Here is a 40,675-nt window from a genome sequence, read left to right on the forward strand (position 1 = left end):
AGCTAACCACTACTACTGCCTTCGTGGCTCGGGACTTACACCCTAGAGACTGCACCCATGCCGGGCGCACAAACAAACAAACCGGCAAAATGCCGGCTTGTCATTAGCTAAGTAGTGCTTCGATATCTTTGGCAATTTCACTTGGCTTTACGTTCGGTGCAAAACGTTTTACAACATTTCCTTTTTGGTCAACAAGAAATTTCGTGAAGTTCCACTTGACTGTATTAAAACCCAAGATTCCCGGTGTCTGCTTTCTTATATAGACGAACAGCGGGTGAGCGTATACGCCATTTACATCGACCTTTGCAAACATCGGAAAGGTGACGCCGTAATTTAATTCACAAAAGGATTTAATATCTGCTTCCGTCCCAGGCTCCTGGCTCATAAACTGATTGCAAGGAAAACCCAGAACCGAGAAACCCTTTTCTTTATACGCTTCATAAAGTCCTTGAAGCTCCTGATACTGAGGTGTAAAACCGCACTTGCTGGCAGTGTTGACAATGAGCAGAACCTTCCCATCAAATTGCTTTAGTGAAATTTCCTCTCCACATATAGCTTTCGCCTTAAACTGATAGATCGACATTCAAGTCTCCCCCTTAGCTGCCACTTCCGTATTCCTCAAGTTGTTGTAAAGTGGCAATCATAAATTCCGTCATCTCAGCAAAGTCCTCCATTTGCTCCTCTTTGACAATTCTCTCAAAGTCAATGGAAATGACTAAGCGGATATTTTTTGACTTTTCTAAAGGGTTATATTCAACAGACTGGGAGATTTTCCTTGTTTCCCCCCAAATATTTTGGAAAATTTTATATAATCCGTAAAAATCCCTTTGGTTTTCAGGGAGTTCGAGTGAAAATTGCAGCTTCACATAGCACCCGGCATTCTGCTCTGAAAGTGACTCTGGAAGGAGTTCCGCTGCTAAGTTGTTAAGCCTTGCTTCTAATTCCATTTTCGCATGTATCGGAAGCCTGCTTTCTCTTAAACCAAAGCTGATCGTAAACAATCGGGACATTTTCGCTAGATTAAGCCAATCATTGCGATCGGTTACAAGGATTTCACCGATCATATCCAAATCATAAAGGGCGCCTTCGATTACGACCTTCATGTTATCAAAGGCTGTTGGATCAAACATACTGCGCTTCGACTCCTTTAGAATAGACCTACCGCATTCCCATTTTCATCTACATCCATATTCAAGGCCGCCGGTTTTTTCGGCAGGCCTGGCATCGTCATAACCTCACCGGTTAAAGCAACGATAAATCCTGCACCTATCGATGGTTTGAATTCCCTTACCGTAACGGTAAAATCTGATGGTCTGCCAAGCTTTGCCGGATCGTCTGATAGGGAATACTGCGTTTTCGCCATACAAACAGCTAAGTAGGACCAGCCATTTTTTTCAAAATCCTGCATTTGTTTTTTTGCTTTTGGCGAAAACTCGACATCTTTGCCGCCGTAAACCTTTTGGACGATGGTTCTTATCTTCTTATCAATCGGGTCTGCCATGTCATATAAAGGGTGGAAATTGTTCTTTTCCTTACTGATGACAGACAAAAGGGTCTCAGCCAGTTCAATTCCGCCTTCGCCTCCCTTTTCCCAAACCTCTGTCAAAGCGGCGGAGACGTTTTCCCGTTTGCACCATTCTAGCAGTGTCTGGATTTCAAGGTCGGTATCTGTGATAAATTTATTTACGGCGACAACAACCGGCAGCCCAAAGCTTTTAATCGTTTCAATATGTTTTTGCAAATTGGCAAAGCCAAGTGTCAGCGCCGGAATATTTTCCTCTGCTAAATCCTGCTTCGCCACACCGCCATGCATTTTTAAAGCCCGAATGGTAGCGACAATGACAACAGCTTCAGGTTTAATCCCTGCTATTCTCGATTTGATATGTAAAAACTTTTCCGCTCCCAAATCGGCCCCAAAACCCGCTTCCGTGACCACGTAATCAGCTAATTTTGCTGCAGTCAGTGTCGCTATCACACTGTTACACCCATGTGCGATATTCGCAAAAGGACCGCCGTGGACTAGGGCCGGCGTATGTTCAATGGTTTGGACAAGGTTTGGTTTTACCGCATCTTTTAATAATAAAGTCAATGCCCCTGAAACCCCTAAATCACCGACCGTTACCGGTTCCTTATTGTAATTGTAGGCGACTACCATTCTCGCTAACCGTGATTTCAAGTCTTTTATATCTGTTGCTAAACATAATACTGCCATGATTTCAGACGCAACTGTGATGTCAAAGCCATCCTCCCTTGGCATTCCCTGAAGCGGTCCGCCAAGACCTACAATAACCTTCCGGAGGGCTCGGTCATTTAAATCTACCGCTCGTTTCCAAACAATTCTGCGCGGATCGATATTAAGCTCGTTCCCTTGCTGAAGGTGGTTATCAATAAACGCAGCAAGGGCGTTGTTTGCCGTCGTTATTGCATGAAGGTCGCCGGTAAAATGCAGGTTTATATCCTCCATTGGGAGAACTTGAGCATAGCCTCCTCCGGCAGCCCCTCCCTTAATGCCCATCGTCGGACCCAAGGACGGCTCCCGTATCGCAATCATCGTCTTTTTGCCAATCCGGTTAAAAGCATCACCCAATCCAACAGTGACCGTCGATTTCCCTTCTCCGGCAGGGGTTGGACTAATCGCCGTTACGAGAATAATTTTCCCGCTTTCTTTTGTTTTTAATTTGGCCAGTGCATCGGTAGACAGCTTTGCTTTATATTTGCCATACAGTTCAAGATCATCTTCTTCAAGCCCCAGCCTATTTGCAACATCTACAATCGGCAGCATTTTTGAGCCTTGAGCAATTTCAATGTCCGATTTTACAATAATCTCCATTGCCAATTCAATCCCCCGCATTCTTTATATTTAAAAGTAACTACCTTTAAATTGTATCAAAAAGGCGTTTTCATTCCGACAGATAATTATGAACAAATTATTATCTTTTCTGAATTTAGAATAATGTTTATAATAGAATTATCAAATTTTAAAAATATTCATTGATTTCTTTTATTAACCATTGTATAAATGAATATAACTTTTTTAATTGTAAAGGGGATGGTCACTTGCCTATTAACATTCCGAAACTTCTTCCAGCCCGGGAAGTTTTAGACCAGGAAAACATTTTTATCATGGACGATGAACGGGCGACGAGCCAAGATATCCGGCCATTAAAGATTTTAATCTTAAATTTAATGCCAGAAAAAGAAAAAGCGGAAACGCAGCTGTTAAGGCTATTGGGAAACTCTCCGCTCCAGGTTAATGTCAAATTTTTAAAAACATCCTCGTATGAATCCACTCATACTAGCAAGCAGCATTTAGAGATGTTTTACACTACCTTCTCTGAAGTTAAGAATCAAAAGTTTGATGGGATGATTATTACCGGCGCGCCTGTCGAGTTATTAGAATTCGAACAGGTTAAATATTGGTCGGAATTAACCGAAATCATGGATTGGACCAAAACTAATATTACCTCGACACTACATATTTGCTGGGGAGCACAAGCCGCGCTTTTCCATCATTATGGAATTAGAAAATTCGAGCTTACACGGAAATGCTCCGGCATTTATTCCCATCGAATTTTTGAACAAAATGATATTTTATTACGGGGCTTTGATGATCAATTCTATGCACCGCACTCACGCTATACGGATGTTTCAATTGAGGCCATCAAAAGCAACCCTCAGTTAAAATTATTAGCTGCTTCCGAGGATGCAGGCGCATTATTAATCGCCTCAACAGACCGAAGGCATGTCATGATTACCGGTCATTTAGAATATGAATCTGATACATTAGCACAGGAATATGACAGAGACTTATCTAAGGGCCTCGAAATTCACATGCCGGAAAACTATTTTCCAAATAACGACCCGACCCAGCCTCCAATCAATCGCTGGCGCTCTCATGGCCATTTGTTCTTTTCCAACTGGCTCAATTATTATGTCTATCAGGAAACCCCATTTTTTTGGGGATAAAGCATCGGGATTTCCCGATGTTTTTTTTTTGATTGTTATGACCAAAATAGAGGTGGAAAAGGAGGGATATAGAATAGAATCCATTGTCGGACTTCACCGCAATCATCTTGGGGAAATTATTAGTTTCATTACCTCTGAGGGGCGTGTAATCTCATATCGAAAAGCATTACTCGAAGCAGAGAGCGGATTACTAACAGGCATACAAATGCAGGAGGATGGAACCGGAAATGCCTATTTAAGCCCTGCTGAGGAAGAAAGCTTTGACCATTATCCAGTCCTATTTTAAATGAAAACTCGCCGATTGGCGAGTCCGATAGGACGAAGACAGAGGCGTAGTTGAATTTATGCGTTAGGGAAGTATAAATTTGTAAAAATTTATACTTCCCTATTAGCTAAAAGAGGCAGTCATTTGACCGCCTCTTCTTTCATTATTCATTCTCATTTATTTTCTGAATTTCTCTTAAGGTGTCTATCCGTTTTTCGTCTTCTTCAAAAAACTGGACCAAATCACCGATCCGATCAATGGAATCCCAGCTCAAATGATGCTCAATTCCCTCTACATCCTTATAGATGTTTTCCTCTTTCACGCCAATGATTTTAAGGAATTGCTCAAGCAAATCATGGCGGAAAACTAGCCGTTTGCCAATTTTATTCCCTTTTGTTGTTAAGCTGAAGCCTCTATATTTTTCATACACCAAATAATCATCTTTATCGAGCTTTTGAACCATTTTTGTTACCGAGGAGGGATGAACGGACAATGCTTCGGCAATATCGGAAACCCTGGCATATCCTTTTTCTTCTATCAAATTATAAATTTGTTCAATATAATCTTCCATACTGGGTGTTGGCATCCGATACCCTCCATTAAACAGAATCACCTAAAAGTTTACTATAGAAAAATAAGAGTGACAAGATTCTTTATCACAATAACTCCTCAGCCAAACTTTAAACAGTTGCGTTTTCAAATATAAATTTCACTCGCTTTTCCTTTTCATCTATATACAGTTTGGCATTAAAGGTTTTCTCATTATTGGTAAAGCCTTCAATTACCTCGGTTTTTCCTTCTGTCAAAAGCAGCTTTATATTTTTCTGCGTTATATTTTTCCCAAGAATTTTTTTTGAAATCGTAAAGCTACACTTATTTTTATGATAGTTCGTACAGCCGTAAAAACTTCCTTTGTCGACCATCGTACCGTCACATTTCTTACATGGTCCAAGCTTAGTCTGAGTTTTCTTTGCCCCCCGTTTACCAGGTGTGAAATTTTCGCTTAGTTCCTTAGAAAACGTCCAATTAACCGCCTGATCAACCCCGGTCGTAATTAAATGGTGAACCATCTTTTTCGTTTGCTCCATAAATTGCTTTGGGGAGGCTGAGCCCTCTGAAATTTCCTTCAACTTCTGCTCCCATTTTGCGGTCATTTCCGGCGATGCGAGAATTTCCTTGCCGACTGCTTCAATGAGAATTTTAGCCTTTGCCGTTGCGTAAACCAGATTTTTTCTAACCTCGATATATGCCCTGTCTTTGAGCATGGTGATAATGCCAGCTCTTGTCGCCTCTGTTCCAAGCCCCTCAGTCTTGGTCAGAATTTTCTCCAGCTCTTTATCCTCAATATGCTTGCCGGCTGTCTTCATCAGCGTAATCAGCTGTCCTTCAGTATAACGCTTTGGAGGCTGTGTCTGGCTTTCCTTCACGTCCACTTTGATTGTTTTGCCTTGTTCCCCTTTTTCCAGCGGCGGCAGCGACGGCTCGTCATCCTGTTCCTTTTGATTGATGACCTTCCTCCAGCCCTCATCAATTTGCACTTTCCCCTTCGAGACAAACTTTGCCCGCCCATCTACTAACGTAATGACGGTCGTATATTCAAAAATGGCCTTTTGGTAATGGGCGGCAATTAAACTCTTAACCACCAGGTCATATAGTTTTTGTTCATCAGCGGATAACTTTTCAATATTCGGTATTTGTTCCGTCGGGATAACCGCATAGTGGTCTGTCACTTTTTTCTCGTTTACATATCTTTTATTCTCCGCTATTGAATCAACAGGTAATGGGAAAAAGCCTTGATATTCTTTGAGATGGCTTAATTTTTTAAGAGTATCGGGGAAATTGGCCGCTTCCTCTTTCGTCACATAACGAGAATCGGAACGAGGGTAAGATACATATCCTTTTTGGTAAAGCTGCTGCAGAACATCCAAAGTTTTTTTCGGTGAAAATTTATAACGTTTATTGGCATCAGCCTGCAATGCAGATAAGTTATAGAGAAGCGGCGGTAAAAACTCTTTCCGCTCACATTGAACATCGTCGACTTCCGCGTTCTTCCCACGGCAAAATGCTGCTACCTTTTCTGCCATCTCCTTGGTGTTAACACGAGTTTCACCGTCGTTTTGCCATTTGCCCGTGTACTTTTTATCATTAATTAAAAATTGTGCCACGACTTCCCAAAACGGTTCAGATTTAAAATTTTCAATCTCTAACTCCCTCTTTACAATCAATGCTAGCGTAGGAGTTTGTACTCTTCCGACTGAAAAAACATCTGAAAAGCCCTGTTTCTGAAGGAGCAGGCTGTACAGTCTTGAAGCATTCATTCCCACTACCCAATCTGCACAGGCCCGGGTATAGGCTTCAAAATAAAGATTTCGGGTGTCTGTTTCTTCCAGCAGCTTTTTAAAGCCTTCCCTAATAGAATTAGGGGTTAGCGAAGAAATCCACAGCCTTTTCATTGGCTTACGGCAATTTGTCAGTCTTAAAATATTGCGAATAATTAGTTCCCCTTCCCTTCCTGCGTCACCGGCATGGATAATATCGGTCACTTGCGGGTCGGATACTAATTTTTTTATCACAGCAAATTGCTTCGCTTTGTCCTTCGTTACTTCATAATTAAAATGCTCTGGTATAATCGGCAGATTCGTTAAGGACCACTTCTTCCATTCCGGCTGATATTTCTCTGGCTGAACCAATTGACAAATATGCCCAATGGCCCAAGTAACATAGCCCCCATCAGGAAAAAGCTCGTTCGGAAAAATTTCAATAAAACCGTTTTGTCTTTTATGTTTAAAGATGGATGCCAGGGTAGAGCCTTGATCAGGTTTTTCGGCAATGATTAGTTTCATCATAATTACTCCCTTTTGTTAATACATCTCCGCCTATCATTTTACATCTATTGCTCTTCCCCGTATAGTTTGGACACGAAAATTCCACACACAAAAAACCCCCTTCAGATTAGAAAAAAACTGAAAGGGTATTTTATGATTATATTTCCTTGAGCTGGTTAACTCATGCCTCCTGACTATACCAATTCTCTTCCGGAATTATATTTGATACGGTTAAGATAAGAGAGGGCATTCGTTCTACATCAAATATAATGGCGCCTATTTTCTTCGTAAACATGATAAAGGCGCTGCCATGTGGAAATTTTCCGAGCTCCTCCCCGATATGGAGCAACGACATAATTATAGCTTGTTTTTCAACTTCTTCAATCGAAACCTGCGGAGAGAACCGTAATATCCATTCCTCGCCCTCAATTGAAAATCGAAACACTTACATCCCCACCCCAGCATGGAAAAGTTATTAGTTTAACATATTGAGGAAAGGATGGTTTTATGTCCATTAGCCAAAAAAGTTGGCAGGTTTTCTTCCGTTCAAAAACGTTTAGATTTTTGAGGAAAAACCTACCGCCATTTATTGACTGGCCATATTTGTTATTGTATATTTAAAGCATCATGAAATCGAATACATTTGCTCATGCTCATGTTTTGTTCCATGATAATATTTATTCTCTGGCACCATATATGAGGGTGTCCTGAAAGTCTTAGGAGGAAGAAGTACATGCAAAATGGTAAAGTAAAATGGTTCAACAACGAAAAGGGCTTCGGATTTATCGAAGTTGAAGGCGGAGACGATGTATTCGTACACTTCAGCGCTATCCAAGGCGACGGCTATAAATCTTTAGAAGAAGGCCAAGAAGTTTCTTTCGAAATCGTTGAAGGAAACCGCGGACCTCAAGCTGCTAACGTTGTAAAATTATAATCAATCATAAATCTTGAAAGGCTGACAGGATTGTCAGCCTTTTTTACGTCAGCTTTTTTCCATATTCCTGAATTTTTTGCCCGACAGTACATTGTGAAATGCAAAACCGGTGGGCCGTTCTCCGGCCCCCTTCCCTTTTTAGTTGCCGATGTACAAAACAGCCTTCACAGTATTCATTCAGCAAATGTTCCACTTGAGTAAAAAGAGCTTTTCTGGCTGATTCTTTCACAAAGATTAGACACCCCGTTCCATTATAGAATAATCGTTTTCGCAAAGATATTTTTTCCTTCCAACGCCTGGGTTGCAAGCTTATCAGCTTCTTTATTGTCATTTCGTGGGATAGCTGTGTATTTTGGATAAATGCCAAGTTGTTTAATTTTTTCCTCAATCCGGTCCAGCCAACGGTTCAAGTTTTCTTCATAACAAGGCCATTCACCCTCCAGCTGTTTTAATACGACCTGGGAGTCACCTTTAAATTCGCATGATTGATGCTGCACACCTAGATCTTCCAAAATATTAAGGGCAAAATAAAAAGCGGCATATTCTGCCTCGTTGTTTGTATCCATTTCATCAAAAAGTTCATTGGCGCGAATACGGTATTTCTTTTTTCCCTGCTGAAAAAAGATAACTGCGCCAAGACCAGCCTGATTGGTTTCCTTGTGAAATCCGCCATCAAAATAAACGGTTATTTCTTGAGGTTCCTCTTCTATTTCTGTCAGCAGCTTTTTCATTTCCTTTAAAATCCAAGATGTTCCTTTTTCATCATAAAAATACAGGTCGACCGCTTTCCCCAATCGCTCGAGCTCTTCCCCAAGCTGGATAGCTGTTTCAGCGGAAGCCCAGTCGGAAGTACATTTCACTTTTTCATTACTTTTTAATTTATGCACCCATTCAAGCTTATATTTCACTGATATTCAACCTTTCTAATTGATTATTATGGTAAATAATGTATCCATCTATATAAATTCATTTATATCATACCCAGAAGCGTCATAGAAAATATTTTCCTGCAACGTATAAGTAATATATGATAAACTTTCAGTTAGGTAATGATGGGGGAATTTTGAAAACGGAGGCACTAGCACCATGAAAAAACCACTGTTCGCAGATTTAAGCCTGCTTTTAGTGACAATGATTTGGGGAATGACATTTGTTTTAGTGCAAAATGCGATAGACTTTTTGGAGCCATTTTCGTTTAATGGAATACGCTTCTTTATTGCCGCAGTTTTGCTCTTTTTCGCTTTAATCCTATTTGAAAGAAAGCAGCTTAAACAAATAAATATAAAATTAATTATTTCCGGAGTTTTTATTGGATTTTGGCTCTATTTGGGTTATGTTACGCAAACAATCGGCCTTTTGTATACAACATCTTCGAAAGCCGGTTTTATCACCGGGCTCAGTGTTGTTCTTGTCCCTTTATTTTCGATGTTTTTAATGAAACAAATTCCAGGTAAAAACGCGATTTTTGGTGTTCTTACGGCGACTGTTGGCTTGTTTCTGCTGACCCTGACGGATATATCAGCATTAAATATTGGCGATGGATTTGTTTTTGTTTGTGCCATCAGCTTTGCGATGCACATTATTTTAACAGGAAAATTCTCAAGCAGATATCCGACTTTACTTTTGACCGTTATCCAAATCTCAACTGTTGCTATTCTTTCCACTATTTCTTCTTTCATTTTTGAAGATTGGCGGAAGTCATTTCGGATTGACATTTTATTATCACAAGATGTTTTGATTGCTTTGGTTATTACCAGTATTTTTGCAACAGCAATTGCTTTCTTTATTCAAACAAACTTTCAAAAGTATACATCTGCAACAAGGGTTGCCCTTATTTTTGCCATGGAACCGGTTTTTGCAGCCATTACGGGCTATTTCTGGGCGCAGGAACGTTTATCCTCCAGTGCTTTAATTGGCTGCATCCTTATTTTTATGGGAATGATTTTCGCCGAACTGCCGGCTAAGAAAATCTTCATATTAAGAAAAAACAAAAGTATCGGAAGCTAAATGGAAACTCGCCGATTGGCGAGTCCGATAGGACGGTTCATGAGGCGTAGTTGAATTTATACTTTCCTATTAGCGAAAAAAGAAGCTGACTTATAGGTCAGCCTCCTTTTTTAGATTGCCAACAATTCGTGATTTTTCACAAAACTGATGGCGTCTTTTCTGTTGTTTATTTGATTTTGGATAAAGGTTTCCAGTAAGGAAACATAAAAGCTGCCATCAAAGCTTTTCTGTGCTTTTAAGGTCAGTTCAATTGCTGTATTAATTATCTCATCGGAAGCATTTGTGTAATGTTTTCCGAAGTAAATAAAGCCGATTGCATCCTCTTGAAATTGGAAGCCTTTTCCCTTCAAGTAATGCAAATATTCCTCAACCGTCCGCACTGATGATCCAACCCTCTCCCGTAAATCTAGAAATATCCCCTTTAAAATCTTAGCTTAAATTTCGACATTTTTCTATCTTTTTCTGTGCATTTATGACCAATTATCCCGACCAATACTCCTAAAAGCGCGCCGCCAAGCACTTCCTCAGGCTGATGGCCCAGGACTTCCTTCAGCTTTGTTGGCGGCTTTTCTTTAAACTCTACACTTTCTTTTTCATTGATTTTGTCGATTAATTCATTCATTGAATTTACTCTTAACGTCAGTTCACCCGTTTGCCTTCGGACTCCTTGGGCATCATACATAACAATTAAGCCATAGATAAGGGACAAAGCAAAATCAATGGTCGGCAATCCCCTTTTTAATGCGATATAGGTGGTTAGAGTAGCGACTCCTGCAGAATGGGAGCTTGGCATTCCACCTGTTCCAAAAAAGACTTCCGGCCGCCATTCCTTCTTTTTGAAATACTGAATCGGAATTTTCATCCCCTGGGCGAGTCCAATGCTTAAAAGTGCTAAATAAACAGCCTTGTTCATTTGATCACCTCTACCTTTATTGTGAAGAAAGATGAGTTTAATTATTCCGGATGGAGATACTAAAAAAGTGGAGGTGACTTGTATGACCAAAAAGGTAAGCAATAACCGCGGCGCTAAAGCACCTGGTGTAAATCCACAAGGATATGGCCAGGATGCCGAGTTTGCTGAAGAGCCAAAAAGCAAACTGGAAAATAGAGCAAAGAAATCAAATACAAAAATATAAAATGGCAGAAAAAAAAGGCTGTCCATCAGGCAGCCTTTCTTTGCTTTATGAAATTGTCTTTCGGTTCTCCAACAGAAATTTTCCATATTCGATTGGTGTTCATTCACCAACACAGCTGACCCAAAATCAATAATTTTAACCGTTTCCGGATTTTCCTCTGAAATGATCACATTATGGGGAGTAATATCGCAGTGCAGTATGCCGTGCTGATGAACTGCCTTTAAGCCCTGTAATATTTTGAGCGTTATTTGGATGGCTGATTTTTGCTGACGCGGTTTGCTTTTTTAAAATGCCCCAGTTTTTCTCCAGGATGATGAGACAACCAGGGTCATTAGGAAATATGTGCTTCCACCTGAGGGAAAAGCCTGCCAAGGCCGCGAAGCTCCAATTCCATTAATTTATTTTCCGCCTTTTCTTTCTCGATTTTAAGGCTGGCACTTTCCAGACTGCAATTTACTGGAACATCACATTTGATTTCCGCCAGTTTTCTGGACAGGTGAAGCATGTCCAAATCCTGCTCAATTTTGATTTTTTGGGATTTTGACAGTTTGTCCAAATTGGAGATAATTCCTTCAACATGTTCAAACTCTTGCAATAGCTTCAGAGCTGTTTTTTCACCGATTCCTTTAACACCAGGGTAATTGTCGCTAGTATCACCCATTAATGCCTTTAGGTCGACCATTTGTCTAGGCGTAATACCTTTCTCTTCCTTAAAGGTCTGCGGTGTATGGACCAAGTAATTTCCATATCCTTTTTTCATTAAAATGACCGAAATTCTGTCATCAAGCAACTGAAGAATATCCTGATCCCCGGTCAAGATGGACACATGGGCTTCTTCCTTCGCATGATTAGCAATAGTACCAATACAATCATCCGCCTCAAATCCTGCCAAACCAATATTGGGGATATCGAATGACTCGACCACTTCTTTAACAAGGTCAAACTGCGGAATTAATTCAACCGGTGCTTCACCGCGATTTCCTTTATAGTCAGGAAAAAGTTCGGTTCGGAAGGTTTTGCTGCCCATATCCCAGCACACGGCAAGATGGGTTGGCTTAAAGGTCGAAACGGCTGTGAACATATGCTTCACAAAACCATGAATCCCATTTGTCGGGATCCCTTTTGAATTTATCATAAACTGCCCTGTTACGGCCGTTGCGTAAAAAGCGCGGAACAAAAGGGCCATACCATCGACAAGCATAAGCGAAGGCTTTTGATTCGTCATAAAATTGAACCTCCTATGGATGTTTTTTTACAACACGATTTCTATTATAACATAGGTATGGTTCAAATTTTAATCGACTTTATTTTCCTGATAGGAAATCCAGTCGCTGAAACTGCCGGCATAGAGCTTGACCTTCTGAAATCCTGCTTCCTTTAAGGCCAAGAAGTTCGGGGTTGCTGTTATTCCGGAACCGCAATAAACAATAATTTCCTGTTCAGGATTCACATCAGAAAACCGCTGCTTTTGTTCCTCAGCGGATTTGTATTCTCCTCCTGCAAATCCTTCCGTATATGGCTTATTGATGGCCCCCGGAATATGCCCTGCCTTCTTATCAATTGGCTCGACAATACCTAAATAGCGTTTTTCTTCGCGGGAATCAATCAAAACTACGTTTTCCTTTTTTCCTGCTATAACCTCTTTCACTTCGTCGACGGATGCTAATAATTCTGGTTTTATCTGGTGCTGTAATTGAGCTTTAGTGAATGTTGGAATACTTGCTGAAATTGGCAGTCCAGCCTCTGCCCACTGCCTAAATCCGCCATTTAAAACATATGCTTTTTCGTGTCCAAGGTACTTCAAGAGCCACCAAAAACGTCCGGCGAATGCACCTTCTCCCTGATCATAGGCCACGACTGTTGTCGTCTCATCAATCCCTGCCTCCTCAAGCTTGCTTACCAATTCCTGCAAGTCAGGCAATGGGTGGCGTCCGCCATGAGTTTGAACAGGGCTTGATAAATCCTTTTCCAGATCAAAAAAAACAGCACCCGGCAAATGTCCTTCTAAATATTCCTGTTTCCCCTTCTGCGGGTCAGCCAAGGAAAATCGGCAATCCACAATTCTGACTGTGTCGATGTTTAAATTTTGTTCCAGCCATTCCTTCGTAACAATATTTTTCATTGGGATTCTCCCCCGTTTCTCCTAATTTTCAAGCCGCTTTAGTATATCTGTTAAAATTTCGGTTGAAACTCCGCCTTCTAATGCTGCCAATAAACTTAAATAAAAATCATCGGTCTGATCCTTCATTTGCGCTAAAAGAAGCTTGAATTCATTGTTTAGATTCTTTGCATAATGGTCTTTTAAGCGACTGCCTTGATTTTGCAAATAGTCATCCGCTGGCCCATTTAATACCTGATTAAGTTCATCGCTCATCCATTTCTTTTCATTTTTCTCAAAGAAGGACCTTGGATTTTTAAAATAAGATTTTGCTTTTGCAAAAGCTTGCTGTTCCATGGTTTCAAACGCTATTGGAAAGTCTATTTCTTCTGCCGTACCTTTTTCATATGGTGAAAAGGACAGGTCTTGATTGACGTCCAGAAGTGTCCGAATTTGTGCGGCCTGATAATCCCAAAGCAGTTTTTCCATAAACCGCTCGATTCGAACCGTTGTAGCTCTCATTTCCTGAGCAAAATCAAAACCTAAGCTTTCCAAAAATTCATCAAGTGCCATTTGCAGTGCCTTCTTCAAGTTGCGGCCATCGTCCCTTAAGGTTGAAGGATTAAAGGCCTCTTTAAAGAAATCGCCAAACCGTAAGAAAACCCGTTGCTTAATATAATAAATTAATTCATCAGCCTCTTGGAACAGGCGGTTTTCCATTGATTCGACCGTTTGTTTTGCAAACAGCTCTTGAATCATATTCTTCTGTCCTTCAATATCACGGCGTTTTTGTTCTTTAACGTTCTTGTCCTCCAGCGAGCTTTTGATGAGCCGTTCTACCAATTCATGGACACGGTTCAATTCATTCTGTGCCGCTGAAATCGCCATTTCGGTTAAATCATTTGAAATAAAGTGATAAAAACTATTTTCAAACTGGCTCATCCCTGACCTGGAAACCGCTGCTGAGTCTATTTTTTCCTTTAAGGCCTCTAGGCTTGATAAAGGATATAGATGCGGATTCCGGATTCCATACTTCACCAGCTGCTCTGAAACATAGTCCACCACCGCTTCCTTTTCCTCTTCATCTTCGGCGAGGTCAATCGCATTTATAATAAAGAACATTTTGTCCATTTGGAACGATTCCTTTACCCGTCCCAATTGTATTAAAAATTCCCGGTCAGCTTTTGAAAAAGCATGGTTATAATACGTGACAAATAATATGGCATCTGAATTTTTGATATAGTCAAAGGCTACTCCTGTATGGCGGGCATTGATGGAGTCCGCCCCTGGCGTATCAACGAGCGTAATCCCTTTTCTCGTCAGTTCGCAGTCATAATAGAGTTCAATCCATTCCACGTAACAGGATTTTTCTTCTTTGGCGACAAAATCGTGAAATTCGTCTAAACTTGTAACCTTAACCGTTCCGAGCAGTTCAACAAAAGAGGCATAACCTTTAAGAAACGCCTGTAAGAAGGCATAATGAGTCTTCTCAACGATCCCTTCCTGGCTTTGCTCGTAGATGATTCCTTCAATGATTTTAGCGGCAGCCTTGAAATCGGCCGCATGTAATTCAAAGACCTTAAGCGAGCGGTTGACGTCATCGAGCATTGCTTCTCGTTCTTTAAACTTTACAAGGACAGTCCCATGCGTATATTCAGCCGTGACTGGTTTTATTTTATTAATTGCTGCTGTAGTGGGGTTTGGTGAAACCGGTAAAACCTTTTCCCCCATCAGCGCGTTGGCAAAGGACGATTTCCCTGCACTAAACGCACCGAATAAGGCTACGGTAAAGCCCTGAGTTTCAAGCCGGCCTGCTTTTTCCGCCAATTCACCTGCCAGCTTTTGAAAGCCCGGCAAACCGTTAATTAGCTTGGAAGCGTTGAGAAGCTTGTCAATGGTGCGTAGCAGACGGTCCTCTGCTTCGTTGTTCCCTTCACCCTTAGAGCCATTATTTGTTGTTTCAGCATGACTGATTTGTGCAGGTACTTGCTTGCTTTCCTTCTTCATGTCAGCCTTATGGGAATCCGGTTCCATTTCAGATTTAATTAGTTCAAATTCCTCTTCCTGCAGGTCGAAAAGTTGGTAATGGCCATCTTCAAGTCCTTGCGGATTGTTCAATAGGTTCATAAGGTTGTTTTCTTTTGCAACAATAGCCTCTTCGTATTTATCGAGCTCTGTTAAGGCTTTTACATAGCGTTCCTGTTTATTGAATTCCTTGGCAAATTGTTCGTTTAATTTTGACTCCTGTTCCTTTAGTGCATTTAGATATTTTTCTTTGAACTCAGCAAGTCGGTTTCGGGCGATCCGTTTTATTTCATTCGCCACATCTTCTGTGTAGTGAAGCAGGTATTCGCCGGATAGGCGGGCACCAGGCTTTATCGTGTTGATCAGGACATCTTTAGGAATGGTAACGACATAGCCCTGAGCGAGCCCTAGCAGGTCTCCTTGGTCCAGTTCTGTTTCCTTTAATGTACGGAGCAGGAATTCACGTAAATGCCATTCAAGCTGGGATTTTGATTTTTCAAGAATATCCTGATAAAAAATCTCCAGTCGCGCATTTTTTTCCTCTTGCGTTTTTTGCTTTGAAAAAAGAAAGCCTACTTTAAAATTAGGTTGGCATGCTTCTAGATACTTCTCTGCCATTTCCCTTGTCAGGAAAGGCATAATATAAGCATTCTTCAAAATTTGCGCTATTTCTTCATCAAATGACTTTTCCTTAACGTCCGTTCCTCCGGCAAGCCTAGTCAAGCTGTCTTTAATCTGGTGGAAGGAATTCAACAGACCCTCTTTTTCCTCCTCAGTTAATTCATTTAATAGCTCATGATATGGAAGAAGCTTTTCTTCATCCTGCTTTGCCGCCTGGTTGATATGGTCCTGGACGATTTTTTTCAACGAATGGAAAACGGACGGAATAAGCAATTGATCCTTTGCTGCCAATTTATCCGCAATAAATTTCTGTAATGCCTGAAATTCATTGCGGGGGTTCTTTTCATCCTTTAGTGAAGTATAAAAAATCCGTGCCGGTCTAACTCCCCATGAGGCGAAGGCATCAACGACACTTTTTTGAAAATCGGCAAAACTTAACTCTTCATCCTTGTGCTTATCAATTTGATTAATAACTAAATAAACCTCTTTACCTGCTTCCGCCAATTCCTTTGTGAACAGGAAATTCAACTCTGCCTGGACATGGTTATAGTCCATCACATAAAAGATTAAATCAGCTAGATGGATGGCTGACTCAGTGGCAATGCGGTGGGCATCATCTGCTGAATCAATTCCCGGTGTGTCCATTATTACGGTATTGGCAGGCAGGTTTGAGTCGCTATGGCTGATCTCGATTTCCTCGATTTTATCGCCATCCTTAGCATACCTTTTGACCATTTCATAATCATACGGCGCTAAATAAAGCCGTGGTTTCTCGTTTTTAAAAAAGACCTTGGCATAATCCTCTCCGGACTTTACCTTTACAAGGTTTGCACTTGTCGGAATTGGACTTGAGGGAAGCAGTTTTTCCCCTACGACCCGGTTGATCATGGTTGATTTGCCTGCGGAAAAATGGCCGCAAAACGCTATCGCGAATTCGCGGTTTTCTAATTTTCGAGCAAGCTGCTTAATTTTTTGCGCATTTTGAACATCGTTTTGCTCCATTAAATATTCATATATGGCAATTATTTTTTGTTTTAATGTTTGTATCGTTTCATTTTGATCGGCTATTTTGATCATTTAAACTAATTCCCCTTAAACAACATGATAATATGTTTATTTTATACGATAAATCGAACTTTTCCTATCTTGACATACTAAAAAAAAGCCAAGGAATATTCCCTGGCTTCATTTAATGCTAAATATATTTATTGGGTGACATTTTTTAAGACGTGCTTCATGACAAATGCGTAGATTAAAATGGTTCCGCCGACGAAAGCATAGGTCATATGTAACACCTTCCCTTAATCAGACTCTTAGTTGAGAATGACTTTCATTGTTAATCAAATTCTAACACAGGTGATAATCATTTTCAATACTTTGCAGATTATTGTCACAGTTATTTAACAAACTTTGGCAAGAAACGGCGGCAGTCATGAAAAACTCCGTTATATTCGCTGTAGCATTCAAGCGCCCTTTCTTCCTCGGGAATACGGATGGCAAGCACCATGATATTCAATACTGTAAATAAACAGGCAGTATAATACGCCTGAAACAGTAAAGGAATGACAAGGATTTCCACACAAACAACGAAATAATTCGGATGCTTTATAAAACGGTACGGACCTTTACGTATAACGTCTGCATTTGGAAGCACGAGTATTTTCGTGTTCCAATACCTGCCCAGTGAGGCAAGTGCCCATATCCTCAAGGCCTGGGCGAAGATAAAAGCAATAAAAATAATCAGCCATTGAGGTGATAACCCGTGATTAAAGATGAACTTTTCCATACTAAAGCTAAGTAAAAATAGTACATGCACAAGGACAATCCAGCGGTAGTGGACAATGCCAAATTCAAGTGCTCCCTTACTCTTCATCCATTTTTCATTTCTTTTTGCGAATAAAATCTCTGCTGCACGCTGAAAAATGATGAAACCCATAAAGCTAATAAATGGCAGCAAGTCCCTCAATCAAACCACCTCAATAGAAGCATTTCCGAACTGAAACCCGGTCCAAGAGCGGCACAAAGCCCATTTGACCCACGTGGAATATCCATTTCCATATATTGTTTCAACACATAAAGAATGGTAGCAGAAGACATATTTCCAAAGTTTTTTAACACTTCAAGCGAAACGTCTGTCATCGACGCAGGTATTCCAAGTGATTCAACATAGGCATCCAACACCTTTTTACCGCCAGGATGGGCAATGAAATAGTCTACTTTATCTATTTGAAGCCGGTGCTCATGTAAAAATTCTTCTGCCACTGGCTTTAGCCAATTATGTACGATTTTTGGTATATCACGAGAAAACCGGACAAACAATCCTTCATTTTTTATATCCCAGCCCATCACATCCAAAGAATCGGGGAGCAGTGCGGATTGAACCGCTAATATGGACGGATATGTGGTTTTTAAGCGAAAATCCCCGATATCGCAGGAATCACCACATATTAACGCACAGGCAACCCCGTCTGCAAAAAGAGATGTCCCGATTAAATTGCTCTTCGATAGATCATTTCGCTGAAAGGTAATACTGCAAAGTTCAACAGAAAGAACAAGGACTTTAGCTTTTGGAAAGGCCATGCAATATTCAAAGGCACGGGCAAGACCTGCAGCACCGCCTGCACAGCCCAATCCCCAGATTGGGATTCGTTTCGTGTGGAGATGAAAAGGCAGCAGGTTCATTATTCTTGCTTCTATACTTGGAGTTGCAATCCCTGTGGTGGAAATATAAAAAATGGCATCAATGTCTTCGTAAGGAATTCTTTTCTTAAGAAACTGATTGTTATCCAGACATTTTACAATTGCCTCCCTCCCAAGGGTAACGGCCGATTCGATGTAGACATTGTTCTTTTCCTCAAAGGAATGATTCTCCTGAAACCAGCCTACGGGATTAACAAAATATCTTTTCTCAATAAGTCCATTTTCAAAAGCCTTTAATAACCGCCCAATTTCTTTAAATGAACCAGAAAACAATTCCCTTGCAAACTCTGTCGCCTGCGTCTGTTTAATTTCGTATGGAGGAATAGCTTCTGCAATGGAAAGAATTGTAGGCATACATCATTCTCCTTAACCAAAGGTAAGGGTATTTTTTGCCAATTTAAAGAAAATTATTCCAGACACACAAAAAAAAACTTCCCCATTCGGAGAAGTAAACGTTTTGAAGGTTGTTGTTGTTGTGCATGTTTATTATATCTTGTAATAGTTATTCCTTCATTATATAAACTTTTCCAATTCTCTAACTTATCCTGACTCTTATTTTTCTGGTTGCTTTTGAACCTCAATTTTTATTTTATTTCCCGCCAATGTCCCGCAAACCTTACAAATTTCAATCTTATTATACAAAAGACGGCAATGTTCGCAATAATATTTCTCCAAACCAACCACTTCCAAAGAAAAAGATTTTTATTATTATCATATTTTTTTTACAGAGAATTGTGACAAAAAACGAATTGCCGATCATCCATTACGTAATCAAATTATCAATTATCTACATCACAGGCTTGGTGTGATGTTTCACACTTTAGTCACAATTACAGGTGGGTAATTGTGACTTTAATCACTGTTATACCAACTTATTAACATTACCATAGTAGATAACTAAGGAATGAACAATTTGTGAATTCTTGAATTTGATATTTTACTTTCAAAATTGTTTTGTATTATGAAAGAGAAATCATTTATTTACTTTTCATTTTCTGAAGGGAGTGTAGGGGGATGGCAAAGGCGGAACTAAAGACAAAGCACCAAACAGAGATCGAAGACAGTTCTTCTTTAAAGGGGACACTGGCGTCTGTATTCATTCTGGGGCTATTTATCATTGTTTCATGGGTTTCAGTTTACTATCTGTTCGTAGACCGTTTTTAGGGAATAAAGGGGGGAATTACATATGCATATGCATAAATTTGAAAAAATCTGGCTGACGTTTGGAATCGGCTGTCTCGTTGTCTTTTTAACAGTAGTCGGTGTCAGCGCTTTTTACCTTGGCAACAAACCAGCAAGCTGTTTAACTACAATAAATCCGGAAAAGGTTGATACCACAAAACCTTTCGATAAGCCGGGACTTCATAAGGTTGAAGGCAAAGAGTGGGATTATGAACTCGTATTTGTCGCATCTGCTTTCTCTTATAACCCAGCAAAGGTTGAGGTTCCGCTTGGAGCAAAGGTGAAAGTAATCGCTACCACCAAGGATGTTGTCCATGGCTTTGAAATGGCCGGAACCAATATCAATATGATGCTTGAACCGGGCTATGTCAGCGAGTATACAACAACCTTTGACAAAGCCGGCGAATTTCTAGTTGTTTGTAACGAATACTGTGGTACAGGGCACCATTTAATGTTCTCGAAGATTGAGGTGGTTAAATAATGGTTAACGCAGCAGCGAAAGTAAAGGTTGACCCACGTGACGCGAAGCTATCCATGGCGCATTTCTTTGTGGCTTTCGGAGCACTCGCTCTCGGCGGTCTGATGGGATTACTACAAACCCTTGTCCGTTCCGGAAAATTTGAACTGCCTTGGGGAATTGGCTACTATCAAATTTTAACAGCTCATGGTGTTTTAATGGGGCTCGTTTTAACAACATTCTTTATCATGGGATTTCAATATGCGGCTGTATCCAGAACTGCGGGAACACATTCTCCAGCGGCCAGACGCACCGGCTGGATTGGTTTCTGGTTAATGACTGCCGGTACCCTTATGTCTGGAACGATGATTCTATTAAATGAAGCATCTGTACTTTATACATTCTATGCACCACTTAAAGCACACTGGATCTTTTATTTAGGATTAACCTTTGTGGTTGTCGGCAGCTGGGTTGATGGCGCTGCACAAATTATGACCTATGCAAAATGGCGGAAAAACAACCCTGGCAAACCAAGCCCGTTGTTAAGCTTTATGGCTGTTATCAACACGGTGATGTGGATTGTGGCTACCTTAGGGGTTGCTGCAACTGTTCTATTCCAATTGCTGCCTTGGTCTTTAGGTTTAGTAGATACTGTTGATGTTCTAATCAGCCGTACGTTATTCTGGTATTTCGGTCACCCGCTAGTGTATTTCTGGCTATTGCCTGCATATATGTGCTGGTATGCAATTATCCCAAAAATTATCGGCGGAAAGATTTTCTCAGATTCATTGGCTCGTTTATCTTTTATCTTATTCTTGCTTTTCTCAATTCCGGTTGGTTTCCACCACCAGTTGACAGAACCGGGTATTGATCCAGCTTGGAAATTTATTCAGGTTATCTTAACATTCATGGTTATTATCCCGTCCTTAATGACAGCCTTCTCTCTGTTCGCAACGTTTGAGAGATATGGCCGTTCTAAAGGAGCTACTGGTTTATTTGGCTGGTTTAAAGTGCTTCCTTGGAATGATGCCCGTTTCACAGTCCCATTCATTGGTATGGCTTCATTCATTCCTGCTGGTGCCGGCGGTATCATCAATGCTTCCAACCAAATGGACCAGGTTGTCCATAATACCATTTGGGTAACAGGGCACTTTCATTTGACAGCAGCAACCTCTGTTGTACTGACATTCTTTGGAATTTCATATTGGCTTGTGCCGCACTTAACCGGCCGCAAGCTGACTAAAGCGATGAACAAATTAGGTATTATCCAAGCATGGGTATGGTTTATCGGAATGGCATTCATGTCCGGTGCAATGCACTTCCAGGGACTGCTTGGTGCACCAAGACGTTCAGCATTCTCCACTTATGGTGACTCCAAGCAGGCTCTTGAGTGGATTCCTTACCAAATTGCCCAGGCAGTTGGCGGAACGATTTTATTCCTTGGCATAATATTAGTATTAGTTATTTTTATTAATCTTGCCTTCTTTGCACCAAAAGGTGAAGAAGAATTCCCTGTCGGCGAAGCAGAAAATCTGCAGGAAAAAGCACCAATGGTATTTGAAAACTGGAAATTATGGCTTGGCATCACTGCTGCCTTAATCCTGTTCGCTTACACAATACCATTCATTGATATCATTCAAAATGCACCGCCTGGATCCAAAGGATTTAAGACGTGGTAATGGCAAAGGCTTCAATCTAAACGATTGAAGCCTTTTGGTTTTTAAAATTGATAGACCTTTCCATATTTCTCATAGAGATAATCAATCAAATACTTGGCATTTAAACCTTCACCTGTTACCTCCTGCAGGATTTCAAGCGGCTTTTTCAGTTTGCCGTGCTGATGGATGTGATTCGTAAGCCATTCTTTGATCGGAAGCAGATTCCCTTCTTCAAGAAGCTGGTCGTAATTCGGAAGGTCCTCAAGCATTTTACGCTTAAATTGGGCTGCATACATATAGCCTAAAGCGTACGAAGGAAAGTAGCCAAAGCTTCCACCTGCCCAATGAACGTCCTGAAGAACACCCTCGCCATCGTGTCCAGGGCGGATTCCCAGATATTTCTCATACATGTCGTTCCAAACTGTTGGAAGGTCGGAAACCTCTATTTCATCATTAAACAGTCCCTTTTCAATTTCGTAACGGATAATTATATGAAGCGGATAGGTAAGTTCGTCTGCTTCAATCCGAATTAAAGAAGGCTTTGACTCATTGACGGCCCGATAAAAAGCCTCAATATTCACATGATCGAATTGACCATTTGTGTATTTTTTCAGCAGGTCAAAATTCTTTTTCCAAAAAGGCAGGCTCCGGCCAAGAAGATTTTCATAGAAAAGCGATTGAGATTCATGAATCCCCATGGAGGTTCCTGTGCATAATGGTGTACCGATTAACTCTTTGGAAATATTCTGTTCGTATAAGGCATGCCCGCCTTCATGAATGGTGCCAAAAACAGCGGTCCGAAAATCCTGTTCATCATACTTTGTCGTAACGCGGACATCGCCAGGATTTAAACCAGTCGCAAAAGGGTGGACGGTTTCATCAAGCCTGCCAGCATTAAAGTCGAATCCCATTTGCGCTAAGATTTCCAAACTGAATTCCCGCTGCTTTTCCTTAGGGAATCGATGGAACAAAAAATCAGTTTTAGGTTTGTGACTGGATTCCGAAATCTGTTTTACTAACGGAACAATTTTGTCCTTCAGTTCTCCAAAAACATGATCTAAAACCTCAACCGTCAAGCCCGGTTCGTACATATCTAATAAAACGTTATATTTATTCCCTTCATAACCCCAGTACCCGATAAATCGCTTTGTCATTGCGACCAGTTTCTCTAAGTATGGCTTGAACATATTGAAGTCAGCTTTTTCTTTGGCTTCTTCCCAAACACTCTCGGCATTTGATTGAAGAATGACAAATTCTCTGTATTCTTCCGCAGGAATTTTTTTGTTTAACTCATAGTTCTTTTTGCATTCTTCAAGAATTTTTCTTGTTCTATCGGACAATACAGCTTTTGAAAGCCCAGCTATGTAGGCTGCCATCTCCTCTGATGTCGACATTTTAAATACCTCGGAGGACAGCACGCCAATCACTTCTGACCTCTGCCCCACTCCCTGTTTAGGAGCGCCTGTCCGTAAGTCCCAGTAAATTAAACCAAGGGCTTCGTGATAAGCGGTCATTTTCTTAACATACTCTAAGAATTCCTTTTCAAATTGCTCTGTATTCATTGTCTTTCCCCCTTTCTCGCTATAAATTTTAACATATTTCAGACAAATCATACGGATAAATGAAAACTCGTCGATTCGCGAGTCCGATAGGACGAAGACAGAGGCGTAGTTGAATTTATGCGTTAGGAAATTATAAATTTGAGAAAATTTATAATTTCCTATTAGCTAAAAAAACAACAGAAACGAATTTCTGTTGTAAAATAGGTTTATAGGAAAAAATAGGTTTTAACTGATAAATAAATAGAAACAAATTTTAGATTGGGTGAAGATACAAAGTCTTGTAAGAGCGCAACCTCTAAAAAAATTACTTCTTGTTAACGGCTACCTTCCAAACTTCTGGGCCTTCTTCAAGGTATTCCCAAGAAAATTGCTCTGGTCTTTCCATCATAAATTGGTAAAGCAGCGGTCTTGGATCATGGTCATTGACAATCTGCATGGTTTCACCTGATGCCAATTCATCAAATGCCTTAAAGATGGTTGGATGCTTTTCTCTTGGTGGATAATCTGGTACATTGATAACTTTTGCGTAGGTTTGCATCATTATCACTCCTTTAATTGGGTTAACTTCTCTTTTATTATAGAAAAACTTAGGTTAGGACTTAGTGAGTACCATCACAGTTGAAATATGATTTTGTTCATAAGGGAGGCAAGTCTAAATGAAAGAATTAGTTGGTTTATGTAAATGCTGTGGGAAAGAGATTTATTGTTTGGATGGATTCTTTAATGGAGTGATTACCGAGGATAAACAGTCATATTGCTTCGACTGCTACGAAGAAGTGAAAGAAGAGAAAAATCCGCAAAGCTAAAGCCTTGCGGATTTTTACTATTAATCTTCATCAATGGATAAATCTTTAACCGGAAGTCGTTCTCCCTCTTTATGCGTTGGTTTACGCAGGTTAAATAGGGCCTTAATACAGAAGAGTACCAGGATAATTACACCGATTAAGAAGATGGTATCAGGTACCGCACGCCAGGTTAAAATGGTTTGCACCAGATCCTTTTGCAGGAAGGAGGAAGCGCGGCTTGCTGCATAGCCGTGATAAAATGCCTCTTTTATTTGCATAAATCCAACTGGAAGCAAGGACAAGAAGACCATTCCTGCAAGACCAATGTTTAACAGAATGCAGCTTATCTTAAGCCATTTGTCATTCCAGGCCTCAGGCTTCACAATATTCCTTAACGAATAAAGAAGTACTGCACAGGCAAACATCCCGTAAACACCCATCATCGAAGCATGTCCATGGGTTGGTGTTAAGAATTGTCCATGTTCGAAATAGGCTACCGCTGGCAGATTAATTAAGAAACCAAGTACCCCGGCACCGACAAGGTTCCAAATCGCAACAGAAATCAAGAACCAGAACGTACCTTTGTAAGGGAAGTCGACACCGCCGTCACGCATCATTTTGTACTGCTCATAAGCTTCAAGAATTAACAATGTCAATGGAATAACTTCCAATGCAGAGAAGACTGCACCTAGACCAATCCATACTTCAGCTGAACCATTATAGTAATAATGGTGTCCGATACCGATTACGCCGCTGCCAAGAAGCAGGGTTAATTGGAAATATAATTGTCTTACCGTTGATTTCTTGGTTACGAGACCTAATTGAACTAATAAGAAACCAATAACAACGACTGCAAAAACTTCAAAAATACCTTCTACCCATAGATGGATAATCCACCAGCGCCAATAGTCGGCAAATGTAAAGCTTGTACCTGGGTTGATAAATAAGGCAAAGATATAAAAAGCCGGTACCGCAATCGCAGAGTAGAATAGTAAGTGTATCAATCCGCCTTTGTCAGACTCTTTCTTAAGCCCTGCTTTAATACCACGGAATACGATAAACAGCCAGATTAGCATTCCCACTATTAAGATAAGCTGCCAAACTCGTCCAAGCTCAATATATTCCCAACCGGTATGGCCAAACAAGAACCAGGCATTTCCCAATTTTCCATTGGCACCAAGCCACTCGCCAACCATACTTCCGCCAACAAGAACCACTAATGCCCAGAATAAAATATCAACTAAAAGACCTTGCTTTTTTGGTTCATAACCGCCAACTAACGGGGCAACATAGATTCCCATACCCAGCCATGCGGTTGCAATCCAGAAAATCGCCAGCTGCAAGTGATAGCCTTTGGAAATATTAAATGGAAGAATATCATGGATCCACTTAATTCCAAAAAAGCTGTCTGGCTCGATATAATAGTGGGCTAACAAAGCCCCAAACATACACTGAACAAAGAATAATACCGATACAACCGTAAAATACTTACCTGTTTTCACCTGTGAACTTGTTACAGGCATCTTGCGCAAATCAATACGAGGGAAGTTTCCTTCTTTATATGCTTCCTGCATACCAAATTGATAACGATAGAATAGATATAAGATGATCCCTACCATTAAAATTAGGATTGTAACGCTAGCACCGCTCCACCAAATAGCGGAAAAGGATAGATGGTTACCGGCATCTTCAAAATATGGCCAGTTATTCGTGTAAGTGATTTTGTCTCCAGGACGAACCGTACTTGAAAGCCAAGCTGTCCAGAAGAAGAAATCAGAGATTTGTTTGATTTGGTCACCTTTGTCAACATAGGCACGGTCTGTTGATGGTATATCAGAATCTTTGATTAGATTAGCTTTTAAACCCCAGCCATCGCCTTTTGTAAAAATATCCTTATAGTAAGCTCTAACTTTTTCAAGGCCATTTACTTGTGCGTCTGTCAGCTTTAATGTATCTTTACTCGCATCATAGCGATTTTTGCGCATTTCTTTAATAACTTGGTTTTTGATAATCTGCTTTTCATCTTCAGTTAATGAAGCAAATTTTTTATCATATTGCTGTTCCGCTTTAAAATCCTGCATTCCTTCTGTATAGATTTTTAAAGACTCTGCTGTATAATCCGGACCCATATAGGAACCATGTCCTAACACGGTACCGTAGTCCATTAAGCCATACTTTTGCCAGACAGCTTGTCCTCCCATAATGGATTTTTTCGTTAATATAACTTCACCTTTCGAATTGGTTACTTCCAATGGTCTTGGCGCCTGCTCTTTAAAGATCCAATAGCCGCCGCCAAGCAGAACGGTAAAGCTGATTAAGATGGTAATAATTAAAATGGATTTTAAAAGTGCGTTTTTATTTTCTTTTACCACGCTCTTCGGCTGTGTCCCCTGCTGTATTTCCATTTCCTTCATCCCTTTCTGGTTATCAATCCGAGAAGTATTGTAGTCCTAAAAAAAAGTCAAAATAGTGACTTTTATCACACATATTATTTTTTGTATACTTTTTCACAAATTTGTCACATTGAGAACTATTTTCATTAAAATCCATTGAGCTATGACGCTCATCACATATCTTAGGGGATTACACTGCTACAATGTTATTAAACAAACGATTAAAGAGGTGTTGATTTTATGGGACAAAGAAAAATTGAACTAGATGTGCGTGAGGATATAAAGAATAAACTCGAACCATTTCAAAAGATTATGGAGGCAGTAAAAGAATTAAATAATGATGGAGATGTGTTCATTCTTCATGCACCGTTTAAGCCGGTGCCACTATTTACTGTCTTAAAGGCAAAGGGCTTTACCCATGAAGAAGAAGAATTAGAGAAAAAGCATTGGAAAGTAGTTTTCACAAAGAAAAGCTAAAAGTGATTTGGAGTGTGATTTGCAATGATTTTGGATAATCGCGGCCTCGAACCGCCGCAGCCGATGATGCGAACCTTAGCCGCTTTAGAAGGGTTAGGCGAAGGGGAAGTTTTAACGATAATTAATGATAGAAGACCGATGTTTCTATATGAACAGCTTGAAGAATTAGGATATCAACAAAAAACAGAACAACAACCAGACGGAAGTTTTAAAATAGAAATCTTCCGCTAGGAAGGTGAGTCATATGCTTCCTCAGAATTTAGGAACTGAAACAAATATTAAACTACCTTTTTCATTTATACTTTTTAGTTTAATTGCCCTTGTCGCCTCACAGATTCTGCTGTTGGTAAATGGGCATATGATGACGGATGGAACTTTTCGCATACCTGCCATTTGGTCGGCAGCCCACCTCTTAATCCTAGGCTGGGCCTTAATGGTGGCGATGGGTGCAATGTACCAGCTTGTTCCGGTTGCGTTTTTGACAAAAATTTGGAATGAGAAATTTGGATTTGTTCAATTTTTCATCACCGCAGCAGGGGTTGCCTCTTTTTCGGCCATGCTCTATTTAGCACCGCAAAATGCCGTCATTCCTGGTGTCATTACGCTTATCGGAATCTTTATGTTCTTATTCCAGATGCTAATGACGCTAAGAACACAAGCAAACCCTAACATTCTTACTGCTTTTGTGGGAACGGCTTTAGTTTGCTTGTTTTTGACCATATTCTTGGGAATTACGATGATTTACAGTATGCAAACAGGCTTTCTCGGTGAACATTACCAAGCCATCTTTAAAAGCCATCTTTTATTGGGACTAACCGGTTGGTTTACTTTATTAATCTTTGGCTTTTCCTATAAGATGGTGCCGATGTTTTCTTTGGCCCATGGTTTTCCGATGGTGCAGGCACGATATGTGTACGGAATCTATGTATCCGGGCTTGTCCTTTCAATCATTTCTTTCTTTATTAACAGCAGTATTTTATTAATGATTGGATTCTTCCTGCTATTGGCCGGCTTCTCTGTTTTCAGCTGGCATATTAGTATCATCGTTAAAAAAAGGTTAAAGAAAAAGCTCGATAAACCATTTTCCTTCGCCCTTTCTGCGATTGGTTTTGGGAATGTGATTCATGCAGCGGCCTTTATGCTCCTGTTCAGCAGCAAGTTTGCCAGTCTTATTGGGCCGCTTCTATATTGCTATATACTGTTGTGGATTGTCCTAAGTATTGTCGGATATTTATATAAAATTGTTCCATTCTTGTGGTGGACCTATAAATACAGCAAAGAAATAGGAAAGGCTAAAGTTCCTTCGTTAAAGGAAATGATGAATGAAAAATTGATTGTGCCTGTCTTATCAATATTCATCGGTTCCGTACTAGTTGTCTTTTTGGCACTTTTATTAAAAACAACGATTCTCTTTAATTTGAGCCAGTTTGTTCTGTCTGTAGCGATGCTTACTATTGCAAGCAGCATTTTCAGTGTTCTAAAAAAATAATGAGGTGAGTTACCATGAATCTCGAGGAGAAAATTTTTGAAGAATTAAAAAGCGTTTATGACCCGGAGTTAGGCATCAATGTTGTAGATTTAGGGTTAATTTATAGTGTGGGGATTACAGAAGAAAATGATATTTCGATTACAATGACACTGACCACTCCTGGCTGTCCGCTTCACAATAGTATCACAAGCGGAGTCCGTTATTGTGTCGAAGGAATCGAGGAAGTAAACAAGGTTGACGTTAACCTTGTTTGGCAGCCGGCCTGGTCACCGGATAAAATGACCGAAGACGGCCGCCGCGCCCTTGGCAGATAGCAAAAAGAGGCTGACAGTTCATTGTCAGCCTCTTTTTTTATTCCTTACCCTTCAATTACTTTAGTCGGCAATACTTCTTTTATCTTTTGCAGTACATCTTGTTCTAGAGGTTCTTCCAACAGGATATGGACAGTGCCTTGATCCTGTTCACTTCTTATCAGCCGACCCACACCTTGCCGTAATCTAAGCAACATGTAAGGAAGGTCCACCTCATTAAATGGGTCAGCCATTCCTTCCTTTTTGGCCGAAAAAACGGGGTCATTCGGCGGGAAAGGCAGTGAAAAAATCAGGACATTTTCCAGTGAGCGGCCGGGGATGTCAAGACCCTCCCATAGGTGGATGGAGCAAAGCACCGAATTTTCCTCATTTTGAAACTTGGAGACTAGTGTGCTAATCTCCTCATCACCTTCATAGTAGATTGGAAACTTCTGCTCTTCTTTTAGCCGTTCCTTTAAATTCCTCATTTCATCATGATTATTTAAAAGAATAAGAGCCCGCCCTTCTGTCAAACTGACTTTCTCAATCACATAATCGATTTTTTTATTGATGGCATCTTGTTTAAAAGATGGCAGGAATACCTTCATTTTCTCGTCATAATCAAATGGGGAAGCAACCGAACAAGAAAGGTAATCATCAACCCCTAAACTGGACGCGATATAATCAAAAGATTTCTGATTGGACATGGTGGCGGATGAGAAGATATAAGGCTTTTTCTGGGAAAATACCTCTTCCCGTAAAACCTCCTCCACCATTTTCGGCATGATGACAAGGGTACGCTCACCACTGCTTTCTTCCAGCCAAGTAATTCCATTTAGCTCTTGAAGGAAGAGTGATAAGGAATATGTGATTTGCTCCAAGTATTCCTCAACAATTTTTAAATCATATTCGTTGATAACAAACATTTCACTTTCAAAGACAAGTTCCTCTTCCAATGACTGTAATATCGAAAGAAGTTTACGGCAATTTTTCATGACCAAAGGGTGCCTATGAATGATCTCTTTATCCGATCCCATTGCGGGTTGTGAAAACTGTGCTAGGCAATCGAAGAATTCATCATTATCGACAAGCGCTTGTTCTATCGTATAAAGTGTTTTTTCGCGGACATCATTTTCCATTAGTCTGGTTAAGAGTGTATCAAGCGTGTAATCTGTAAACCGGTAGCTTAGCGCCTTCTGTGCCGCATATTCAAGCAAATGCCCTTCATCAAATACCACTGATGAATGTTCCGGCAATAGCGGCAGCTGACCTTCCCGTTTCCGGGCCTCTTTTGTCCAAACATGCTCCATATAAAAATCATGGGAACAAATAATTATATCCTTTGCATGCCGATAGAATTCCCGGTGTAAGGTGAGACCACAGCGATGGCGCTTTTCACATGAGAAACAGTCCTGGAGCTTGTCCCAGCTGACAGTTTGCCATACTTCATCGGAAAGTGCTGGATAGTCTCTTCTGTCGCCGTACTTTTCAAATTGCATCATGGAACCTTCCATATGAACAAAATCAGGAAGATTCTCATAAATATCAAGAACTTCATCAGAAAAATGACTATTTCTGCCATTTTCGAGCTTTCTTAAGCATAAGTATTGATCTTGGGATTTGGCCAAGCGGACATCTATATTCAAGTTTAGAGCCTGCTCAAGCTTGGCAATATCTCCTTCCTTCTTCACCAGCTGCTCGATTAAAGTTTCATCAGCACAGGCAATCACAGCCGGCCGGTTTGTATAACGGGCATACATAATGGCATAGAGCAAATAAACGATTGTTTTGCCTGTCCCTACTCCGGCTTCAGCAAACATGACCTTTTTCTCTTTAAATGCTTTTTCAAGCTGAAAAGCCATATAGATTTGTTCATCGCGGATTTCAAACCCGGATTCCGGCAAAATGTCATAGAAGACGTCACCAATCCATTCGCCTAACTTATCATAAAATGTTTCTGTTTTCGAAACTGTAAATGGCATGCGGTTTTGCATCCTATCCCTCCAAAAAGAAAAGCGTCAAAAGACGCTAAAATTATTCCTCAATTATTGTCATTTTGCCTTGACGGCCTTTTTCCCCAGTATTGGTAATAATCTGTTTTGATAAATCCGTTGAACAGCTTTCGTTTCTTTGTGGCCGGCTTGCCGTATAGTTGTTCGAAATCCTCGTTTGAGGTCAAGATGTAAATCGACCAAGTGTCAAGCGGCCTAAAGGCTTGGCCCATTTCCCGATACATTTGCTCCACTTCGGCCTTTTCTCCCAATCTTTCTCCATATGGCGGATTGCCGATAATCACACCGTATTCCTTTTTCGTTGAAATATCTTTTACTTGCATTTGTTTAAACTGAATCAGGTCGCCAAAACCTGCTTCGAAGGCGTTTTCCTGTGCCATTTTGACCATCCGATGATCAATATCCGATCCGCTTATATCAAGCGGTGTATCGTATTTTGCCAGGTCCTCTGCCTCTGTCCTAACTTCATCCCAAACCCTGGAAGGCATCCAGTTCCAGCCCTCGGAAACAAAATCCCGATTAAAACCAGGTGCGATATTTTGGCCAATCAGGGCCGCCTCAATCGGAATCGTTCCCGACCCGCAAAAAGGATCGATAAACGGACGGTCTGGCCGCCAATTGGTCAGCATGATGAGCGCAGCTGCCATTGTTTCCTTTAACGGGGCAGCCCCTTGGTCAGCGCGGTAGCCCCGTTTATGAAGGCCGGTGCCGCTCGAATCAATCGTAATAGTGGCCGTATCCTTTAACAATGCGACTTCGATTCGGTATAAAGCACCATTCTCATCAAACCATGTTTTTTTATACTTCTGTTTCAATCGTTCCACAATGGCCTTTTTTACGATGGCCTGACAATCAGATATACTAAATAGCTTCGATTTCACAGATTTTCCAAGCACCGGAAATTCAGCATCCTCCGGTAAAAACTGCTCCCAGGGAAGCGCCTTTGTTTTTTCAAATAATTCATCGAAAGTATACGCCTTGAATTCACCGACTATAATCTTAATCCTGTCTGCTGTGCGGAGCCATAAATTGCTCCTGGCGATGGCATATTCATCCCCGCTGAAGATTACCTTTCCATTATCCACCTGACAGTCGTAGCCAAGCGCCCGGACCTCCTGAGCGACAAGCGCCTCCAAACCCATGGCTGCGGTTGCTATAATTTGATATTTTCCCATTCTTTCACCCTTAATCGTTTATGTATCAAATAATTGTAAAGTTTGATTTCCCAATATCATTATGGTCTAAAAACAAGCTTCGGATTCAGTTAACAAATAAAAAGCCCTCCCGTTTAAGGAGAGCTGTTCATTTCCATCAAAACTATCCATTAATAACGTTCTATAAGCCATGTTCTGTGCCTCCGTACTGCAAACGACTTACAAGTCTCGTACTGAGGCGGTAATCATCTATCTACAGATTCACGTGGAACCTGTCCTTCTCCTCGTTGATTTCCGATAGAGAAAGTGCCCCTACCATAATTTGGGTTTCTCGCTCGTGGGGTTTACCCGTTCCACCCTCCTCATTTCTAAGGAGGTAATCGTCACTGTGGCACTTTTAAAGGTACTCCTACCATATCCAAAGGACTTAGGTATTTTCCCAGCCGTCAACCGAATGAGCTACCCGGCTGCCCTAGCTTATGAATTCGCTAGGCACGAACACTACGAGCATCTCAGCTCGTGCGAGCATGGACTTTCCTCTGCAAGAAGACTTGCAGCGATTACCCGAACGTCATTAACGTTACATTGTCTATTATATGTATATCGTTCAGCATTATCAATGGTTATTCAAAGGAAATGAGGGTATTATTTGTTATTCGTAAAGCTTGCTGCCGAATACATGCTTTTCAAGATTAGACAGGCGCTTTAAAATATCAAAATTGGTTGTCCCAGCAGGCTGTGCAGCAGGTTGCCTTTTTGCTGTATCTTCCAGCTGTTTGCGAAGCCTTAGATTTTCTTGCTGAAGATCTTCTATTTCCTGATGGAAAGTACCATAATCTTTAATAATCAAATCCAAAAACTTATCAACATCTTCTTGTCTATAACCACGTACGCCAGTTTTGAACTCTTTTTCCAAAATATCCTTTGCAGTTAGTTTCACTTTATCTGACAGCATTCCAATCACCTCAAGTTTAGCCAATCATTACCTATTATTTTTTCAAATATAAGCGGTTTTGTCAATTTTCAATTACAGTAAAGTAATTCAGCAGACATTATATTATATTTAGTATATTCTAAAATATTCGAGCAGGATTAAAAATCAGACTGTTTAAGCTGTTCTTCTTCGACAATCATCTGCAAATCATAAAAGGTAATCAGCTCAATCGAATAGGGATGATTTTTTTGATAATCAACAGCTAGTTCGTACAAATATTTTGGGCTTCCTTCCTTTTCCTGATCAAACAAGAGCAGAAGGCCATCACTCTTTTCAATAAAAAATTGATTTTTCAATCGGAATTGCCACGGTTTTTCATAGCCCTTTTTCGTAACTGAATCAATAAAATCCGCTTGCATGAGAACAGATTCGTACCATTCCTTATTGTTTTCATTCCAAGATGCTTCTTGATTTAAAAAAGGAGTGATAACGGCTAGCTTCAAATCTGGAAATTCCCCCTGCAGGTCAAAAACAGTTTCAGCTGCCCAAAGCTCCACTCCTAACTGTCCGCTGATCAGTACCCATTCCAGTCCATCTTCAAGCATGGGTACCAGTGATTTTTTGATAGCCGCTTTTATAAAATTTGCCGATGGATGATCTTTTTTAAAAATTCCTAATTCAAATGGTTTATATCCGGAAATGGCTAATACCTTAAGCAAGAATATTCTCCTCAAATGAAAAAATTTTTTAAAAGGGACAAACATTTTATTACCATTAGCATATTATAAAGTAACAAAATAAAAAACAAGGGCTAAAAGCCCTTGTAAGATTAGTCAAACTTTTAAGGTCTTGGTCCCATGAAAGGACCAGGTCCAGGTCCAAATCCAGGTGCGCCAAAGCCAGGGCCTGCCATACCAGGGCCTGCCATACCATAACCTGGCATATTCGGCATTACATTTGGCATCGCATTAGGCAATGCGTTTGAAACAGGCATTACTGCTTGCGGTGCACATGGGTTGCAGCAGTTGATGTGCTGGTTACATACCTCATCACAGCATGAAGCTGATTGCGGGCAATAATGTTTATGCTCAAACATATGATGATTCACAGTAGTAGTGTGAACCGGATGAATATGGGGCACCACCGTTGTAGAGAAAGTATGATTCACAATGTTTGTCGTCGGATGAACCACCGGCGGGGCAAAATTAGTTCCTAGAAACATGTTAAGCTCTCCCTTCTTTTCTTTATTCTGTTTACATTAACAGCCTATGAAAAAAGGGTTACTCTTGTACTAAGGAAAACACCTATTTTTTATAATAATACCGGCTTCCTTGGGTTTATATCCTTATAACATAGTATAAAAGCTATCTTTCAAGCTTGTAAAAACAACAGCAGTTAAACAAACAACAACGAAAAATAAAAACAAAATTGCTTTATACATCCTACCCACTCCATAAAGTTTTTGCGCTTTTTTTACACAGCACACAATTTATAATTTTACCTATTAAGACGACAGTAAACAATATGGAATTTCAAATTTTTCAGCATTAAATTGTGAACTTTTTGTTACATATTTTTAATAACCGTTAATTAAAGAAATTTAACGTGGGCTTTTAATGATTTTTCGATTCAAACGCTCTTTTCGTGCTTGTAACTGGTCCATTGAAGGATCACCTGAAAGATTGTGCAAACTAGGGGTTCGCTCACTTATAATGATAGCTTGGCTACAGTATTGAAGAGCTAATTCTAAATCCTTTAATCTATGCTCATAGATTTTAGCCAATTCTACACATGCATCAAGCGCAAGACGCCCCTCCCCAGATTGGACAACCTCGGTAAACAAATTTCTTGCTTTGTCCCATTCCCGGTCTTTTTTATACTGAAACGCAAGAGCAAGCTTTGCTTGGCAAGCTGTAACATCCTGCCCGTCTGTGAGTTTACCGAGGACTTTTTCTGCTTCATCCTTTTCACCGATAGCCGCAAACCAGCGGCCTACTTCAAAGGTTTCCTTTCTGGTAGAGTCGTGGTCTAATCCGCATAATTGAAAGGTCAGATGTGTATACAAAGTGACAAGCGACAATATATCAATTTCATTATGCTTGAGTATGCCAATCATGCCATCGGGCTTTTTGTTTTCAACGAAATCAAAATAAATCATCGGAGCTAAAAATCCCGAAATATCGTCAACCCTTTCTACCCCGAGAACCTCTTTTTCCACTACTGCTAATTTCAACCGTTCTAATTTGTGCTTCCAGAGTCTTTTGGCAGCGTGAAACAAGTCGAAATGACCAAAAGACGGAAGCCTTGGAACATGCTCTCTTACAAGCGTATGTCTCGTTTTGACCTGCGGCCAGTCAAAGGCTTTCCCATTATAAGTGACAAGTGTCCGATAATTAATCTTTTCCAGAAAGCTTTGGTATAGCGGGACCTCGGCACCGGGATTTGGGAGGATATGCTGTCTTAAAATCAACTCTTCTCCCTCAATGCTGGCATACCCCAATAAGAAAATGGTATTGCCCGTCCCGCCGCCTAGCCCCGTCGTTTCTGTATCGAAAAAAAATAATTCTTCCGCCTGAAACCCTTTAGCAGATAATGGATGAGCGGCTGATTGCTGGTTCCAAGTTTCCATTGCCGTCAGAAAATCACGAAACCGATAATGGCCGTGCCGTTGGTCAAGCGGATATTTTACCTCTCTTATTAAACAGAAGTTTTCGTCTAAATAATAAGGAGAAACATGTTCTTGCTCCCATTGCTCTTTGTAAGGTATCTCAACGAACGTTTCTACTGAAGAGGGAACAGCCTTTTTATCTGAAGAATTCCCCGTCGACAAGTGGGGCTTTAAGCGATTCAATTTATTTTTTAAAGACATCCTCGCACTCCCCCTTACCGCGATGATGATTCTAAGAAGGCATCAAGAATCATTAATGAATCATGTTTGGCTGCATCTCCAACTGCATCCGTGCCAATGCATGATGGACACCCTGATTCACATTGGCAGCGTTCAATCATTTTTTTGCTTTCGAGCAAAACCTCTGCCATCCCTGAATATATTTTTTCACTTAAGCCAATTCCTCCAGGATAGCGGTCATAAAAAAAGATGGTTGGCTTTTCATTATGGTCGGCCTTAACCTGCGGAATGACATGAATATCCTGCGGGTCGGCCATGACAAACAATGGGGCTATTGACCTTAAAGCATGGGCCGCCCCAACAAGTCCTTGCTCCAGCCGAACAGCCCCCAATTCTGAGAGCGCCCTATTAAGCGAAATCCACGCGGCATTCGTATGAAGTTCCTCTTCCGGTAGGTGGATCGGACCGGAACCGATATTCTCATGAGTTTCGAATTTAATTTTTTTAAAAATGGTCGCCATAGCCCTGACGCTGACATCCCCATAACCAATTTCCGCTTCATTGACCGGATGCAGTTTATCAACCTCAAGTACTTTTAATTGAACCGCTAAATTGGCATCTGTAAAATAATCAACATCCACCTCACGGACAAATGCCTTTTTTTCGTCCCAATCCAGTTTTTCCACTTGAAATTGAGTGCCTTGGTGCAAATAAATGGCCTCATCGTGAAGCAGTGTCATTGCCGAAAAACGGTCCATTTCCCCGATGACCTTTACACTAGCAATATCGGTTTGGTCGACAATGATGACATTTTCTTGGGAAGCGGACCGCAGGCTGATATTGTGGGCCGGGAAAGAGTCGTTCATCCAGTACCATTTATCGCCGTTCCGATATAGAACTCGCTCTTCAGTTAAGTATTCCAAAAGCTCCTCAGTTCCCACATTACCGAACTTTTCGTCAGCCTTAAATGGAAGCTCGTAGGCGGCACATTTCATATGGTCAATCAATATGATTAGGTTGTCCGGATTAATCCGTGCTGTTTCCGGGCTTTTATTGAAGAAATAATCAGGATTTTGGATGATATATTGATCCAACGGACTCGAGCTTGCCACCATGATGACAAGAGCCTCTCCATGCCGTCTCCCTGCTCTTCCGGCCTGTTGCCAGGCACTAGAGATGGTTCCGGGATAACCTGTCATAATACACACCTGAAGTTGTCCAATATCGACACCAAGTTCAAGAGCATTCGTACTTACAACACCGTATATTTCCCCGGAACGCAAGCCTTTTTCTATTTTCCGTCGCTCTGTGGGGAGATAACCGCCGCGATACCCCATAATCGATTTGCTGCCCAACTCGTGTTTCACCAGTTCCTGGAGATACGTTAAGATAATTTCAACTCGTACCCTGCTTCTGGCGAAAACAATCGTTTGGATTTTGTTTTTTAACAGTTCCCCGGCAATTTTCCGAACCTCAAGAGTCGCACTTCTTCTAATGTTTAATGGTTTGTTGACAATTGGCGGATTATAAAAAACGAAATGCTTCGTTCCGCTTGGTGCCCCGTTGTTGTCAATCAGGACCATGTTTTCCTCAGTAAGGTTTTCCGCCAGTTCGAGAGGATTTGCGATCGTCGCAGATGTACAAATGAATACAGGATTGCTTCCATAGTAATGGCAAATCCGTTTTAGCCTCCTAATCACATTTGCCACATGACTGCCAAAAACGCCGCGATACGTATGAAGCTCATCAATCACGACAAATTTGAGATTTTCGAATAAAGATACCCATTTTGTATGATGGGGCAGGATGCCAGAATGCAGCATATCAGGATTGGTGATGACAACATGGCCTGCTTTTCTGACCCGCTGGCGGATATTTGCCGGTGTGTCTCCATCATACGTATAGCTGTTAATATCCATGGAGGCCGCTTGGATAATTTCGTTTATTTCACTTTTTTGATCCTGGGCGAGTGCCTTTGTCGGAAACATATACAGCGCTCGTGTGCTCGGGTCATTTAATATAGATTGAAGAACTGGCAGATTGTAGCAAAGTGTTTTTCCTGATGCCGTTGGTGTAACTGCCACAATACTTCTTCCTGCCATCGTCGCTTCGTATGCTGATCTCTGATGGGTATAAAGCTCGTCTATCCCTTTTTGATTAAGCGCTTCATGCAATAGAGGATGTAAATCCCTAGGAAATGTTACCGTTTGGGCTTCTTTCTTAGGGAGTGTATGCCACGCAGCGATATTATCTTTAAAATCCTCATTTACTTTAATATCTGAAAGGATGGCCTGCAAATCTTTTTTCAACTTCATCTAGCTCACCTCATTACTTCTATTTTAGCGAATAAACGTTCGGAGAAAAAGAGGAAATTTATATTTTACAAATACCTTTTTTTTATTCGGCCAAATTTTGTTACAATAGAATATATCGAACGAAACTGAAGGTGATGTAATGAAAATCGATGAAATTAAAAGGGTGCTTTCCGAATTTACTCTCTTTCGCTCTTTAAACGACACGGAATTATCCAAAGTTACCGACATTGCGATTGCTAGAGAATGGAAGAAAAATAGCCATGTTTTTCATCAAGGGGATCCGCTTGAAAATGTTTATTTCATTTTTGATGGAAAGCTTAAAATTTATAAAAGCGATGTAAACGGGAAAGAACAAATCGTGGCCATTATGAAAAAAGGGGAAATGTTTCCTCATGTCGGCTTTTTCCGAAAAGGAGACTATCCAGCCTACGCTGAGGTTCTAGAGCCTTCAACCCTGATTGCCGTGCCGATTTCCAAGTTTGAAAATGTTTTGATCGAAAATCCCGAGCTATGCATTAAGGTATTTAAAGTACTTGGTGAAAAGATAGTCGACCTGCAAAACCGGCTGGAAGAGCAAATTCTCAATAATACCTATGAACAGATTGTCAAACTGCTAATCCGCCTCGCCCAAAAGCACGGTAAAGAACAAGAGGATGGTACTATATTGTTAAAATCGGAATTTACCAATAAAGACCTAGCCAACATGATTGGAACAACACGCGAAACCATCAGCAGAACATTGACAAAAATGAAAAAAGACGAATTAATCGAAGTCGATGAAGAGGGCGACATGATCCTCGATATCGAAATCCTTATGGAAGAAATTCATTTAATCTAAATGAAAACTGCCACCGCAAGCTTATGCGGTGTTTTTTTTGTATGAAATGGGCACCGGGTCGGGACTAAACGCATATGATATCGTGTGAAAAATTGGAAAGAGAGGGTTTTAGGATGTCTTCTAATCTTCCGAATGATAAAAATCATGAGAAAAAGCCTGTTTCCGAACCGTTTAGTCATTTGATGAAATCCATGAATGATTTTTTCATGGAGAAACCTATTAGAGGATTCTTGCAGTCCATCGATGATTTTTTCAAAACACCTTTTCCGTTTGATAGCAGCGGAGGCTTTCACGTAGAGACTGTTGAAAGAGAAAATGAATATTTAGTGTCGGCCGAACTCCCCGGTGTCAAAAGAGACCAAATCCATCTTAATATCACCGGAAACTACTTAACCATATCTGTTGAGAATAAAGAATTAGAAACCTCAGAGGATGAGCGAAATCAAATTTATCAGCGCCGTTTTGTCAGACAGCAAACCGCAAGAACCATCTCCCTGCCTCATATGATTAATGACAGAAAAATTAATGCCTCCTACCGGGACGGATTACTACAAATCCGCATACCCCGCGAAAAAGGAAAAATTATTGAAATTGACGAGTAAGAATAATCATTTTCCATATTATATAAAAAAGACGGCAACGCTTGCCGTCTTTTTTATTACGCTTTAAAAATGCCGCTAAAGTTTTTTACTAAGGAAGAAACCTGCGTAACCGCATTCACCATCTGGCCCGCTGTATTCATCATTTTATTAAAATCCACTGAGCCATCCTGCGATTTAAAGGAATTCATTAAGGACTGCATACCACTTGGCTGTTTCGGAATAAAGCTTTGTTTAGGATATGGGTTCATAACCGGATATCCATTCATTGGCGCATATGGAGCAGGATACATATCCTCCTTTGGCTGCAGGGGATTCTGAAATAGGAATTGTGAATCCTTTTGCGGATACTGGGAGTTTTGATAGTTCATATTCTGTGCGTTAGACCCAAGCTGATAAGCCGGCCCCATTGGCTGGAACGTACTTGGATGATAGCCTCCCTGCGACTGGAAAGTGTTCCAGGTCTGATTCTGAACAGGAGGCTGATATGGAAAAGCTTGATTTCGCATTACTAAATGCCGGTTCCATTGTTGGCCAACTGGACCATATTGCATCATTTGTCCCGAATATCCATTATGAAAGAAGGTATTTGGTCTCATTTTTCCAAACACGGGCAAACATCTCCTCCGTATTTATCTCTGCTTCACATTATGAAAAAAAAGCCTAATTGGTGATTCAAGGAAATGTCAAAATTTCAAAGATTTTGTCTAAAGTTTAAATTTTTGAAAAAATAATAATCTCTTAATTTCATGTTACGATAGTAAAAATGATGAAGGAGGAGTAGGAATGGACATACGCGAATTAAAAGTGAGATTTAGTCAAAACCGTGATTACACCACTGATGATGTTAATGCACTAATGGATTTTGTTAAAAAGGCCTATATCTTCAATGAAATTAGCATTAAAGAATATCGCAATCTTGTCCGTGAACTTGAAAATCAAGGTGCGGTGCCCCCAGAGGCAGCGCAGGAAAACTCCCTCATCGAACATAATAGTTAGTCAAAAAAAGAGATGCTCATGCATCTCTTTTCAGATTGTAGACAAAAGGCATTCGAATGAGCCCATTCGGATGCCTTTTTGTTGGATTATTGCTCGTAAGAGCAAA

At 40.6% G+C, this 40,675-nt stretch carries 42 protein-coding genes, 1 other RNA gene and 1 pseudogene; 16 read left to right on the forward strand and 28 right to left on the reverse strand.

Annotated features, from left to right (window positions below; all coding sequences use genetic code 11):
• Positions 1–103: 103 nt before the first annotated feature.
• From KHB02_RS21720 to KHB02_RS21730, 3 genes are read right to left on the reverse strand one after another with little or no spacing between them, the layout of a single operon-like run.
• Positions 104–583: a glutathione peroxidase gene (locus KHB02_RS21720; protein WP_213145091.1), complete on the reverse strand. Its 480-nt coding sequence runs from the start codon at positions 581–583 to the stop codon at positions 104–106.
• Between the two features lie 13 nt (positions 584–596).
• Positions 597–1,130, reverse strand: coding sequence for a hypothetical protein (locus KHB02_RS21725; protein ID WP_213145090.1), 534 nt, complete (start codon positions 1,128–1,130; stop codon positions 597–599).
• 17 nt (positions 1,131–1,147) lie between these two features.
• Entirely contained in the window at positions 1,148–2,830 is a 1,683-nt protein-coding gene (locus KHB02_RS21730; protein WP_213145318.1) for a formate--tetrahydrofolate ligase, read from the reverse strand.
• Positions 2,831–3,057: 227 nt separating this feature from the next.
• Between KHB02_RS21730 and metA the strand changes: the two genes are divergently transcribed.
• A complete protein-coding gene (metA, locus tag KHB02_RS21735; protein WP_213145089.1) occupies positions 3,058–3,966 on the forward strand; it encodes a homoserine O-acetyltransferase MetA in 909 nt (302 codons plus the stop codon).
• A gap of 37 nt (positions 3,967–4,003) precedes the next feature.
• Positions 4,004–4,252, forward strand: coding sequence for a hypothetical protein (locus KHB02_RS21740; RefSeq protein WP_213145317.1), 249 nt, complete (start codon positions 4,004–4,006; stop codon positions 4,250–4,252).
• A gap of 142 nt (positions 4,253–4,394) precedes the next feature.
• Here KHB02_RS21740 and mntR read toward each other — a convergent pair whose 3' ends face one another.
• The 3 genes from mntR to KHB02_RS21755 form a co-directional block, all read right to left on the reverse strand.
• Positions 4,395–4,817: a transcriptional regulator MntR gene (mntR, locus tag KHB02_RS21745; RefSeq protein ID WP_213145088.1), complete on the reverse strand. Its 423-nt coding sequence runs from the start codon at positions 4,815–4,817 to the stop codon at positions 4,395–4,397.
• Between the two features lie 94 nt (positions 4,818–4,911).
• The gene (locus KHB02_RS21750; protein WP_213145316.1) at positions 4,912–7,074 is read right to left on the reverse strand and encodes a DNA topoisomerase III; all 2,163 of its coding nucleotides are present in this window, start codon (positions 7,072–7,074) and stop codon (positions 4,912–4,914) included.
• A gap of 163 nt (positions 7,075–7,237) precedes the next feature.
• Positions 7,238–7,501 carry a hypothetical protein gene (locus tag KHB02_RS21755; protein ID WP_213145087.1) on the reverse strand — a complete coding sequence of 88 codons (264 nt, stop codon included), beginning with the start codon at positions 7,499–7,501 and terminating at the stop codon, positions 7,238–7,240.
• A gap of 288 nt (positions 7,502–7,789) precedes the next feature.
• On the opposite strand from KHB02_RS21755, the gene cspD reads away from it, so the two are divergent.
• Positions 7,790–7,990 (forward strand): cold-shock protein CspD, encoded by a 201-nt coding sequence (gene cspD, locus KHB02_RS21760; RefSeq protein ID WP_023627628.1) that lies wholly within the window; start codon positions 7,790–7,792, stop codon positions 7,988–7,990.
• A 43-nt stretch (positions 7,991–8,033) separates the two neighbouring features.
• Here cspD and KHB02_RS21765 read toward each other — a convergent pair whose 3' ends face one another.
• Together KHB02_RS21765 and KHB02_RS21770 are read right to left on the reverse strand one after the other, a co-directional pair.
• A complete protein-coding gene (locus KHB02_RS21765) occupies positions 8,034–8,321 on the reverse strand; it encodes a zinc-finger domain-containing protein (protein ID WP_213145086.1) in 288 nt (95 codons plus the stop codon).
• Positions 8,242–8,898: a reverse transcriptase-like protein gene (locus KHB02_RS21770; RefSeq protein WP_213145085.1), complete on the reverse strand. Its 657-nt coding sequence runs from the start codon at positions 8,896–8,898 to the stop codon at positions 8,242–8,244. Before KHB02_RS21770 ends, KHB02_RS21765 begins: the two co-directional genes overlap by 80 nt.
• Positions 8,899–9,076: 178 nt before the next feature.
• Between KHB02_RS21770 and KHB02_RS21775 the strand changes: the two genes are divergently transcribed.
• On the forward strand, positions 9,077–9,997 hold the full coding sequence (locus tag KHB02_RS21775; protein WP_213145084.1) for a DMT family transporter: 921 nt from the start codon (positions 9,077–9,079) through the stop codon (positions 9,995–9,997).
• A gap of 110 nt (positions 9,998–10,107) precedes the next feature.
• Here the strand turns inward: KHB02_RS21775 and KHB02_RS21780 are convergent, their stop codons facing one another.
• Together KHB02_RS21780 and KHB02_RS21785 are read right to left on the reverse strand one after the other, a co-directional pair.
• Complete coding sequence (locus KHB02_RS21780) at positions 10,108–10,377, reverse strand: DUF6123 family protein (RefSeq protein WP_213145083.1); 270 nt, start codon at positions 10,375–10,377, stop codon at positions 10,108–10,110.
• A 41-nt stretch (positions 10,378–10,418) separates the two neighbouring features.
• Entirely contained in the window at positions 10,419–10,910 is a 492-nt protein-coding gene (locus KHB02_RS21785) for a divergent PAP2 family protein (protein WP_213145082.1), read from the reverse strand.
• 82 nt (positions 10,911–10,992) lie between these two features.
• On the opposite strand from KHB02_RS21785, the gene sspL reads away from it, so the two are divergent.
• The gene (sspL, locus tag KHB02_RS21790; protein WP_213120425.1) at positions 10,993–11,133 is read left to right on the forward strand and encodes a small, acid-soluble spore protein L; all 141 of its coding nucleotides are present in this window, start codon (positions 10,993–10,995) and stop codon (positions 11,131–11,133) included.
• Positions 11,134–11,216: 83 nt separating this feature from the next.
• On the opposite strand, the pseudogene KHB02_RS30075 reads toward sspL, so the two are convergent.
• From KHB02_RS30075 to KHB02_RS21815, 6 genes and pseudogenes are all read right to left on the reverse strand, one after another.
• Positions 11,217–11,390 (reverse strand): annotated as a pseudogene (locus KHB02_RS30075) (protein kinase domain-containing protein); the annotation flags it as partial.
• Between the two features lie 74 nt (positions 11,391–11,464).
• Positions 11,465–12,358, reverse strand: a complete 894-nt coding sequence (locus KHB02_RS21795; RefSeq protein ID WP_213145081.1) for a 5'-3' exonuclease — start codon at positions 12,356–12,358, stop codon at positions 11,465–11,467.
• Between the two features lie 69 nt (positions 12,359–12,427).
• On the reverse strand, positions 12,428–13,255 hold the full coding sequence (locus KHB02_RS21800; RefSeq protein WP_213145080.1) for a sulfurtransferase: 828 nt from the start codon (positions 13,253–13,255) through the stop codon (positions 12,428–12,430).
• 21 nt (positions 13,256–13,276) lie between these two features.
• Complete coding sequence (locus tag KHB02_RS21805) at positions 13,277–16,954, reverse strand: dynamin family protein (RefSeq protein WP_213145079.1); 3,678 nt, start codon at positions 16,952–16,954, stop codon at positions 13,277–13,279.
• A gap of 319 nt (positions 16,955–17,273) precedes the next feature.
• On the reverse strand, positions 17,274–17,843 hold the full coding sequence (locus KHB02_RS21810; protein WP_338088315.1) for an isoprenylcysteine carboxyl methyltransferase family protein: 570 nt from the start codon (positions 17,841–17,843) through the stop codon (positions 17,274–17,276).
• A complete protein-coding gene (locus tag KHB02_RS21815; RefSeq protein ID WP_213145078.1) occupies positions 17,840–18,931 on the reverse strand; it encodes a type III polyketide synthase in 1,092 nt (363 codons plus the stop codon). The genes KHB02_RS21810 and KHB02_RS21815 overlap by 4 nt, the downstream gene beginning before the upstream one ends.
• Positions 18,932–19,591: 660 nt before the next feature.
• On the opposite strand from KHB02_RS21815, the gene KHB02_RS21820 reads away from it, so the two are divergent.
• From KHB02_RS21820 to KHB02_RS21830, 3 genes are read left to right on the forward strand one after another with little or no spacing between them, the layout of a single operon-like run.
• Entirely contained in the window at positions 19,592–19,741 is a 150-nt protein-coding gene (locus tag KHB02_RS21820; protein ID WP_213120417.1) for a cytochrome c oxidase subunit 2A, read from the forward strand.
• Between the two features lie 22 nt (positions 19,742–19,763).
• Positions 19,764–20,240, forward strand: a complete 477-nt coding sequence (locus tag KHB02_RS21825; protein WP_213120416.1) for a cytochrome c oxidase subunit II — start codon at positions 19,764–19,766, stop codon at positions 20,238–20,240.
• Positions 20,240–21,895 carry a b(o/a)3-type cytochrome-c oxidase subunit 1 gene (locus KHB02_RS21830; RefSeq protein ID WP_213145077.1) on the forward strand — a complete coding sequence of 552 codons (1,656 nt, stop codon included), beginning with the start codon at positions 20,240–20,242 and terminating at the stop codon, positions 21,893–21,895. The genes KHB02_RS21825 and KHB02_RS21830 overlap by 1 nt, the downstream gene beginning before the upstream one ends.
• A 41-nt stretch (positions 21,896–21,936) precedes the next feature.
• Here the strand turns inward: KHB02_RS21830 and KHB02_RS21835 are convergent, their stop codons facing one another.
• Positions 21,937–23,436: a carboxypeptidase M32 gene (locus KHB02_RS21835; protein WP_213145076.1), complete on the reverse strand. Its 1,500-nt coding sequence runs from the start codon at positions 23,434–23,436 to the stop codon at positions 21,937–21,939.
• Positions 23,437–23,740: 304 nt separating this feature from the next.
• Positions 23,741–23,974, reverse strand: coding sequence for a DUF2249 domain-containing protein (locus tag KHB02_RS21840; protein WP_213145314.1), 234 nt, complete (start codon positions 23,972–23,974; stop codon positions 23,741–23,743).
• 118 nt (positions 23,975–24,092) lie between these two features.
• Between KHB02_RS21840 and KHB02_RS21845 the strand changes: the two genes are divergently transcribed.
• The gene (locus tag KHB02_RS21845) at positions 24,093–24,242 is read left to right on the forward strand and encodes a hypothetical protein (protein ID WP_213120412.1); all 150 of its coding nucleotides are present in this window, start codon (positions 24,093–24,095) and stop codon (positions 24,240–24,242) included.
• Between the two features lie 20 nt (positions 24,243–24,262).
• Here the strand turns inward: KHB02_RS21845 and KHB02_RS21850 are convergent, their stop codons facing one another.
• Positions 24,263–26,626 carry a nitric-oxide reductase large subunit gene (locus KHB02_RS21850; protein ID WP_213145075.1) on the reverse strand — a complete coding sequence of 788 codons (2,364 nt, stop codon included), beginning with the start codon at positions 26,624–26,626 and terminating at the stop codon, positions 24,263–24,265.
• 228 nt (positions 26,627–26,854) lie between these two features.
• Here KHB02_RS21850 and KHB02_RS21855 point away from each other — a divergent pair, with 228 nt between their 5' ends.
• Genes KHB02_RS21855 through KHB02_RS21870 form a run of 4 tightly spaced genes read left to right on the forward strand, consistent with a single transcriptional unit; the run spans position 26,855 to position 28,894 of the window.
• Positions 26,855–27,091, forward strand: coding sequence for a DUF2249 domain-containing protein (locus KHB02_RS21855; RefSeq protein ID WP_213145074.1), 237 nt, complete (start codon positions 26,855–26,857; stop codon positions 27,089–27,091).
• 24 nt (positions 27,092–27,115) lie between these two features.
• On the forward strand, positions 27,116–27,322 hold the full coding sequence (locus tag KHB02_RS21860; RefSeq protein WP_213145073.1) for a DUF2249 domain-containing protein: 207 nt from the start codon (positions 27,116–27,118) through the stop codon (positions 27,320–27,322).
• Between the two features lie 13 nt (positions 27,323–27,335).
• Positions 27,336–28,580 carry a hypothetical protein gene (locus tag KHB02_RS21865; RefSeq protein WP_213145072.1) on the forward strand — a complete coding sequence of 415 codons (1,245 nt, stop codon included), beginning with the start codon at positions 27,336–27,338 and terminating at the stop codon, positions 28,578–28,580.
• A 14-nt stretch (positions 28,581–28,594) separates the two neighbouring features.
• Entirely contained in the window at positions 28,595–28,894 is a 300-nt protein-coding gene (locus tag KHB02_RS21870; RefSeq protein ID WP_213145071.1) for a metal-sulfur cluster assembly factor, read from the forward strand.
• A gap of 44 nt (positions 28,895–28,938) precedes the next feature.
• Here KHB02_RS21870 and KHB02_RS21875 read toward each other — a convergent pair whose 3' ends face one another.
• From KHB02_RS21875 to KHB02_RS21915, 8 genes are all read right to left on the reverse strand, one after another.
• On the reverse strand, positions 28,939–30,864 hold the full coding sequence (locus tag KHB02_RS21875) for an ATP-dependent DNA helicase (RefSeq protein ID WP_213145070.1): 1,926 nt from the start codon (positions 30,862–30,864) through the stop codon (positions 28,939–28,941).
• A gap of 47 nt (positions 30,865–30,911) precedes the next feature.
• Complete coding sequence (locus KHB02_RS21880) at positions 30,912–32,057, reverse strand: THUMP domain-containing class I SAM-dependent RNA methyltransferase (protein WP_213145069.1); 1,146 nt, start codon at positions 32,055–32,057, stop codon at positions 30,912–30,914.
• Positions 32,058–32,215: 158 nt separating this feature from the next.
• An RNA gene (gene rnpB, locus KHB02_RS21885) (RNase P RNA component class B) lies at positions 32,216–32,608 on the reverse strand.
• 80 nt (positions 32,609–32,688) lie between these two features.
• Positions 32,689–32,991, reverse strand: a complete 303-nt coding sequence (gene gpsB / locus KHB02_RS21890; RefSeq protein ID WP_213120405.1) for a cell division regulator GpsB — start codon at positions 32,989–32,991, stop codon at positions 32,689–32,691.
• Positions 32,992–33,128: 137 nt separating this feature from the next.
• Positions 33,129–33,689, reverse strand: a complete 561-nt coding sequence (locus tag KHB02_RS21895; protein WP_213145068.1) for an SLOG family protein — start codon at positions 33,687–33,689, stop codon at positions 33,129–33,131.
• A gap of 122 nt (positions 33,690–33,811) precedes the next feature.
• Complete coding sequence (locus KHB02_RS21900) at positions 33,812–34,192, reverse strand: CotD family spore coat protein (protein WP_213145067.1); 381 nt, start codon at positions 34,190–34,192, stop codon at positions 33,812–33,814.
• Between the two features lie 378 nt (positions 34,193–34,570).
• Positions 34,571–35,839 (reverse strand): ribonuclease H-like domain-containing protein, encoded by a 1,269-nt coding sequence (locus KHB02_RS21910; protein WP_213145066.1) that lies wholly within the window; start codon positions 35,837–35,839, stop codon positions 34,571–34,573.
• 14 nt (positions 35,840–35,853) lie between these two features.
• Positions 35,854–38,133: a DEAD/DEAH box helicase gene (locus KHB02_RS21915; protein ID WP_213145065.1), complete on the reverse strand. Its 2,280-nt coding sequence runs from the start codon at positions 38,131–38,133 to the stop codon at positions 35,854–35,856.
• Between the two features lie 139 nt (positions 38,134–38,272).
• On the opposite strand from KHB02_RS21915, the gene KHB02_RS21920 reads away from it, so the two are divergent.
• Positions 38,273–38,971 (forward strand): Crp/Fnr family transcriptional regulator, encoded by a 699-nt coding sequence (locus tag KHB02_RS21920; RefSeq protein ID WP_213145064.1) that lies wholly within the window; start codon positions 38,273–38,275, stop codon positions 38,969–38,971.
• Between the two features lie 113 nt (positions 38,972–39,084).
• On the forward strand, positions 39,085–39,573 hold the full coding sequence (locus KHB02_RS21925; protein WP_213145063.1) for an Hsp20/alpha crystallin family protein: 489 nt from the start codon (positions 39,085–39,087) through the stop codon (positions 39,571–39,573).
• A gap of 56 nt (positions 39,574–39,629) precedes the next feature.
• On the opposite strand, the gene KHB02_RS21930 is transcribed toward KHB02_RS21925, so the two are convergent.
• The gene (locus KHB02_RS21930) at positions 39,630–40,181 is read right to left on the reverse strand and encodes a YppG family protein (protein ID WP_241114013.1); all 552 of its coding nucleotides are present in this window, start codon (positions 40,179–40,181) and stop codon (positions 39,630–39,632) included.
• A gap of 175 nt (positions 40,182–40,356) precedes the next feature.
• Here KHB02_RS21930 and yppF point away from each other — a divergent pair, with 175 nt between their 5' ends.
• Positions 40,357–40,569 (forward strand): YppF family protein, encoded by a 213-nt coding sequence (gene yppF, locus KHB02_RS21935; RefSeq protein ID WP_213145062.1) that lies wholly within the window; start codon positions 40,357–40,359, stop codon positions 40,567–40,569.
• The last annotated feature ends 106 nt before the right edge of the window (positions 40,570–40,675 follow it).

Origin of the sequence: Neobacillus citreus (genome assembly GCF_018343545.2) — a bacterium.
GTDB lineage: Bacteria > Bacillota > Bacilli > Bacillales > Cytobacillaceae > Neobacillus > Neobacillus citreus.

Excerpts from the sequence above, each read along its gene's own strand:
- KHB02_RS21900 (WP_213145067.1), bottom strand. The coding sequence starts at position 34,192 with ATGTTTCTAGGAACTAATTTTGCCCCGCCGGTGGTTCATCCGACGACA.
- KHB02_RS21830 (WP_213145077.1), top strand. The coding sequence starts at position 20,240 with ATGGTTAACGCAGCAGCGAAAGTAAAGGTTGACCCACGTGACGCGAAG.
- KHB02_RS21740 (WP_213145317.1), top strand. The coding sequence starts at position 4,004 with ATGACCAAAATAGAGGTGGAAAAGGAGGGATATAGAATAGAATCCATT.
- KHB02_RS21815 (WP_213145078.1), bottom strand. The coding sequence starts at position 18,931 with ATGCCTACAATTCTTTCCATTGCAGAAGCTATTCCTCCATACGAAATT.
- KHB02_RS21835 (WP_213145076.1), bottom strand. The coding sequence starts at position 23,436 with ATGAATACAGAGCAATTTGAAAAGGAATTCTTAGAGTATGTTAAGAAA.
- KHB02_RS21925 (WP_213145063.1), top strand. The coding sequence starts at position 39,085 with ATGTCTTCTAATCTTCCGAATGATAAAAATCATGAGAAAAAGCCTGTT.
- KHB02_RS21880 (WP_213145069.1), bottom strand. The coding sequence starts at position 32,057 with ATGGGAAAATATCAAATTATAGCAACCGCAGCCATGGGTTTGGAGGCG.
- KHB02_RS21800 (WP_213145080.1), bottom strand. The coding sequence starts at position 13,255 with ATGAAAAATATTGTTACGAAGGAATGGCTGGAACAAAATTTAAACATC.
- KHB02_RS21915 (WP_213145065.1), bottom strand. The coding sequence starts at position 38,133 with ATGAAGTTGAAAAAAGATTTGCAGGCCATCCTTTCAGATATTAAAGTA.
- KHB02_RS21840 (WP_213145314.1), bottom strand. The coding sequence starts at position 23,974 with ATGCAAACCTACGCAAAAGTTATCAATGTACCAGATTATCCACCAAGA.
- KHB02_RS21920 (WP_213145064.1), top strand. The coding sequence starts at position 38,273 with ATGAAAATCGATGAAATTAAAAGGGTGCTTTCCGAATTTACTCTCTTT.
- KHB02_RS21775 (WP_213145084.1), top strand. The coding sequence starts at position 9,077 with ATGAAAAAACCACTGTTCGCAGATTTAAGCCTGCTTTTAGTGACAATG.
- mntR (WP_213145088.1), bottom strand. The coding sequence starts at position 4,817 with ATGCCAACACCCAGTATGGAAGATTATATTGAACAAATTTATAATTTG.
- sspL (WP_213120425.1), top strand. The coding sequence starts at position 10,993 with ATGACCAAAAAGGTAAGCAATAACCGCGGCGCTAAAGCACCTGGTGTA.
- KHB02_RS21855 (WP_213145074.1), top strand. The coding sequence starts at position 26,855 with ATGGGACAAAGAAAAATTGAACTAGATGTGCGTGAGGATATAAAGAAT.
- KHB02_RS21870 (WP_213145071.1), top strand. The coding sequence starts at position 28,595 with ATGAATCTCGAGGAGAAAATTTTTGAAGAATTAAAAAGCGTTTATGAC.
- KHB02_RS21865 (WP_213145072.1), top strand. The coding sequence starts at position 27,336 with ATGCTTCCTCAGAATTTAGGAACTGAAACAAATATTAAACTACCTTTT.
- KHB02_RS21720 (WP_213145091.1), bottom strand. The coding sequence starts at position 583 with ATGTCGATCTATCAGTTTAAGGCGAAAGCTATATGTGGAGAGGAAATT.
- KHB02_RS21795 (WP_213145081.1), bottom strand. The coding sequence starts at position 12,358 with ATGACGAATCAAAAGCCTTCGCTTATGCTTGTCGATGGTATGGCCCTT.
- KHB02_RS21860 (WP_213145073.1), top strand. The coding sequence starts at position 27,116 with ATGATTTTGGATAATCGCGGCCTCGAACCGCCGCAGCCGATGATGCGA.
- KHB02_RS21750 (WP_213145316.1), bottom strand. The coding sequence starts at position 7,074 with ATGAAACTAATCATTGCCGAAAAACCTGATCAAGGCTCTACCCTGGCA.
- KHB02_RS21850 (WP_213145075.1), bottom strand. The coding sequence starts at position 26,626 with ATGGAAATACAGCAGGGGACACAGCCGAAGAGCGTGGTAAAAGAAAAT.
- KHB02_RS21820 (WP_213120417.1), top strand. The coding sequence starts at position 19,592 with ATGGCAAAGGCGGAACTAAAGACAAAGCACCAAACAGAGATCGAAGAC.
- cspD (WP_023627628.1), top strand. The coding sequence starts at position 7,790 with ATGCAAAATGGTAAAGTAAAATGGTTCAACAACGAAAAGGGCTTCGGA.
- KHB02_RS21730 (WP_213145318.1), bottom strand. The coding sequence starts at position 2,830 with ATGGAGATTATTGTAAAATCGGACATTGAAATTGCTCAAGGCTCAAAA.
- KHB02_RS21875 (WP_213145070.1), bottom strand. The coding sequence starts at position 30,864 with ATGCAAAACCGCATGCCATTTACAGTTTCGAAAACAGAAACATTTTAT.
- KHB02_RS21910 (WP_213145066.1), bottom strand. The coding sequence starts at position 35,839 with ATGTCTTTAAAAAATAAATTGAATCGCTTAAAGCCCCACTTGTCGACG.
- KHB02_RS21805 (WP_213145079.1), bottom strand. The coding sequence starts at position 16,954 with ATGATCAAAATAGCCGATCAAAATGAAACGATACAAACATTAAAACAA.
- KHB02_RS21845 (WP_213120412.1), top strand. The coding sequence starts at position 24,093 with ATGAAAGAATTAGTTGGTTTATGTAAATGCTGTGGGAAAGAGATTTAT.
- KHB02_RS21825 (WP_213120416.1), top strand. The coding sequence starts at position 19,764 with ATGCATATGCATAAATTTGAAAAAATCTGGCTGACGTTTGGAATCGGC.
- KHB02_RS21785 (WP_213145082.1), bottom strand. The coding sequence starts at position 10,910 with ATGAACAAGGCTGTTTATTTAGCACTTTTAAGCATTGGACTCGCCCAG.
- KHB02_RS21765 (WP_213145086.1), bottom strand. The coding sequence starts at position 8,321 with ATGACAATAAAGAAGCTGATAAGCTTGCAACCCAGGCGTTGGAAGGAA.
- gpsB (WP_213120405.1), bottom strand. The coding sequence starts at position 32,991 with ATGCTGTCAGATAAAGTGAAACTAACTGCAAAGGATATTTTGGAAAAA.
- yppF (WP_213145062.1), top strand. The coding sequence starts at position 40,357 with ATGGACATACGCGAATTAAAAGTGAGATTTAGTCAAAACCGTGATTAC.
- KHB02_RS21725 (WP_213145090.1), bottom strand. The coding sequence starts at position 1,130 with ATGTTTGATCCAACAGCCTTTGATAACATGAAGGTCGTAATCGAAGGC.